Genomic DNA, 54,582 nt, shown 5'->3' on the forward strand with positions numbered 1-54,582 from the left:
AGGAGTTCGGCAAGGACTTCGGGTTCGGGCGGGGCGGCACCGGCACCTCGGCGCCCCGGCCGGAGTACTCGCACACCCCCGAGGACTTCCCCGCCGAGTACGAACCGGCCTGGGCGCACGAGGAGTCCAGCGGCGACGCGGCCCGCGACCTCGACCGTCTGCTCGACCGCTTCCGCGACGACATCCGTGACACGGCCCGCGACCACGGCGTCACCGACGAGCAGTTGCGCGACGCACGCCGCCATCTCTCGACGGCGGCGGCACACATCGGCGCGATACTGCGCCTGCCCAAGGTCTGAGCCCGCTCAGCCCGCCTGCGCCTGCCCGTCGCCGTACAGGAGGCGGATCAGTTGCTCGTGGGTCACCCCGTGGCCCACGAGGACCTCGGCGGGGACGCCGGGGCGGTCGGTGAGGGCGAGGAGGATGTGCTCGTCGCCGATGTGGCGGTCGCCGTGGGCGACGGCGGTGTGCAGGGACCTTTCGAGGACCTGCTTGGCGCCGCGGCCGAAGGTACGGCGGCCCGACCACCAGCCCTTGTCCTTGCGGTCGCCGGACATCGCGCCCACACCGTGCACCTCCTCGACCCGGGCGACGATCTCCGAGACGTCGATCCCCAGTCCGGCGAGGGCGTCGGCGTCGGCCTGGGAGAGCCCGGCCCGCCGCCGCGCCTCGGCGACGGCCTCCCGCACGGACTCCTTGCGCTCACCGGAGAGCCCGAGGGAGGCCAGGGCGAACGACGCGCGGCTGCCCTCCCGTTCGAGCAGCGCGAGCAGCATGTGCTCGGCCTCGACGCACGGTGCCCCCGCCCGTTCGGCCTGCCCGACCGCGCCCTGCACCACCTCGCGGGCGTCCTTCGTGAACCGCTCGAACATCAATGCCTCCCGTACTTCTTGTGCACGGCCTGCCTGCTGACCCCGAGTTCCGCGGCGATCTCCTGCCACGACCAGCCCTGGTTGCGCGCGCTGCGCACCTGCACCGCCTCCAGCTGCTCCAGCAGTCGGCGCAGTGCGGCGACGGCGCGCAGCCCGATCCGTGGATCACGGTCGCCGGCGCGCTCGGCGAGGTCTGTTGCTTCGGTCATGCTGTCAACTTACGTTGACATTCCGAGGTTCGTCAACCCCGGTTGACACGGGCGCCCGCGAAAACGCGGACGGCGGGCCCGGAAACCCGAACCCGCCGCCCGCAGAAAGGGAGAACGTCAGCTGTTGGTGAGCACGATCTTGCCGAACTGCCCGCCCGACTCCATCCGTTCGAAGCCCTCGCGCGCCCGGTCCATCGGCAGCACCTCGTCGATGACGGGGCGGACGCCCGTGGCGGCGCAGAAGGAGAGCAGGTCCTCCAGCTCGTCCTTGGTGCCCATCGTGGAACCGACGATCTTGAGCTCCAGGAAGAAGATGCGGGTGAGTTCGGCGTGCGAGGGCCGGTCACCGCTCGTCGCACCCGAGATGACGAGCGTGCCGCCGGGCTTCAGCGACTTCACCGAGTGGGACCAGGTGGCGGCGCCGACGGTCTCGATGACGGCGTCGACGCGCTGCGGCAGCCGGGCACCGGACTCCACCGCCTCGACGGCGCCCAGTTCGAGCGCCCGCTTGCGCTTGGCCTCGTCGCGGCTGGTGGCGAAGACCCGCAGCCCCGCCGCCTTGCCGAGCACGATCGCGGCCGTGGCGACACCGCCGCCCGCGCCCTGGACGAGGACCGAGTCGCCCGGCCGTACACCCGCGTTGGTGAAGAGCATGCGGTACGCCGTCAGCCAGGCCGTGGGCAGACAGGCGGCCTCCTCGAAGGAGAGCTCCTTGGGCTTGGGCAGGACGTTCCAGGTCGGCACCGCCACCTGCTCGGCGAAGGTGCCCTGGTAGCGCTCGGTGAGGATGGAGCGGGGCTCCTTGGGGCCCACGCCGTGACCGCTCTGCCCGATCACGGAGTGCAGGACGACCTCGTTGCCGTCCTCGTCGACACCGGCGGCGTCACAGCCGAGGATCATCGGCAGCCGGTCGTCCGGGAGACCGACGCCCCGGAGCGACCAGAGGTCATGGTGGTTGAGGGAGGCGGCCTTGACGTCGACGGTGCTCCAGCCGGGGCGGGCCTCGGGAGCGGGACGCTCCCCCAACTCGAGGCCGCTCAGCGGCTGGTCGCGGTCGATCCGGGCGGCGTAGACGGCGAACATGCCGTCGACGATAGGTGGCGTTTGCAGCCGGCGGAACGGAAGGGGGCTGTGACACACGCCCTCTTGCCAAGGTGACGTGCCCGTTCGATCACCTGAACGGGCGGGCGCGCGGGCAAAGAAAATGGCCCCGCCCATGAGGACGGGGCCATCAGGCGTACGGCACGTCAGCGCCGTGCGACGCCTTCCGCCCGGGCCGCGGCGGCGACAGCCGCCGTGACGGCCGGAGCGACCCGCTCGTCGAAGGGCGACGGGATGACGTAGTCCGCGGCGAGGTCGTCGCCGACGACGCCGGCCAGCGCCTCCGCGGCCGCGATCTTCATGCCCTCCGTGATCCGGGAGGCCCGCACCTGCAGCGCGCCCGCGAAGATGCCCGGGAACGCCAGCACGTTGTTGATCTGATTCGGGAAGTCCGAACGACCGGTCGCCACGACCGCCGCGTACTTGTGCGCGACGTCCGGGTGCACCTCGGGGTTCGGGTTGGCCATGGCGAAGACGAACGCGCCCTCGGCCATCGAGGCGACGGCCTTCTCCGCGACCGTGCCGCCGGAGACGCCGATGAAGACGTCCGCGCCCTCCAGAGCCGCCTCGAGCGACCCGGTGATACCGGCCTTGTTGGTGAAGGAGGCGACCTCACGCTTGACCGGCGTCAGGTCCTCGCGGTCCGCCGAGACGACGCCCTTGCGGTCGGCGACGGCCACGTCGCCGATGCCGGCCTCGATCAGCATCTTGGCGATCGCGACACCGGCCGCACCGGCACCCGAGATGACGGCCCGCAGGTCCCCGATCGCCCGCCCGCTCAGCCGCGCGGCGTTGCGCAGCGCGGCGAGCGTGACGACCGCAGTGCCGTGCTGGTCGTCGTGGAAGACCGGGATGTCGAGCCGCTCCTGGAGCTTGCGCTCGATCTCGAAGCACCGGGGTGCCGAGATGTCCTCCAGGTTGACGCCACCGAAGGACGGGGCGAGGCGCACGACCGTCTCGACGATCTCGTCGACGTCCGTGCAGGCGAGCGCGATCGGCACCGCGTCGACGCCGCCGAACTGCTTGAAGAGAATCGCCTTGCCCTCCATGACCGGAAGGGAGGCCTCGGGGCCGATGTCCCCGAGTCCGAGCACCGCCGTGCCGTCGGTGACGACGGCCACGACGGACGACTTCCACGTGTAGTCGTGGACGAGCGCAGGCTGCTCGGCGATCGCGGTGCACACCCGCGCGACGCCGGGTGTGTACGCGAGGGACAGGTCGTCCTTGTCACGGACCGGCACCGTGGCCTGCACAGCCATCTTGCCGCCGCGGTGCAGCGCGAACGCCGGATCGAAGGAATCGAGGGGCTCCGCCCCGTCCTGATCCGTACTGTTGTCGCTGCGAGGATTGACGATCTCCGCTGCCACTTTGTTTTACCCCTTAGATCTTCATTGGTTGAGGGTGGCCACTCCTGGTGAGGGGTGGGCGGGACCGCGCATGCCCGATCTGTTGATGCGTACGGGTCATACGCGACGGGCGCGCCGCACACGCGCCCCGAGCCCCGGATGAGGGGTGTAAAGAACCTTCTTACCGGACGACCCGTACCGAGGACGAGCCCAATAAGTGCAAGGTCACATCTCGGGACCGAAAGGTCACGTCTCGGCGACAAGAATCGTCACGAAATATGGGGACACGTCCACGAAGGATGCCTGACCAGCCGCCGAACAGTGATCAACACCTCGGGGTGCGTTCCCGCATCCCGAGATACGGCGAAGATCTTCCGGCCGGAACGCCGGATTCCCGAAGATGGTCCGGTCATGTTGTACCGACCTGCGGCGGTTCGGGGGTCACCCGTTATCCGATTTTGACATGGCTGCCCCCCTGAACGGATGAGTCCGAATGGCAAGATGCCGTAAACACACGAGGTCGCGACACCCGAAGGTGTGTGTTCTCGTCGACCCATCGGCAACTCCACCCATCCGCCGGAGGAACCCAAAATGACCGCAAGCTCCACCCGTCGTACGACCGCCGCACGCACCCGTCTGGCAGCGGTCGGTGCGATCGCGGTCGCAGGCACCCTGATCCTCACCGGCTGCGGTGACCAGACCGACAAGGGCAGCAGCAACAGCTCGGGCACGTCCTCGTCCTCGGCCCCCCTCGCCGCCAAGCTCCCCGCCGACGTCAAGAAGGCCGGCGTCATCAAGGTCGGCTCCGACATCGCGTACCCGCCGGTCGAGTTCATGCAGAACGGCACGGCCGTCGGCATCGACCCCGACATCGCGGACGCGCTCGGCAAGCAGCTCGGCGTGAAGTTCGAGTTCCAGAACGGCAAGTTCGACAACCTCATCGTGGGCCTTCAGGCCAAGCGCTACGGGATGATCATGTCGGCGATGAACGACACCAAGGCCCGTCAGAACGGCATCGACTCCGACACGGGCAAGAAGGTCGGCAAGGGCGTCGACTTCGTCGACTACTTCACCGCCGGTACCTCGATCCTGGTCCAGAAGGGCAACCCGAAGGGCATCAAGACGCTCGACGACCTGTGCGGCAAGGTCGTGGCCCTGCAGAAGGGCACCACCTCCGAGGGCATCGCCAAGGCTCAGAGCACGAAGTGCACCAAGGACGGCAAGAAGGCCATCAACCTGCAGACCTTCGACACCGATCCCGAGGCGCTGCTCCGTCTGAAGCAGGGCGCGTCCGTCGCCGACCTGAACGACTTCCCGGTGGCGGCCTACAACGCGAAGACCTCCGGCGGCGGCAAGGACTTCGAGGTCGTCGGCGACCAGATCGAGGCCGGTCCGTACGGCATCGCCGTCAGCAAGGACAACACCCAGCTGCGCGACGCCCTGCAGGCCGCGGTGAGCGCGATCATCAAGAACGGCGACTACGCCAAGATCATGCAGAAGTGGAACGTCACGGACGGCGCGGTGACCGAGGCCAAGATCAACGGCGGATCCTGAGCCTCACGCAACGCTGAAAGGCAGTCACCGTGACTGACACTGTCGACAAGACACCGGCGCCATCGGTGCCGCCGGAGCAGATCAAGGCCATCCCCGTGCGCCACTACGGCCGCTGGGTGGCCGGCGTCCTGGTCATCGCCGTCCTGGCGCTGATCGGCGTGGCCTTCTCCAACGCGAAGATCAACTACAGCGTCATCCCCGACTATCTCTTCGACCCGGGCATCGTGAAGGGCGCCTGGACGACGCTGTACATCTCGGTGCTCGCCATGGTGCTCGGCGTCGCGCTCGGGATCATCCTCGCCGTGATGCGGCTGTCGTCGAACCCGGTGACCAGCACCGTGTCCTGGTTCTACATCTGGTTCTTCCGCGGCACCCCGGTCCTGGTCCAGCTCCTGCTCTGGTACAACATCTCGCTCGTCTTCCCGGTCCTGAACCTCGGGTTCTACAAGGACGAGATGAACCAGGTGATGACGCCGGTCCTGACGGCGCTGCTGGGGCTCGGCCTGAACGAGGCCGCGTACATGTCGGAGATCGTCCGGGCCGGCATCCAGTCGGTCGACGAGGGCCAGACCGAGGCGTCGCACGCCCTGGGCATGACCCAGGGCCAGACGCTGCGGCGCGTGATCCTCCCGCAGGCCATGCGGGTCATCGTCCCGCCGACCGGCAACGAGTTCATCAACATGCTGAAGACCTCGTCGCTGGCCTACGCGGTTCAGCTGCCCGAGCTGATCAAGAAGGCCACGGACATCTCCAGCACCTCCCTTGCGGTCGTCGAGATGTATTTCGTGGCCTGCATCTGGTACCTGTTCCTGACCACCATCTTCAGCATCGTGCAGTACTACGTCGAACGCCGTTACGCACGCGGTTCGACGCGCAATCTGCCGCCGACCCCGCTGCAGCGACTGCGGAAGAATCTGCGCATGTTCGGTTCGTTCCGGCGCCCGGAGGTGGCGCGATGAGCAGGCTCACCAAGGACGTCGTCCCGGGCACGAGCGGCCAGCCGATGGTCAAGGCCGAGGGCGTCCACAAGTCGTTCGGGCTCGCGCACGTCCTCAAGGGCATCGACCTCGAGGTCAACCCGCGCGAGGTGTTCTGCCTGATCGGCCCTTCGGGCTCCGGCAAGTCCACCTTCCTGCGGTGCATCAACCACCTGGAGCAGATCAGCGCCGGCCGGCTGTACGTCGACGGCCAGCTGGTCGGGTACCGGCAGAGCGGCGACAAGCTCTACGAGCTCAAGGAGAAGGAGGTGGCGGCGCAGCGACGGGACATCGGCATGGTGTTCCAGCGCTTCAACCTCTTCCCGCACATGACGGCGCTGGAGAACGTCATGGAGGCGCCGGTCCAGGTCAAGCGCGAGTCCAAGGCGGCCGCCCGCGAGCGGGCACAGCGGCTGCTGGACCGGGTCGGCCTCGGCGACAAGATGGCCCAATACCCCACCCAGCTCTCCGGCGGTCAGCAGCAGCGCGTCGCCATCGCGCGAGCCCTGGCGATGGAACCGAAGCTGATGCTCTTCGACGAGCCGACCTCGGCCCTCGACCCGGAGCTGGTCGGCGAGGTCCTCGACGTCATGCGGGACCTCGCGGAGGACGGCATGACGATGATCGTCGTCACCCACGAGATGGGCTTCGCCCGCGAGGTCGGCGACTCGCTGGTCTTCATGGACGACGGTGTGGTGGTCGAGTCCGGCCACCCGCGCGAGGTCCTGACGAACCCGCAGCACGACCGCACGAAGTCGTTCCTGTCCAAGGTGCTGTAAGCGGTACGCGAGGAAGGGGCGGTACGGATCTTCCGTACCGCCCCTTCCTCCTGCCCGGCTACTTCAGCGCCAGCAGCAACGTGTCCGACGGCGAGCACCACACCGGCCGCGCCTCGCCGAAGCCGTGTTCCAGCAGCACGCGCGCGTGCCACTGCGCCGACGGCATGTCCCCGTCCGCGTGGTCGCCGTAGATCTCGAAGCGGCGGGCGGTCGGGCCGGCGAGGGCGGGGTCCTGCGCGGCGAGCTGCCACCACTCCGCCCAGTCGAGGGCGCCGTCACGCATGGCCTGATCCATGCGGGCGTGGCGCTGGAAGCGCTCGGCCGCGTTGATCCGGGGGGTGCTCTCGTCGATCATGTGGTCGGCGTTCATGAAGACGCCGCCGTGGCGCACGAGGGCCGCGATCCGACCGTAGAGGGCGGCCAGGGGGTCGCTGTGCAGCCAGTGGAGGGCCGTGGCGGTGAGGACCGCGTCGTACGTCCCGTACGGCAGCCGTGCCGGCCAGGCCGGGTCCTTGAGGTCGGCCTCGACGAAGGAGACCCGGTCGTCGCCCTCGAAGGTGCCGCGGGCGATGGCGAGCAGCGCGGGGTCGAGGTCGATCCCGGTGCTGGTGGCCTTCGGGAAGCGGCGCAGCAGCCGGGCCGTGATGCTGCCGGTGCCGCAGGCGAGGTCGAGGACGCGCGGCTCGGAACCGACGCAGGCCTCCACCATGTCGAGCATGATGTCGAACCGCTGCTCGCGGTCCGGCATGTACCACTCCTGCTGCCGGTCCCAGCTCCCCTGCCAGGCCTGCCAGTCCGTGCCCGTCGTACCGGTTCCGGTCGTGGTGGTCATGGAATCCCCTCTTCTCCACCCATGCGTAATACCCTGGGAGTGTAGGCAGCCGTTACCTCCTCCCGGACACGACCATAGAGCGCCTCTGTAAGGACTACAAGTGGAACTGGCCTATTACTCGGACTACGCCGTACGTCTCGTGAACAGCGAGGAGCCGGCCCGGGGCAAGGACTCCCTGACCTCGGTCGAGGCCGTCCGCGAACTCTTCGGCGCCAACCAGTCGGCCGCCCGGCGCGCCACCGACGCCGACGTGACGCGGTTCCGCTCGGTCCGGGCGCGGCTGAGGTCCGTGTTCGAGTCGGCGGACAAGGGGGACGAGACGCTCGCGGTGGACCTGCTCAACTCCCTGCTGCTGGAGTTCCCGGTGAGCCCGCAGATCTCGGGCCACGACCACCGGGACGACGACGGCCGCCCGCTGTGGCACATGCACCTGGCGGACCACCCGTCGAACGCCACCGCGGGCTTCGCGGCCATCGCGGCGATGGGCCTGGCCTTCCATCTGACGGAGTACGGCGTCGACCGTCTTGGCCTGTGCGAGGCGGCGCCGTGCCGCAACGCCTACCTGGACACCTCCACCAACCGCTCCCGCCGCTACTGCTCCGACCGCTGCGCGACCCGCGCCAACGTGGCCGCCTACCGCGCCCGCAAGCGCCTGGAGGCGGACCGGTCCGGCAGTACGGGCCTGGCGGCCGACAGCACCCAGCGGGCGAGCGCGAACAGCGAGCGCTGATCGCCCTTGAGGGGCCGGTATCGAAAGCGGACCTTGCCCAGCACCAGGTCCTCGGGCACGGTCCCGTAGTCCGTGCTGTCGCCGCCCGCGTAGGAATTGTCGCCGAGCACCCACCAGCCGCCGTCCCGGCGCTCCGCCGCGCGCTTGACGACGAGCAGGTCCTGCTGGAAGGGATGGCGCAGGACGACCACGTCCCCGGGCCTGATCCGGGCCCCGTAGTGCACCACGAGACGGTCCCCGTGGTGGAGCGTGGGCACCATGGACGGTCCGGTCACCTCGGCCGACCCGAAGGGCAGCAGCGCCCGCCCACGCTCGATCTCCTGCGACAGCTCCGGCATACCCGGCACCTCCCCGGTACGTTCCTCCACCAGTCTCAGTCTGACCCCGGACTTTTGTCCTAAGCCCATGGGGGCACTCGCGAATTCGGCTCCTCCAGGGAGTAATGTCGCACCTGAGAAGACGATCACGAGGAAGGAATGCTTCATGCTTTCCCGCCTGTTTGCCCCCAAGGTCAAGGTCAGCGCACACTGCGACCTGCCCTGCGGTGTGTACGACCCGGCCCAGGCCCGCATCGAGGCGGAGTCCGTGAAGGCCGTTCAGGAGAAGATGGCCGGCAACGACGACCCGCACTTCCAGGCGCGTGCCACCGTCATCAAGGAGCAGCGCGCCGAGCTCGCGAAGCACCACGTCTCCGTGCTGTGGAGCGACTACTTCAAGCCCCCGCACTTCGAGAAGTACCCGGAGCTGCACCAGCTGGTCAACGACGCCCTGAAGGCCCTCTCGGCCGCCAAGGCCTCGACCGACCCGGCCACGGGCCAGAAGGCCCTGGACTACATCGCCCAGATCGACAAGATCTTCTGGGAGACCAAGAAGGCCTGATCCGGGGCCTGTTCGCCAGGACCGGCGATCGGTGCACCATCGCAGGTCCACGGGCACCCCGAAGGGGCCCGGCCGGGCAACCGGCCGGGCCCCTTCGGCTTCACCGGCGGCCGTCGTCGTCCTCGCCCGCCTCCAGCAGGCCCGCCGCCGCGCCCACGATCCGCGGGTCGGGCCTGCCGACGACCTCCTCGTCCTTGTCGGAGTAGTCGAAGCGGGCCAGGACGCTGCGCATGGCCTCGACCCGGGCCCGCTTCTTGTCGTTGCTCTTCACCACCGTCCAGGGCGCGTGCTCGGTGTCCGTCTCACGGAACATGGCGACCTTCGCGGCGGTGTAGTCGTCCCAGCGGTCCAGGGACGCCAGGTCCATGGGGCTGAGCTTCCACTGCCGTACGGGGTCGACCTGGCGGATGGTGAAACGGGTGCGCTGCTCGCTCTGGGAGACCGAGAACCAGAACTTCACCAGGTCGACGCCGTCGTCCACGAGCATCCGCTCGAACGCCGGTGCCTGGCGCATGAAGCGCCGGTACTCGTCGTCCGAGCAGAAGCCCATGACCCGCTCGACGCCGGCCCGGTTGTACCAGGAGCGGTCGAACATCACGATCTCGCCGGCGGTCGGCAGATGCTCCACATACCGCTGGAAGTACCACTGGCCGCTCTCGCGCTCGGTCGGCTTCACCAGCGCCACCACCCGGGCGCCGCGCGGATTGAGGTGCTCCGTGAAGCGCTTGATGGTGCCGCCCTTGCCGGCCGCGTCCCGTCCCTCGAAGACGATGACGATCCGGCGCCCCGTCTCCTTGATCCAGGTCTGCAGCTTCAGCAGCTCGATCTGCTGGAGCCGCTTGTGCCACTCGTACTCCTTGCGCTCCATCCGGTGCCCGTACGGGTAGTTCTCCCGCCATGTGTCGATCGGGGACCCGTCGGGGCGGATGAGTACGGGTTCGTCCGGGTCGCTGTAGTCGACCTTCAGGTCGGCCAGTTCGGGCACCAGGTCCGGCGTCGTCATCCAGTCCTCCTCGGCAGCTCGGCAGCTCAGTGGAACTGCGGCACGATCAGATGGATGCCGTACGCCACCACGGCCGCGCAGGCCAGGAAGCACAGGCCCGCCTGCGCCATGCCGAGCGACGACGCGCCGCCATCCTCCTCACGCGCGCCCTCGTGGCGAGCGAGGCCGAGGACACCGAGGGCGAAGACGACCACCACGGCGACCGTGACGCCGATGCTCACGCCGGTCACCTTGCCGAGTGCGCTCCAGTCCAGATCCATGACTCTCTCCTGCCTCAGGCGGCCGTGCCGACGTGGGCCGGCGTGGCGGTGACGGCCACCTCGTGGTGGTCGTTGACGTTGTCGGCGTGGACGGGGTTGCGGCGCGAGAGCAGGACGATGCCCACGGCGAGCGCGGCGCCCACCAGCGCGACCACGACGATGCCGAAGGTGCCGCCGTGCTTGACGACGCTCGCCGATACGCCGCCGACCAGCGCTGCGCAGGGCAGCGTGACAAGCCAGGCGGCGGCCATGCGGCCGGCGACGCCCCAGCGGACCTCCGCCAGCCGCCGGCCGAGGCCCGCGCCGAGGATCGAGCCGGAGGCGACCTGCGTGGTGGACAGGGCGAAGCCGAGGTGCGCGGAGGTGAGGATGACGGCCGTGGAGGCCGTCTCGGCGGCGAAGCCCTGCGGGGACTGGATCTCGGTGAGGCCCTTGCCCATCGTGCGGATGATCCGCCAGCCGCCGATGTAGGTGCCGAGGCCGATGGCGAGACCGGCGGTGGCGATCACCCACACCGGCGGGCCGGCGTCGTGGTCGAGCGCGCCCGCTGAGATCAGGGTCAGCGTGATGATGCCCATGGTCTTCTGCGCGTCGTTGGTCCCGTGCGCGAGCGAGACCAGCGAGGCGGAGCCGATCTGGCCGAGCCGGAAGCCCTTGGTGACGGACTTCTTGCGGGCGCGGGCGGTGAGCTTGTAGGCGAAGTACGTGGCGATCAGGGCGGCGACGCCGGCCACGGCCGGCGAGGCGACGGCGGGGATGAGGATCTTCTCGACAACCTTGTCGAAGTGCACGGCGTCGGAGCCCGCGCCGACCCACACGGCGCCGATCAGCCCGCCGAACAGGGCGTGCGAGGAACTGGACGGCAGACCGACCAGCCAGGTGAGCAGGTTCCACAGGATCGCCCCGATCAGTCCAGCGAAGATCATCGCGGGAGTGACGAGGGTGTCGTCCACGATGCCGCCGGAGATCGTCTTGGCGACCTCGGTGGACAGGAACGCGCCGACGATGTTCAGCACGCCGCTGATGAGCACCGCGACCTTGGGTTTGAGGGCGCCGGTGGCGATGGACGTGGCCATCGCGTTCGCGGTGTCGTGGAATCCGTTGGTGAAGTCGAAAGCGAGAGCGGTGACGATCACGACCGCCACGAGGAACGTGATGTGGTCCATTCCATTAGGGGAACAAGCGCTTTCATACGGCAGACGAACACGAGGCAAAGCACGTGCCAGATCCCGGCGCCCGGGCGGTGAGCGCCGTGCGATGCTGACGTGGTGAACCGTGAGGATCTGGTACGCCTGCGCCAGGCGCGCGACCGCATGGACCGGGAGTACGCCGAGCCGCTCGACGTATCCGCCCTGGCCGGCACCGCCCTGATGTCGCCGGGCCACTTCCAGCGCAGCTTCCGCACCGCGTTCGGCGAGACCCCGTACGGCTATCTGATGACCCGCCGCATCGAGCGCGCGAAGGCCCTGCTGCGCCGCGGCGACATGAGCGTGACGGAGGTCTGCCTCGCGGTCGGTTGTACGTCCCTCGGGTCCTTCAGCGCCCGCTTCACGGAACTGGTGGGCGAGACACCGAGCTCCTACCGGGCCCGCTCGCACGAGGAGAGTGCGGAGATCCCGCCCTGCGTGGCGCGGGCCTACACGCGTCCGAGACGGGCATAGCACCCGTCACGACCTTAGGTTGGACTCATGGACCTGAAACTCAGCAACTGTTTCATCGCCGTCGACGACCACGACAAGGCCGTCGCCTTCTACTGCGACGTCCTGGGTCTGGAGATCCGCAACGACGTCAAGTACGAGGGGATGCGGTGGGTGACCGTCGGGTCGCCGCTCCAGCCGGACGTGTCGATCGTCCTGGAGCCGCCCGCGGCCAACCCCGACCTCTCCCCCGCCGACCGGGACGCGATGGAGCAGCTGCTGGCCAAGGGCATGCTGCGTGGGGTCAACTTCACCACCGAGAACTGCGACGCCCTCTTCGCGCGCGTCCGGGAGTCGGGCGCCGAGGTGATCCAGGAGCCGACGGACATGCCGTACGGCGTCCGGGACTGCGCCTTCCGCGATCCGGCGGGGAACATGCTGCGGTTCATGGAGCGTGCCGCCTGAGTGCTCGGGGCGCCGCGCGTCAGTCGTCCAACCGGGCCGCCCGCGCCCGCAGATAGCGCTGTTCGGGCAGGCTCAGGGTCTGCGCGGCCGCAGACTCGTAGGCGCGGCGGGCCTCGGCCAGGTCGCCCGCGCGCTCCAGGAGATGGCCGCGCGCCGCGTCGAGGCGGTGGCCCGACTCCGGGCCCAGCAGGTCCAGTTCGGCGAGCCCGGCCCGCGGGCCGTCCACCATGGCGAGGGCCACGGCGCGGTTGAGGCGCTCGACGGGGCCCGGGACCTGACGCACCAGCACCTCGTAGAGACCGAGGATCTGCCGCCAGTCGGTCTCCGCCGCGGACGGCGCCTCGTCGTGCAGGGCGGCGATGGCGGCCCGCACCTGATAGGGGCCCGCCGCGCACCGGGACAACGCCCGGGTGACCAGCGCGACACCCTCCTCGATCGCCGCCTTGTCCCAGCGGGAGCGGTCCTGCTCGTCGAGGGGCACGAGTTCGCCGTGCGGGCCGGTGCGGGCGTCGCGGCGGGCGTCGGTGAGCAGCATCAGGGCCAGCAGACCGGCCACCTCGCCGTCACCGGGCAGCAGCCGGTGGACGCCACGGGTCAACCGGACGGCCTCGCCCGCCAGTTCACGGCGCTGGAGGCTCGCCCCGGACGTCGCCGTGTAGCCCTCGTTGAAGATCAGGTAGAGGGTGTGCAGGACGGCTGGCAGCCGGATCTCCCAGTGGTCCGGGCGCCCGAAGCGCACGCCGCGCAGTCTCTGCTTGGCCCGGCTGATGCGCTGCGCCATGGTCGCCTCGGGGACCAGGTACGCACGGGCGATCTCCGCGGTCGTCAGGCCCCCGACCGCGCGCAGGGTGAGCGCGATCCGGGCGGCTGGGGCGAGATCCGGATGGCAGCACAGGAACAAGAGCGTGAGGGTGTCGTCCTCGCGCGGCGCCCGGTCCTGCCCGGTCGCGAGCCGCTCGGTGAGCGCCGCCGCCCGCTCCTCCCGCGCCCGCCGTGCCTCCTCCGACCGCAGCGCGTCGGTCAGCCGCCGCGCGGCCACCTTGATCAGCCAGCCGCGCGGGTTGTCCGGCAGACCCGCCGTCGGCCACTTCGCGGCCGCGGCCAGCAACGCCTCCTGTACGGCGTCCTCGGCGGCGTCGAAGTGGCCGTACCGGCGCACCAGCGCGCCGAGGACCTGCGGCGCGTGCAGGCGCAGCAGGTCCTCTACATCGGTGGGCGTGTCCATGGGCGTGCCCGGACGTCGGGACGGACTCACACGTCCGCGGAGATGCCGTCGATAGGCCGGATCACCACCGGATACGTGGGCGCCCCGGCGGGCTGGGGGCACTGCAGGATGCGCTCGGCGATCTCCGTGACGCGCTCCAGGCTCGCGCAGTCCAGGACCCAGTAGCCGGCCAGCAGTTCCTTGGTCTCGCTGTACGGACCGTCCGTGATCACGCTCTTGCCGTCGTCGCCCGGGCCGACGAACCGGGTCCTCGCCGGCTCGGTCAGGCCCTGCCCGTCGACCATCTCGCCGGACTCGGCGAGGTCGTCGTTGAGCGCCCCCATGAAGGCGTACATGGCCTGGACCTGCTCCTGCGTCCAGGCCGGGGAGTGCTCGCTGCCCTTGCCCTGCATGGCCTCGTAGTCCGCCTGCGAGCCCTGCACCATGACCAGGTACTTCATCGTTCCGCTCCTTCGGCTCTCGCCGCCCGTCGCGGGCGGCTCTCACAGGGGACGTCGGAGCCGGACCGGGATTCTCGACACCCGGGACGACGGAGCCGGGATTCAGGGCTGCGACGCGGCCGTCTCCCCGGGCTCCTCACCGGCCTTCCCGGCCTGGCCCCCGGGGACGTAGGCCTCGCAGCCGGGGTTGTGGCACGGACCCGCCACCCAGCGCGGTACCCACGCGCCCAGCGTCTTGTAGCGCCTGACCACGGTCTCCACGGGCTGTCCGCACACCGGACAGACGTGTTCTGAGCTGTCCATGCCCTCAGCGTAGGACGGCCAGCGCCCGCGCGCGTACGGACGAGCACGCCGTTGCCCGACGATCGCGTCCTGGCACACGCGCCGGTCCAGGCTCACGCGCGTGGGTCGCGCCACATCGGCCACATCTGCGGGCCGTCGGGCAGGTCCAGGGGACGGCCGGCCAGGTCGAAGCCGAGGCGCTCGTACAGCGCCCGGCTGCGGGCGCTGCTGGCCTCCAGGTAGGCGGGCAGACCTTCGCGGTCGCAGCGGTCGAGGACGTGCTGGACGAGCTCCGTGCCCAGCCCCTCGCCCTGCCGCTCCGGCGTCACGCCGATCATCCACAGGTACTCGTGGGCGCGCCCGGCCGGGTGGGCCTCCGCCGTCAGCCGGCCTATCAGCTCTATGCGGTCGTTCCCGGGGTCGATGGCTTCCCTGAGCTGGGCGAACCCCTCGTCCTCGGCGCCGTGCTCCTCGGCGGGCACCGACAGCCACAGCGCGCACGCACTGCCGTCCTCGGTGACGTCGATCCGGCCCTCCTCCAGCACGATCGCGGTGAACGCGGCCATCAGCCTGTGGTGCGTCCTACGGCGGTACTCGTCCCCGGGGAAGACCCAGCCGCTGACCGGATCGTCCTGGAAGGCCTCGTCCAGCAGCCGCACGACCAGCTCCCGGTCCCCCTCGTCCGCCGTGCGGATCGCCACGCCCATGCCCCGTCCCTTCCCCCTCAACCGACTTCGCCCGTACGGCTGTTGATCGTATAGCGGTACGTCTCGGCGAGTGGGCCGCAGGGGCGCGCCCGAGGCGAACCGAGCCTCGAAAAGGGAGGTTGGCGGGTCCCGCACACCGTGGGGATGTGCGGGACCCGCCTGGCCGGAGCCATGGTGGCCGTGCGGGGTCAGGAGCCGCACGGCCCCGGCCGGCTCCGGGGTTCCGGGTGTCGCGGTCAGCTGCTGCGCCGGGTCACGAACTCCAGCAGCGCGAGCAGTTCGCCCGCCTCCGCCGGGTCGGCCACCGCCCGGGCCAGCTCGCCCATCGCGCGGGCCATCCGGTCGGCGGCCTGTATCTGCGCCCAGTCACGCCCGCCGGCCTGCTCGACCGCGAGCGCCGTGCGCGCGATCTGCTCCTCGTCCTCCTTCTCGTACGGCATCGCGTACAGCTCCGCCAGCTCGGAGGCCGCCGGGGTGCCCGAGGTGAGAGCGGCGACCACCGGCAGGGACTTCTTGCGCGCCGCCAGGTCCGCGCCCGCGGGCTTCCCGGTGCGGTGCGGATCGCCCCATATGCCGATGACGTCGTCGATGAGCTGGAAGGCGAGCCCGGCCTCGCGGCCGAACGCGTCCAGCGCCTCCACGTCCTCACGCGACGCTCCCGCGTACAGCCCGCCCAGCGCGCAGGCGCATCCGATCAGCGCGCCCGTCTTGGCCTCGGCCATGGTGAGCACCTCGTCGAGGGTGACGTCGCCCGGGCCGCGCCGCTCCATCGCCGTGTCCGAGTGCTGGCCCGCGCACAGCTCGACGACGCAGGCCGCGATCCGGGCGGCGGCCGGGGCGGACGCCGGGTGCGGGTCCTCGGCGAGCATCCCCAGGGCGAGGGCCTGCAGGGCGTCCCCGGCGAGGATCGCGTCGGCGTCACCGAACACCGTCCACGCGGTGGGCCGGTGCCGGCGGGTGGTGTCCCGGTCCATCACGTCGTCGTGCAGCAGCGTGAAGTTGTGCACCAGCTCCACCGCCGCGGCCGCCCGGACGGCCGCCTCGCGCGCCGCCGGCCCACCGAGCGCGGTGGCCGCGGTGAGGACGAGCGCGGGGCGGATCGCCTTGCCCGCGTTGCCCGCGGCCGGGGTGCCGTCCGCGTGCTCCCAGCCGAAGTGGTAGAGCGCGATCCGGCGCATGGAGCCGGGCAACGAGTTGATGGCGGCGCGCAGTTCGGGGTCGACGGACGCCCGGGTGCGCTCGAGGATCACGGCCGCGTCGTGCCCGTCGAGCGGCTGCGTGGCCGGGACGTGCTGTTTCGCCTCCGTGAGGAACTCGGCCATGGGATCTCCCTCGGTCAGTTCGCGGACGGTGGCACTTCCGCTGCGACTGGGCGCATACGACCGGGATCTACCCACGCCCGTGGACCCGGACACGGCTTCCAGGTGCCGAAACGTCACCTCCAGCGGCCGATCTCGACGTTCTCCAGCACGCCGAGCGCATCCGGCACCAGGACCGCGGCCGAGTAGTACGCCGTCACCAGGTACTTGATGATCGCCTGCTCATTGATGCCCATGAAGCGCACGGACAGGCTCGGCTCGATCTCGTCCGGGAGGCCGGCCTGCTGGAGCCCGACGACGCCCTGCTCGGCCTCTCCCGTACGCATGGCGATGATCGAGGTCGTACGGGCCTCGGAGACCGGGATCTTGTTGCACGGGTAGATCGGCACACCGCGCCAGGTCGGGATGCGGTTGCCCGCCACCTCCAGGGTCTCGGGGACGAGTCCGCGCTTGTTCAGCTCGCGGCCGATCGCGGAGATCGCGCGCGGGTGGGCCAGCAGCATCTTGGTGCCGCGGCGGCGGCTCAGCAGCTCGTCCAGGTCGTCGGGGCTGGGCACGCCGTCGTGCGGCTGGAGCCGCTGGTCGTACTCGCAGTTGTGCAGCATGCCGAACTCGCGGTTGTTCACCAGCTCGTGCTCCTGGCGCTCCTTCAACGCCTCCACGGTGAGCCGCAGTTGCTGCTCGGTCTGGTTCATCGGCTGGTTGTACAGGTCGGCCACGCGCGAGTGGATGCGCAGCACGGTCTGGGCGATGCTCAGTTCGTACTCGCGGGGCCTCGCCTCGTAGTCGACGAAGGTGTGCGGGATGTCCGGCTCGCCGCTGTGGCCCGCGGCGAGGTCGACGACCTTCTCGCCGTACTTGTTGGTGCGCTGCTCGGGAATCGCCCGCAGCTGCTGGAGGTGCTCGCGCAGGGAGTCGGAGCGCTCCGCGACCTGCTCGACGTCCTGGCGGGAGAGGCTCAGCACGGTGCACGCGGTGTCCGCGCGGGCGGTGTACTCCCAGATGGCTTCCGGGTCGAGCAGCGACGCCTCGCCGAAGTAGGCGCCGTCGGCGAGCACACCGAGCACCGCGTCGTCGCCGTAGGGGCCCGTGCCGATCTTCTCGACCCGGCCGTGCGCGAGCAGGTGGACCTCGTCGGACTGGCTCCCGAACGAGGCGATGACGGAGCCGGGCGCGAACTCCTGCTGGCGGCAGCGCTGGGCGAGCTCGGCGAGCACCTCCTCGTCCTCGTACGACCGCAGTGCGGGGAGTTCGCCGAGTTCCGCGGGGATGACCTCGACACGGTCGCCGGTCTTCACGAACGTGATGCGGCCGTCCCCCACGGCGTAGGTCAGTCGCCGGTTGACGCGGTACGTCCCGCCCTGGACGTTGACCCACGGCAGCATCCGCAGCAGCCAGCGCGAGCTGATCTCCTGCATCTGGGGCGCGGACTTGGTGGTGGTGGCCAGGTTCCGTGCGGCGGCCGTGCCGAGACTCTGCTGCGGCTTGCCCTGCTCCGAACGGACCTCTTCGCCTACCGACATATGAGAATTGCCTTCCCGGTCTTGCGGCGACGCGGACGGCGCCGTGCATCGCGACTTGCACGGACCAGCCTTCCATCACTGAGCGTGCCGGTGCTATTACACGAACGAGCGGGGTTGGATCTTCGCGCGACTGGGCACAAATGGGGCTCCTGTCCGACGGCCGCGCACACGAGATGGCCGGATCCGGCCCCTCTCCATGGCAACGATGTGTGACCGACTGCTCACTTTCGGTACAACCCCCGGCACGGAGGGTCGCGTCGGGCGGCCGTCGGCACAGCGCGAAGGAGGCGGTCATGGCCACACCCATGTCCGCGGGAAGTTTCCTGGCCGGCCTGCGGGCGGAAGGCCTCACGGTCGTCGAGGTCGGCGACTGGGAGCATCACAATCGCAACCAGAAGGGTCCGTGGGGCCCGGTGCACGGCGTCATGATCCATCACACGGTGACGAGCGGCAGTGCCCACACCGTCGAGCTGTGCCGGGACGGCTACACCGACCTGCCCGGCCCGTTGTGCCACGGCGTGATCACCAAGGACGGCAGAGTCCACCTGGTCGGCTACGGCCGCGCCAACCACGCCGGCCTCGGCGACGACGACGTGCTGCGCGCGGTGATCGCCGAGAAGGCGCTCCCGCCGGACAACGAGGCGAACACCGACGGCAACCGCTACTTCTACGGCTTCGAGTGCGAGAACCTCGGCGACGGCAAGGACCCCTGGCCCGCGGCCCAGCTGACCGCCATCGAGAAGGCGGCCGCGGCGGTGTGCCGGCACCACGGGTGGACGGAACGGTCGGTGATCGGCCATCTGGAGTGGCAGCCCGGGAAGGTGGACCCGCGCGGGTTCACGATGGCCTGGCTGCGCGAGCGGGTGCGGGAGCGGCTGAAGTAGCCGGTGCACGGTGTGCGGCGACGCCGGTCCGGGCGGGACAATGCTGCCGTGAGCAGCCCCGACGCCCCCGATCTCGCCGCCCTGGGCCCCCGGCTGCCCTCACCTCTGCGGGAGGCCGGGGACGACCGCTTCTCCCACCGCGGCCTGCGCCTGCTGCTCAAGCGCGACGATCTCATCCACCCGGAGCTGATCGGAAACAAATGGCGCAAGCTCGCGCCCAACCTGGCCGCCGCGCACGGCCGTACGGTTCTCACGTTCGGCGGCGCCTACTCCAACCACCTGCGCGCCACGGCCGCTGCGGGCCGCCTGCTCGGGCTGTCCACGGTGGGCGTGGTCCGCGGCCAGGAGCTGGCCGGCCGCCCCCTCAACCCGTCCCTGGCCCGGTGCGCCGCCGACGGCATGCGGCTGCACTTCGTCGACAGGTCCACGTACCGCCGCAAGACCGAACCGGACGTCCTCGCGCGCGTGCTGCGCGCGGCCGGCGCCGAGGACGCGTACGTCGTCCCGGAGGGCGGCAGCAACACCGAAGCCGTACGGGGCTGCCGTGTCCTCGGCGAGGAGCTGTGCGGCCGTGCGGACGTCGTCGCCCTCGCCTGCGGCACCGGCGGCACGCTGGCCGGACTCGCCGCCGGGCTGGCCCCCGATCAGCGCGCGCTCGGCATACCCGTCCTCAAGGGCGGCTTCCTGGCCGCCGAAACGGCGGAGCTCCAGCAGCGGGCGTTCGGCGGCCGGCGCGGCGAGTGGACCCTCGACGACCGCTTCCACTTCGGCGGCTACGCCCGCACCTCCGCCGAACTCGACGCCTTCGCCGGAGACTTCGAGAACCGTCACGGCCTCCCCGTCGAACGTCTCTATGTCGCCAAGTTGCTGTACGGACTTGTCACCCTCGCGGAAGAGGGCGCTTTCCCGCGCGGGACGACGGTGGCAGCCGTGATCACCGGGCGGCCCTTCCCGTAGACCGTCACCGCTCGCCGCGCTCCCGCGAGCCGCCCCGGCTCAGCCCTGCGCCGTCTCCCGGTAGGCCGCCGCCTCCTCCAGGTCCAGCCTGCGCAGCAGTGTCCGCAGCATCTCGTCGTCGATGTAGCGGCCGTCCCGCAGCCTCACGAACATCGCGCGCTCGGCGCCGATCATCTCCCGGGACAGACGGCGGTAGGTGTCGTCGACCGATTCCCCGGTGACCGGGTTGACCTGGCCGAGGCGCTCCCAGACGGCGTTGCGGCGGCGCTCCAGGACCTGGCGCAGGCGGTCGGCCAGCGGCGGCGGGAGGGCGTTGCGCTCGTCCGCGAGGAGCTCGTCCAGGCGCCGCTCGGCGACGCGGGAGGCCTGTGCCTGGGCGTTGGCCTCCGCGAGGGTCTCGGCCTGCACGTCCCGGCCGGGGAACTTCAGCAGGCGGATCACCGGGGCCAGGGTGAGGCCCTGCACCACCAGGGTGCCGATCACGGTCGTGAAGGTCAGGAAGAGGATGAGGTTGCGCTGCGGGAAGGGGCCGCCGCCGTGCACGGTCAGCGGGATCGAGAAGGCGATGGCGAGTGAGACGACGCCCCGCATGGCGGCCCAGGACGTGACGATCGGCCCTCTCCAGGTGGGGTTGTCCTCGCGCTCCCTGATCCGCGGGGAGAGCAGGCGGGGGACGAAGGTGCCGGGATACACCCAGAGGAACCGGCTCACGACGACCACGAGGAAGACGACCAATGCGTACCAGGCGGCGTCGACGCCCTTGTACTCGCCGAGCCCCTTGAGGACGACCGGCAGCTGCAGGCCGATGAGCGCGAAGACCGCGGACTCCAGGACGAACGCCACCACCTTCCACACCGCCTCCTCCTGCAGGCGGGTGGCGAAGTCGACCTCCCACGCGCGGTGCCCGATGTAGAGCGCCACGACCACGACCGCGAGGACACCGGAGGCGTGCACCTGCTCGGCGACGGCGTAGGCGACGAACGGGATCAGCAGGGACATGGTGTTCTGCAGCAGCGCCTCCTTCACGTGGGTGCGCAGCCAGTGGATGGGCGCCATCAGCACCAGTCCGACCACGACGCCGCCGACCGCGGCCAGCAGGAACTCGCCGATCCCGCCGATCCAGGAGGCGCCCTCGCCGACGGCTGCCGCGACAGCGACCCGGTAGGCGGTGATCGCGGTCGCGTCGTTCAGCAGGGACTCGCCCTGCAGGATCGTGGTGATCCGGGACGGCAGCCCCACCCGGCGGGCGACGGCCGCCGCCGCGACCGCGTCCGTCGGCGCCACCACGGCGCCGAGCACCAGCGCCGCGGGCAGCGGCAGTCCGGGGACGACGAGATATGCGATCCAGCCCACGGCGAAGGTCGCGAACAGCACGTACCCCACCGACAGCAGCGCCACCGGCCGCATCGTGGCCCGCAGATCGAGGTACGAGCTCTCGACGGCCTCCTTGTGCAGCAGCGGCGGCAGCACCAGGGGCAGCACGATCTCCGGGTCCAGGGTGTAGTCCGGCACCCCTGGCAGGTAGGAGACGGCGAGCCCCACCGCCACGAGCAGCAGCGGGGCCGGCACCGGGCTGCGCCGGGCGACCGCGGCGATCGCGGTGCTGCCCGCCACCAGCAACAGCAGTGGCATCACGTCCATCGTCCTCGCCCGCCCTCGTTTTTCCGCGCGGTCATCCGCACAGCCGTCGTAATCTGGCAATCATGAAACAGTGCACGCACGCCGACGCGCTGCCAGACCCGCAACCCGGTCCGCTCAGCGAGACGTGCGAGGAATGTCTGCGCGACGGTACCCACCCGGTCCAGCTGCGGCTGTGTCTCACCTGCGGCCATATCGCCTGCTGCGACTCCTCGCCGAACCGGCACGCGACGGAGCACCACAAGGACACCGGCCATCCGATCATGCAGACCTTCGAACCCGGCGAGAACTGGCGTTGGTGCTTCGTGGACCACGTTCTCGTGTGACCCTGGACGACCGGGGCGCGTCCCACGAGCCGGACGGTTCGACCGTCTGACGTCTGGGTACGTCAACCCGGCGCGCGTTCTTCCCAATTGGAGCCGCAGACCTCTAGACACGGAGCGTATCCACAGTTTTACTGTGAGTGACGGCAAGGGGTTGGGGTCCCGGGGACAGGAAAGTTCAGAGCGCGATAGCGTCACCGCTGAACCACACTTCGCGTTACCCCGGGGGGCGACCCTCGGCCCCGATTAGCTTGTACCACCTTGGAGGTGAGGGTGTCCCAGATCGCAGGCGAGCCCGCGACCCAGGACTTCGTGGAAGTCCGGCTGCCGGCTGCGGGTGCCTACCTGTCGGTGCTGCGTACGGCGACTGCCGGCCTCGCGGCCCGCTTGGACTTCACCCTCGACGAGATCGAGGACCTTCGCATCGCGGTGGACGAGGCCTGCGCGATCCTGCTCCAGCAGGCCGTGCCCGGCTCGGTGCTCAGCTGCGTCTTCCGGCTCGTCGACGACTCTCTCGAGGTCACCGTCTCGGCCCCGACCACGGACGGCCACGCCCCCGCGCGGGACACTTTCGCCTGGACCGTCCTGTCCGCGCTCGCGGGCAAGGTCTCCTCGGCCGTGGACGAGGACAAAACCGTTTCGATCAGCCTCTACAAACAGCGCGGCGCGGGACCCGGGCCGGCGTGAGGACAGGGGACGGGCCGGTGCGTGACGAAGAGCGCGGCACACGAGAGCTGCCGGCCGAGGGCACAGGCGGGTCCCGACGCATGCGGGACGTCGCCGGCGGCTCCGACGGGATCGACGGCATCCCCGAGCAGGCCCGGCCGCATCCGGAGGAGGACTCCGCGGAACCCGGTGTCCCGCAGGACGGGCAGCGGGAACGCGAAGGTGCCGTACAGAGCACGCCTCCGGCCGGGCAGTACGGGGTCACCCCGGTGCGAGCGGAGGCGAGGGCTCGGAGAAGGGCGACGGGCGGGACGATGAGCGAGCACGAGCGAAACGCCGAGGGCGACGGTCAGGACCGGCCGAGCGTGCCGCAGGCCACACACCACCACCCGCAGGACCGCAGCGGCGCCCGCGCGATGTTCGTCGAGCTGCGCATGCTGAAGGACGGCAGCGCGGAGTACGCGGAGCTGCGCAACAAGCTGGTCCGCATGCACCTGCCGCTCGTGGAGCACCTCGCGCGCCGTTTCCGCAACCGCGGCGAGCCGCTGGACGACCTCACCCAGGTCGCCACCATCGGCCTGATCAAGTCGGTCGACCGCTTCGACCCGGAGCGCGGCGTGGAGTTCTCCACGTACGCGACCCCGACGGTCGTCGGCGAGATCAAGCGCCACTTCCGTGACAAGGGCTGGGCGGTGCGGGTGCCGCGGCGCCTGCAGGAGCTGCGCCTCGCGCTCACCACGGCGACCGCCGAGCTCTCCCAGCAGCACGGCCGCTCCCCCACGGTCCACGAACTCGCCGAGAAGCTGGCGATCTCGGAGGAGGAGGTCCTGGAGGGCCTGGAGTCGGCCAACGCCTACTCCACCCTGTCGCTGGACGTCCCCGACACCGACGACGAGTCACCGGCGGTCGCGGACACCCTCGGCGCCGAGGACGAGGCACTGGAGGGGGTCGAGTACCGGGAGTCGCTCAAGCCGCTCCTGGAGGACCTTCCGCCCCGGGAGAAGCGCATCCTGCTGCTGCGCTTCTTCGGCAACATGACCCAGTCGCAGATCGCCCAGGAGGTCGGCATCTCACAGATGCACGTCTCCCGGCTGCTGGCCCGCACCCTGGCCCAGCTGCGCGAGAAGCTGCTGGTGGAGGAGTAGGACTCCGGCGGAAGGCGGAAAGCGGGACGTGACAGGCGGGACTACCGCTTGCCGTCCTGCGCGCCGCCCGGGCCCCGGATCCCGAGGGCCTGGGTCGTGGCGGGATTGATCAGCAGGACGAGCGCGACGACGGCGACGACCGCGATCGCGATGCCCGCCGGGATGGCCACACTGTCGGCCTGCAGCAGGTTGTAGGCCACCGGCAGCGCCATGATCTGGGTGATGACGGCGGGGCCGCGGCTCCAGCTGCGCCGGGCGAGCAGTCCGCGCGCGGCGAGCAGCGGCAGCAGGGCGAGGACGACGAGCGTGATGCCGCCGGTGACGGCGGACCGTCGGTCGTCCGGGTTGCCGGTCAGTCCCTCGACCAGCATCCAGATCCCTCCGGCGACCAGCGCGAGCCCCTCCAGCCCGGCGAGCGCCGCGGCATACGTCAGGCGGCGCGGGCGGGGACCGGCCTCTTCCTCGGTGGCGGGGGTCTTCTCACTGGTCACCCCTGAAGGGTAGCCCTGGGGACGCGGCCCCCCGTGGCGAGGTTGAGCGGGGCCCCCGTGGCGAGGTTGAGCGGAGCCCCCGTGGTGAGCCTCACGCCCTCACCTCTTACCTGATCCCTACCTCGCCCTGTGCCCGGTACTTCCCAGTAGGTACGCTGCCCTTCATGCGTGCACTTCTCGTGGTCAATCCAGCTGCAACCACCACAAGCGCACGTAGGCGCGACGTTCTGATCCACGCGCTCGCGAGCGAGATGAAGCTCGAGGTGGTCATCACGGAGTACCGCGGCCACGCGCGCGACCTCGGCCGGCAGGCGGCGGAGAGCGACGACATCGACCTGGTCGTGGCCCTCGGCGGCGACGGCACGGTGAACGAGGTGGTCAACGGCCTGCTGCACGCCGGTCCCGATCCGGAGCGCCTCCCCCGTCTCGCCGTGGTCCCCGGCGGCTCCACCAATGTCTTCGCCCGCGCCCTGGGTCTGCCCAACGACGCCGTCGACGCGACCGGCGCACTGCTGGACGCCCTGCGCGAGGGCAGCGAGCGCACCGTCGGCATGGGCATCGCCGCGGGCACCCCGGGCACCGAGGACGAGGCGGTGCCGGCCCGCTGGTTCACCTTCTGCGCGGGGCTCGGCTTCGACGCGGGCGTGGTCGGCCGGGTCGAGCAGCAGCGGGAGCAGGGCAAGAAGTCGACGCACGCCCTTTACCTCCGCCAGGTCGTACGGCAGTTCCTGCAGGAGCCGCACCGCCGGCACGGCACCATCACGCTGGAGCGGCCGGGCCAGGAACCGGTGACCGATCTGGTGCTCTCCATAATCTGCAACACGTCGCCCTGGACGTATCTGGGTAATCGTCCGGTGTACGCGGCACCTAAGGCCTCGTTCGACACCGGACTCGACGTACTCGGTCTCAGCCGCATGTCGACCGTTTCGGTTGCCCGGTATGCGACCCAGTTGCTCACTTCGTCCCCCGAACGGGGTGCCCACGGAAAGCACACCGTGACGTTGCACGACCTGGACCAGTTCACCTTGCATTCGAAGGCGCCCCTGCCCCTTCAGATGGACGGCGACCACCTGGGACTGCGAACGAGCGTGACGTTCACAGGCGTACGCCGTGCACTGCGTGTGATTGTGTGAGCAGAAAGGGCTGAAGTCCTTTCACTCGAACGTTTAGGCCAGGATCCACCCCATGGAAGTACGGCTGTGACCTAGTCGACACCGAGGAATCAAAAAAAACTTTCCGGAAGGGGTTGTATCCGCCGCTGAGGTTTGCGAGTCTCTACGTGGCGGTCGGGACAGCCCGCAACACCAGCGTCCTCAGACCACCGGAACCCCTCTTCACTTCACAGGACCACGCCGGGGAAGACTCGGCGTTCGGCCCTTCACTTGTTGAGGGATTCGTGAAAGCGTTCACATTCACAAGCAACCCGCATGTAATACCAAGGAGAGGTAGCAGCCATGGACTGGCGTCACAACGCCGTTTGCCGCGAGGAAGACCCCGAGCTCTTCTTCCCCATCGGCAACACCGGTCCTGCGCTGCTGCAGATCGAGGAAGCCAAGGCCGTCTGCCGTCGCTGCCCCGTTATGGATCAGTGTCTGCAGTGGGCGCTCGAGTCCGGTCAGGACTCCGGCGTCTGGGGTGGTCTCAGCGAGGACGAGCGTCGCGCAATGAAGCGCCGTGCCGCCCGCAACCGGGCCCGTCAGGCTTCTGCCTGACACACCCGCCCCGCAACAGCCTGAGCTTGGCGGCGCGTACAGCGAGTACGCATCTCCCGCCCCCGAGCCGCAGCGCGCAGTACCCCCGATGCGCAGCACAAGCTGGCAACGAGCATTTCAGCCCCGGACCTCATGGTCCGGGGCTTCTTGCTGTGCGCCGCCCGGGCTGGAACGTCCGTACGAGGCCGTCTACTTGTCCGCCTGCACCGGCACGTCCAGGATCACCCGGGTTCCGCGCCCCGGCGCCGGGACCATGTCGAACGTACCGCCCAACTCCCCTTCCACCAGGGTCCGTACGATCTGCAGACCCAGGTTGCCCGAGGTGTGCGGGTCGAAGCCCTCGGGGAGACCGACGCCGTCGTCCTGGACGGTGACCAGCAGGCGGGCCTCCTTCGAGGTGCCGCCGCGGACCGCGGAGACCTCGACCGTGCCGGTGTCGCCCTCGCGGAAGCCGTGTTCGAGAGCGTTCTGCAGAACCTCCGTCAGGACCATCGACAGCGGGGTGGCCACCTCCGCGTCCAGGATGCCGAAGCGTCCGCTGCGCCGGCCGGTGACCTTGCCCGGGGAGATCTCGGCGACCATCGCCAGGACGCGGTCGGCGATGTCGTCGAACTCCACGCGCTCGTCCAGGTTCTGGGAGAGCGTCTCGTGCACGATCGCGATCGAGCCGACCCGGCGGACCGCCTCTTCGAGAGCCTCCCGGCCGCGGTCGGACTCGATGCGCCGGGCCTGCAGACGCAGCAGAGCGGCGACCGTCTGAAGGTTGTTCTTCACCCGGTGGTGGATCTCCCGGATGGTCGCGTCCTTGGTGATCAACTCGCGCTCGCGTCGGCGCAGTTCGGTGACGTCGCGGAGCAGGACCAGCGAACCGATGCGCGTGCCCTTGGGCTTGAGGGGGATCGCGCGGAACTGGATGACCCCGTCGTGCGCCTCGATCTCGAACTCGCGCGGCGCCCAGCCGCTGGCCACCTTGGCGAGCGCCTCGTCCACCGGGCCGCGGCTCGGGGCGAGTTCGGCGGTCGTCCTGCCGAGGTGCTGTCCGACCAGGTCGGAGGCGAGGCCCATGCGGTGGAAGGCGGAGAGCGCGTTCGGCGAGGCGTACTGGACGATGCCGTCCGCGTCGAGCCGGATCAGGCCGTCGCCGACACGCGGCGCGGCGTCCATGTCCATCTGCTGGTTGGCGAACGGGAAGGAACCGGCCGCGATCATCTGCGCCAGGTCCGACGCGCTCTGCAGATAGGTCAGTTCGAGGCGGCTCGGGGTGCGCACGGTGAGGAGGTTGGTGTTGCGCGCGATGACGCCGAGCACGCGCCCGTCCCGCCGGACCGGGATCGACTCGACCCGGACCGGGACCTCCTCGCGCCACTCCGGGTCGCCCTCGCGCACGATGCGGCCCTCGTCGAGCGCCGCGTCCAGCATGGGGCGGCGTCCGCGCGGGACGAGGTGGCCGACCATGTCGTCCTGGTACGAGGTGGGGCCGGTGTTGGGGCGCATCTGGGCGACCGAGACGTACCGGGTGCCGTCGAGAGTGGGGACCCACAGGACGAGGTCGGCGAAGGAGAGGTCGGACAGCAGCTGCCACTCCGAGACCAGCAGATGGAGCCACTCGAGGTCGGAGTCGTCGAGTGCGGTGTGCTGGCGGACCAGTTCGTTCATGGAGGGCACGTGTGCGAGCGTACCTGGCGGTTTGTACGGCTCCGAAATATGCGCTCCCCCGAAGACACCCGCGGGCCGCGGCGCCTGGGAGGGACCCTCAACCCTCCCGGCACCGCAGCCCGGAGCAACATCGGCCGTGGGGTGTGCGGTCCCGGTCGGCCGAAGGATGAGGACCCGGGGCAGTCAGGGCAGAGAGCTCCGGTTCCTCCGTCCGTCCTCCTGTGCGGGGAGGACGGAAGTTCGCTTGCTTCGCACGCTGGACTCAAGTGCTTCAACACAATTGTGGACTAGACCACTCTGTGTGTCCATGCGTTGAAGGCTGTTTGTCGTTGTCGTTCTGCGGCTGCTGCGACTGCTCGGACGCCCTGGCATCCAGCACGCAGCCTAACCCTTGTGGGTTCATGTGCGCGGCCAGATCGTCATGGCAATTTCGGCGAGTGCCACGAGTTCCTCGCGGCTCGCTCCGTCGCGCGCCTGCTGGGACATGCCCTGCATGACCGCACCCGTGTGCCGGGCGAGTGCGGCGGCGTTCGTGCCGGCCGGCAGCTCCCCCGCCGCGATGCCCGCCTTCATACGACTCTCGAAGGCGGCGATGTCGGCGTTGCGCCGCTCGCGCAGGGACTCCTCGATCTCGGGGCTCGTGCAGTTCGTGGCCGCGTGAACGACCAGGCAGCCGTGCGGACGGCCGGGGGCCGTGTACTCGGCGGCGGCCTCGCGCAGCATCCGCTCGACGGCCGCGCGGGCGGTGGGCTCCTCGGCGAGGGCGCGGTCTGCGAACGAGCCGTACCGCCTGTCGTACGAGGTCACGACCTCTTCGAACAGCGCCCGCTTGTCGCCGAAGGCCGCGTACAGACTCGGCGCGCCGATGCCCATGACGCGGGTGAGGTCGGAGACCGAGGTCGCTTCGTACCCGTGCTCCCAGAAGGCCATGAGCGCCTTCTCCAGCGCGGTCTCGCGATCGAAGGAGCGGGGGCGACCGCGCGGCTTGGAGGCTGCGCCGGCCTTCGCCCTGGTCTCCCCGGTGCCCACCATGGAGTGAATTGTATAGCGGGTGCTAGAGAAATGCCGGAGGGCCGGGGTACGGTCTTTTCTGTAGCGACCGCTAGGGAAATTGTTGAGGGGGATCGGCATGGGCGTGCTTCTGCTGGCGGGCCTCCGTCGTTCAGTGCGTCTCCGTCACCTTCGCCAGTGCGCGAGGCGCGTCCGGGTCCTGGCCTCGGGCGATGGTGATCTCGTGGGCGAGGAGTTGCAGCGGGAGGATCTCCAGGATCGGCTGGACCTCCTCGGCCACACCCTCGGTGGGCAGGACGAAACCGGCGGAGGCCTGCTCGACCTGGCTCCTGGGACCGACGACGAACAGGTCGGCGCCGCGCCCGCGCAGCCGGTCGAGGACGGGTTGGAGTGCCTCGCCGCCCCTGCCGTCGGTGACGACCGCGATCACCGGGGAGACGTTGTCGACCATGGCGAGCGGGCCGTGCAGAAGGTCCGCTCCGGAGTAGGAGAGGGCGGGGATGTAGCTGGTCTCCATGAGCTTGAGGGCGGCCTCCTTGGCCGTGGGGTAACCGTAGCCGCGAGAGGTGATGACCATGCGTTCGGCGAAGCGGTAGCGGGCGGCGAGGGCGCGGACCTCGTCCTGCCGGGCGAGCAGCCGCTCGGCGAGGTCCGGCAGCACCTTCGCGGCAGCACCGTCGCCGCCGCGCAGGCCTTCGACGAAGAGGTACAGGGCGAGGAGGGAGGCCGTATAGGTCTTGGTCGCGGGGAGGGCCTTCTCCGGCCCGGCCATGATGTCGACGTGATATTCGGAGACGCCCGCCAGGGGTGAATCGGGATTGTTGGTCACGGCGAGGGTGATCGCGCCGGCCTCGCGGGCGGCGCGGGTCGAGGCCACCAGGTCCGGGGAGCCGCCGGACTGGCTGACGGTGATCACCAGGACATCGGTGAGGTCCGGGTGCGCGCCGTAGGCGGTGGTGGTGGACATCGAGGTGAGGCCGCAGGGCAGGCCGAGGCGGATCTCCAGGAGGTACTTGGCGTACAGGGCGGCGTTGTCGGAGGTGCCGCGGGCGGTCAGCAGGACGAAGCGGGGTTTGCGGGCGGCGATGTCCTGGGCGACCTCCCGGACGCCGGAGGCGCCTTCGTCGAGGAGGCGGCGCAGCACGGCGGGCTGCTCGGCCATCTCGCGGGCCATGATCCGGCCGGGGACGTCGTGCTGGGGGTCCGGTGCCGGGGCCGGCGTCGTGGCGGTCATGGTGGGTTCCTCCCGGATCTCGTGGCTCGCCGAGCGGGTACCGCGGCGCGGCGGTACCGCACCCCATTCCACTCCCCCGTGGCGAATGACGCCTGTCCTTCGCATGGAATGGCGATGTCCTCGCGGCTGTCCACGGGGCGGGGGCGGTGGCTCTCCTCCCCTGGGGCGGAGGGGTCGATTCTGTTAGATTGGTCTAAACCACACCGCCCTTCAGATCGGCAGGCCCAGCGTGGAAGTTGTCATCGTTCCGGACGCCAAGTCGGGCGGCGAGCTCATCGCCGAGGCCATGGCGCAGCTCCTGAGGCGCAAGCCCGAGGCGCTGCTCGGAGTGGCCACGGGCTCGACCCCGCTGCCCATCTACGAGGCGCTGGCGGCCAAGGTGAGCTCCGGTGCCGTGGAGGCCTCGCGGGCGAGGATCGCGCAGCTCGACGAGTACGTGGGGCTGCCGGCCGAGCACCCGGAGTCCTACCGTTCGGTGCTCAGGCGCGAGGTGCTGGAGCCGCTCGGCATCGGGATGGACGCGTTCATGGGGCCCGACGGGACGGCCGCGGACGTGCAGGGGGCGTGCGAGGCGTACGACAGTGCACTGTCCGAGGCCGGCGGGGTGGATCTGCAGCTGCTCGGGATCGGGACCGACGGGCACATCGGGTTCAACGAGCCGTGCTCGTCGCTGGCCTCGCGGACCCGGATCAAGACGCTGACCGAGCAGACCCGGATCGACAACGCGCGCTTCTTCGACGGCGATGTCGAGCAGGTGCCGCATCACGTCATCACGCAGGGCATCGGGACGATCCTGGAGGCCCGGCACCTGGTGTTGCTCGCGACCGGTGAGGGCAAGGCGGACGCGGTCGCCGCGACCGTGGAGGGGGCGGTGGCCGCCGTGTGCCCCGCCTCCGCGCTGCAGCTGCACCCGCATGCGACGGTCGTGGTCGACGAGGGCGCCGCGTCCAAGCTGAAGCTGGCGGACTACTTCCGGCACACGTACGCCGACAAGCCGGAGTGGCAAGGGATCTGAGTCGCTCACCTCGCTGCGGGCGCAGCCGGAAGGCGCCGGGCCCCTGTCGGGTCCGGCGCCTTCGGTCTGCGTCCGCTGTGTCTTCGCGCTCGTGCGGGGGCGGTCGGATCAGACGATGCCCGCGATGACCTCCGCCGCCGCCCGGCCGCAGACGCGGGCGGCACCGTGGGTGGCGATGTGCACGGCGCCCCGGGGAGCGGCCTGAGGGAGGCCCATCTCGACCACGACGGTGTCGGGCCGGGCCGCGAGCAGGACGTCGAGGGCGGTCGCCATCCAGGGGTGGCGGTGCTCGTCGCGGACCACGGCCACGATGCGGCGCGAGCCGGCCGCGGCCAGGGCCGCGCGTCCCGCGTCCTCGCCGGAGAAGCTGCCGGTCTCCGTGCCGGGGAGGAGACGGAAGAGTTCCGCCGCGACGCCCCAGGGGGTCTGGTCGCCGACCGCGAAGTTGGCGACGGGGGTGAGGGCGGCGACGTAGGGCGGCTCGGTGAGCCGGGTGAAGTGCCCGGCCGTCGTCACCTTCACGGCGCGGCGGGCCGCGCGCAGGCCCACCTCGTCGTCGGGGGTGCGGTCCGGGTCGGTCTTGGCCGCTTCGGCGGTCCAGCGGGCCAGGGACCGTACGCGTGCGGCGGCGTCCGCGAGGCGTTCCTCGGGGAGTTCGCCGGTGCCCACCGCCGAGACGAGGGCGTCGCGCAGGCGCCGTACGGTCTCCTCGTCGGAGAGGCCACCGCCCACGCAGATCGCGTCGGCGCCGGCGGCCACGGCGAGGACGCTGCCGCGCTCGATGCCGTACGTGCTCGCGATGGCCTTCATCTCCATGCCGTCGGTGACGATGAGACCGTCGTAGCGGAGTTCGCCGCGGAGCAGTTCGGTGAGTGCGCGGGGCGACAGCGTCGCCGGGCGGTCCGGGTCCAGGGCGGGGACGAGGATGTGCGCGCTCATCACGGCACGGCTGCCCGCCGCGATGGCCGCGCGGAACGGCGCCAGGTCGCGGGCATCGAGCACCGAGGCGTCCACGTCGATGCGCGGCAGCGCGTCGTGGGAGTCGACGGCCGTGTCGCCGTGGCCCGGGAAGTGCTTGGTGCAGGCGGCGACGCCGGCGGACTGCAGGCCCGTGACGTAGGCGGCGGTGTGGCGGGCGACGAGGTCGGTGTCGGCGCCGAAGGAGCGGACACCGATCACCGGGTTCTCCGGGTTGGAGTTCACGTCGGCGGACGGGGCCCAGTCGAGGTTGACCCCGCAGGCGGCGAGGCGGCGGCCGAGTTCGGCGGCCACCTCGCGGGTGAGCTCGACGTCGTCCACCGCGCCCAGCGCGTTGTTGCCGGGGAAGGAGGAGCCGGTCCGCACCTCGAGGCGGGTCACGTCACCGCCCTCCTCGTCGATGGCGACCAGGACGTCGTCTCGTTCGGCCCGCAACTGCGCGGTGAGGGCGGCCACTTGATCGGGCGTGGCGATGTTGCGGCCGAACAGGCCGACCGAGGCGAGCCCCTCACCGAGGCGGCGCAGCACCCAGTCGGGGGCGGTGGTCCCGGTGAAGCCGGGCTGGAGGATGGTCAGCGCGTCCCGTGTGAGGGTGTCGGTGCCGCTGGCGAATGTCGTCATCGGGTGGCGTTATCCCTTCACTGCGCCCGCGGTCAGCCCCGCGGCCATCTTGCGCTGGACGAGGAGGAAGAGCACGACGATCGGCACGGCCATCATCGTGGCTCCCGCCATCATCGGGGCGTATTCGGTGCCGTGCTTGGTGGTGAAGTTGCCGAGCCAGACGGTCGCGGTCTGGTGCTTCTGGCTGAGCAGCATGAGGGCGTAGATGTACTCGTTCCAGGCCTGGATGAAGGCGTAGACCGAGGTGGCGACCATGCCGGGGGCGAGCAGCGGGAAGACCACGCGGATGAAGGCGCTGGTGCGGCTGCACCCGTCGACCATCGCCGCCTCCTCCAGCTCCCGGGGGATGTTGACGATGAAGCCGCGCAGCGTCCACACCGTGAAGGGGAGGATGAAGGTCAGGTACGTGATGATCAGGCCCGTGAGCTTGTCGTACTGCTCCAGGTCGTTCAGCAGCAGGAAGACCGGGATGATCATGGCGACCAGCGGGACCATCTGCACCGCGAGGATGCCGACGATGACCACCTTGCGGCCGCGGAAGGCGAACCGGGAGATGGCGAGGGCGGCCAGCACGCCGACGACCATGCCGATCACGACGACCGCGAGCGACACGATGAGGCTGCGGCCGACCGGGCCCCAGAAGTCCGCGATGTCCAGCGCCCGGCGGAAGTTGTCGAGCGTGAACCCGGTCGGGAACAGGCTCGGGTCCGGGTCGATGGCGTCCTTCGCCGGCTTGAAGGCCGTGTTGAGCATCCAGTAGAGCGGGAAGCCGGCGATCAGGAAGACGAGGAGACCGAGCAGGTTCCAGCCGAGCTTCGACCTTCCGCGAGCCCGGCCGCCCTTGGTGACGGCGCTGCCGCCCGTGGTGACGGCGCTCATGCCGGTCATTCGACCTCTCCGATCTTCAGCATCTGGCGCATGTAGACGGCGACGACACCGAGCAGCAGGAGCACGGTCAGCAGGGCGATCGCCGAGCCCTGGGCGTAGTCGTTGACCACGAACGCCCGGTCGTAGGAATAGGTGTTGAGGATCTGGAACTCCGGCTCCGGGTGGCCGCCGCGCATCACGAAGACCTGCGGGAAGACGCCCATGTCCCAGATCACCGACAGGGTCGTGAGCATCACGATGATCGGCTTCAGGATGGGCAGGGTGACATAGCGGAAGACGCCCAGGGCGCCCGCGCCGTCGAGCCGGGCCGCCTCCTCCAGCTCCTTCGGGACCTGGGTGAGGCCCGCGCTGAGCGTGATGACGACGAAGGGTACGGCGCCCCACACCACGAGCAGCATGATCACGGCCAGGCCCTGGGGCCCGCTGGCGAACCAGTTGTGGCCGACCATGTCGACGCCGGGGAGCTTGCTCAGCACCGCGTTGAGGACGCCGTAGTCCGAGTCGAAGAGCCATTTGAAGACGGTCGTCGCCACGATGACCGGCATGCCCCAGCTGGCGATCAGCACGATGTTGATCATCGTCTTCACCCAGCCGGAGACCTTCTGCAGCAGCAGGGCGACGAGCATGCCGAGGACCATCGTGAGGATCACGCAGCCGGCCGCGAAGACGACGGTTCGCAGGACCACGGCCCAGAACTCGTTGTCGCCGAGCACCTTGGAGAAGTTGTCGAAGCCGACCCACTCGGCGGGCTGGAAGCCCCACAGCTGGGACTGGCCGAAGTTCTGGAAGGAGAGCGTGACCAGCCGGAAGAGCGGATACGCCATCACCAGGGCGAGGACCAGCAGGCAGGGCGCGAGCAGCAGCCACGGCGTCGCCGCGCCGCCCGAAGTCCGGGCTCTGCGTGGGCTCTTCGCGACCGGTGGTGGCGGCGCCTGCCGCGGCGGCGGCACCTTGGCGGGGGTGGTCGTGTCTGCGGCACTCATGGCGCGCTCCTCAGCGGTCCCTCAGGTCGTTCGAAAGCGAAGCCCGTAGCTGGTACGGGAAGCAGGGCCCCCGGCCGATCGCGGCCGTAGGGGCCCTGCTGCGAAGGTCACTTGGTGTTGATGACCTTGTCGATCGCGGCGTCCGCCTCCTTCGCGGCGGCCTCGACCGACTTCTTGCCGGTGCCGATGTTCTGCAGCATCGTCTGCAGGACCTGGGCCTTCTCGACCTGGCCCCAGCCGGGAGCCATCGGGACGAACCAGTTGGACTCGGCGGCGGTGGCCGGGACCGCGGTTGCCGGGTCGTTCTTCAGGGTCGCGAGGTCCGTCTTGTTGTTGGGCAGGTTGCCCTTGGCCATCAGGGCCTTCTGGCCGGAGGGGCCGGTGAAGGCGTTGATCCACTCGGCGGCGACGGCCTGCGCCTTGGACTTCACCGGGACGGCGAGGTCCGAACCGCCCAGGAAGACGGGCATGTTCTTGCCGGACGGACCCGGCATCACGAAGTTCTCGAGGTTGTTCTTGAGCTTGCCGGTCTTGTCGTTCTTCGGGTCGGCGGAGGTCGCGCCCTCCCATGCCGCGCCGAAGATCATGCCGGACTTGCCCTGGCCGTAGACGATGTAACGGTCCGACTCGTCCTTGGTCTTGTCGCCGTGCATGTACTTGTCGACGACGTTCTTGAACTCGGTGAGGCCCTTGATGGACTCGGGAGAGGACAGGTTGGCCTTCCACTGGCCGCCGTCCTGCTTGGCGATGGAGCCACCGGCGTCGTAGACGTAGGACATGGCCGCGTACCAGTCACGGGTGGGCTGGTACCAGGCGGAGAACTTGTCGCCCTCCTTCTTCTGCACCTTGTCCAGGGCGGCGGTGAGTTCGGCGTACGTCTTCGGCGGGGTCTTCACGCCGACCGACGCGAAGACGTCCTTGCGCCAGTTGGCGACACGGCCGCCGGCGTAGTAGGGGACGCCGTAGGTCTTGTCCTGGTACGTCACCGAGGCCTTGAGGCCGTCCAGCCAGGCGGAGGAGTTGGTGAACTTCGCCGGGTCGACGGGCGCGAAGGCACCCTTGACCATGTAGCTCAGCATCTCCGTGTTGCCCATCTCGACCACGTCGGGGGCCTTGTCGGTGGCGAGGACCGCGTCGAGCTTGGCGTTCTTGTCCGGCCAGCCGTAGTACTCGTGGTTGATCTTGATGCCGGGGTGCTTCTTCTTCACCGCGGCGTCGGCGGACTTCACCAGGTCCGGCCAGTTGTTCTGGGCGTCGACGGTGAGCCAGACGGTCAGCTCCTTGGCGTCCGCGCCGCTGCTGGAAGAGCCTTTGTCGTCGTTGCCACCGCACGCCGCAATGGAGACCATCATGCCCGCGATACCGATCGCGGCAATGAGCTTGCGCTTCACGCCACCCTCCTCAGGGATGCCCACACCTCCCGCCCCCCAGGCCGGGACCTGAACCAATGGTGTAGACCAGTAGGGGGAGCTTGGACCAGACCAGAAGGCCTGTCAAGGGTGCTCGAAACGCCTCTGACCAGCCGTTATGCGACCTACATATGCAAGGACCTTTAAGTAACAAGGCAGCGAAAACACCGATGCCGGAGTACTCTCTTCCGCTAGACCATTTGACCTGTGGACTAGACCAAAAGAGACGGCGCCGGTATACAGAAGGGATCACGAAGTGACCCGCATCCGGAGCCGGGAAGGCAGAGCATGAGCACCGAGGTCAGCAGTGCGGAGAACGAGGGTGGAGCGAGTGTCCGTACCGCGCGCGTGCCCAAGTACTACCGCCTGAAGAAGCATCTGCTCGAGATGACGGAGACGCAGTCGCCCGGCACCCCGGTACCGCCCGAACGCACCCTGGCCGCCGAGTTCGACACCTCCCGCACCACGGTGCGCCAGGCCCTGCAGGAGCTGGTGGTCGAGGGCCGTCTCGAGCGGATCCAGGGCAAGGGCACCTTCGTCGCCAAGCCCAAGGTCTCGCAGGCGCTGCAACTCACCTCGTACACCGAGGACATGCGCGCCCAGGGCCTGGAGCCGACCTCCCAGCTGCTGGACATCGGCTACATCACGGCCGACGACCGCCTCGCCGAGCTCCTCGACATCACGGCGGGCGGCCGGGTGCTGCGCATCGAGCGCCTGCGCATGGCCAACGCCGAGCCGATGGCGATCGAGACGACGCACCTCAGCGCCAAGCGCTTCCCCGCCCTGCGCCGCTCCCTGGTCAAGTACACCTCTCTCTACACCGCCCTCGCCGAGGTCTACGACGTCCATCTCGCCGAGGCCGAGGAGACCATCGAGACCTCGCTGGCCACCCCGCGCGAGGCCGGCCTGCTCGGCACCGACGTGGGCCTGCCGATGCTGATGCTCTCCCGCCACTCACTGGACCGGGACGGGCAGCCGGTGGAGTGGGTGCGCTCGGTGTACCGCGGCGACCGCTACAAGTTCGTCGCACGCCTCAAGCGTCCCCAGGACTAAGGCCTGTCCGCTCACGACGGGGCCTTCACTGAATCGATATACCGATATGCGGACGAGGTCTTCCGTTTCCGGGACGCCGTGACCTACATTGCCTGCGCATTACACAGGTGATCACAGGTGAACGCGAGGGGACGGAGCCGCACGATGTCCGAAGTGCCCGAAGTGAGACCGCCGGTGGTGACCCCCATGCGCGTGGTCATGGCCGTCTGCCTGATAGCACCGTTCGTGGCGATGCTCTGGGTCGGCTCGTACTCCAAGACCGACCCGGAGTTCATCGGCATCCCGTTCTTCTACTGGTACCAGATGCTCTGGGTGCTGATCTCCACCGCGCTGACGATGACGGTGTATCAGCTGTGGCAGCGTGACCAGCGCGCGCGCGCCTCGCAGAAGGACGGTGCGTCGAAGTGAACGACGGCGTGAACGGCGTCGCACTCGGCGTCTTCATCTTCTTCTTCGTGGCCGTGACGGCCATGGGCTTCCTGGCGGCACGCTGGCGCAAGGCCGAGAACGAGCACTCGCTCGACGAATGGGGCCTGGGCGGCCGGTCGTTCGGCACCTGGGTCACCTGGTTCCTGCTCGGCGGCGACCTCTACACGGCGTACACCTTCGTCGCCGTTCCAGCGGCGATCTACGCGGCGGGCGCGGCCGGCTTCTTCGCGGTGCCGTACACCATCCTGGTCTACCCGCTGATCTTCACGTTCCTGCCCCGCCTGTGGTCGGTCTCCCACCGGCACGGGTACGTGACGACCTCGGACTTCGTGCGCGGCCGCTTCGGCTCGAAGAGCCTGTCGCTGGCCGTCGCGGTCACCGGCATCCTCGCCACCATGCCGTACATCGCGCTCCAACTGGTCGGCATCCAGGCCGTGCTGGACGTGATGGGTGTCGGCGGCGGTGAGAACACCAACTGGTTCGTCAAGGACCTGCCGCTGCTGATCGCGTTCGGTGTCCTCGCGGCGTACACCTACTCCTCGGGTCTGCGGGCCCCCGCGCTGATCGCGTTCGTGAAGGACGCGCTGATCTACATCGTCATCGCGGTGGCGATCATCTACATCCCGATCAAGCTCGGCGGCTTCGACGACATCTTCGCGAAGGCGGGCGCGGCGTTCGCGCAGACCAACCCGGCGACGGGCAAGCCGCGCGGCGCTCTGGTGCCGCCGGAGGCGGGTCAATGGACGTACGCCACCCTGGCGTTGGGCTCGGCGCTCGCGCTCTTCATGTACCCGCACTCGATCACCGCGACGCTGTCCTCGCGCAGCCGTGAGGTGATCCGGCGCAACACCACGATCCTGCCGCTGTACTCCCTGATGCTGGGACTGCTGGCGCTGCTGGGCTTCATGGCGATCGCGGCCGGCGTCAAGGTCACCAACGGTCAGCTGGCGATCCCGCAGCTGTTCGAGAACATGTTCCCGGACTGGTTCGCGGGTGTGGCCTTCGCGGCCATCGGCATCGGCGCCCTGGTGCCGGCGGCGATCATGTCGATCGCGGCCGCGAACCTCTTCACCCGCAACATCTACCGGGACTTCATCAAACCGGACGCGACGCCGAAGCAGGAGGCCCAGGTCTCCAAGATCGTGTCGCTGCTGGTGAAGGTCGGCGCGCTGGTCTTCGTCCTCACCATGGACAAGACGGTCGCCATCAACTTCCAGCTGCTGGGCGGCATCTGGATCCTGCAGACCTTCCCGGCCCTGGTCGGCGGCCTGTTCACCCGCTGGTTCCACCGCTGGGCGCTGCTCGGCGGCTGGGCGGTCGGCATGATCTACGGCACCATCGCCGCGTACGGCGTCGCCTCGCCCACCCAGAAGCACTTCGGCGGCTCGGCGAAGGAGATCCCCGGGATCGGCGAGATCGGCTACATCGGCCTCACCGCGTTCGTCATGAACGTGGTGGTGACGGTGGTCCTTACCTTCGTCCTGAAGGCCTTGAAGGCCCCGGAGGGCGTCGACGAGACCGCGGCGGACGACTACACGGTGGACGCCGGCGACCCTGGCGTGCAGGCGGAACTGCCGCCCGCCACTGCGGCGGAGTCCCGCTAGCGGGCCCACCCTTCGACGGGCCGCCGGGGAAACCCGGCGGCCCGTTGCCGTACTCCTGCACCATGCTCGATCCATGGACATCGTGATCCGGCCCGCGGACCCCGGCGAGTACAAGACCCTCGGCGAGATCACCGCCCAGGCCTATCTGCTGGACGGCCTGCTGGCCTTCGGCGCCGAGGACGACTGGTACCTCGGCGAACTCAAGGACGTGGCCAAGCGGGCCTCCGGAGCCGACGTGCTGGTGGCCGCGCGGGACGGCGACCTCCTCGGCGGAGTCACCTTCGTGCCGGCGGGCGGCCCCACGGCCGAGCTCGCCCGTCCCTCGGAAGCGGAGATCCGCATGCTCGCCGTCTCCCACGCGGCCCGCGGCAGGGGCGTGGGCCACGCCCTCGTAGGAGCCTGCGTCGAGCGCGCGAGGAGCACGGGGTGCACCGGAGTCGTCCTGTCGACCCAACGCACCATGCATGCCGCGCATCGCATCTACGAACGCCACGGCTTCGTCCGCGTTCCGGAGCGGGACTGGCAGCCGATCCCCGGCCACGACTTCACGCTTCTCACCTATGAGTTGACGCTCTGAAATCACCGCGACACAAGATATGGGGGTGCCTCGCGCACCCGGCACAAGATGTATGCTCATGCTCGCTGTCGCCGCAGGGGAATCCGGTGCGAATCCGGAACTGTCCCGCAACGGTGTACTCATGCGTGTTCGCACACGTACGAGCGTCAGTCCGAGGACCTGCCGACAGTGCGCCCGGCCACCGTGGCCCGGGTGCTCCGACGTCCGGGCCTCGCGGAATGGGCCGGTGGACGCGGCGCCGTCGTGCGCTCGTGGCTGCCCCCTGCCCTCCGCAAGGCCCCCGTGCCGAGCGAGGGAGAGCCCCACGTGACCATCGCGCCAGCCGAACCGGCTTCAGCGACACCGTCTGCGACAGCCGCCGACGACGGTCCCGGTGCCGCACTGCTGCGGACCCTGACCGAGCTGACCGCCGACCTCCCCGACGCCGACCCCGGACGGGTCGCCGCCGCCGCGCTGCGCGGACGCTCCGCGCGGGCGGACGAGACGGAACTGCGCGAGCTGGCCACGGAGTCGGCCGCCGGCCTCATCTCGGAGGACCCCGCCTACTCGCGGCTGGCCGCGCGTCTGCTGACGATCTCCATCGCCGCGGAGGCCGCCTCGCAGGGCGTCACGTGCTTCACCGAGTCGGTCGCCGTCGGGCACCGCGAGGGGCTCATCGCCGACCGCACGGCGGAGTTCGCCCGTCTGCACGCCGCCCGTCTCGACGCGCTCGTGGATCCCCAGGGGGACGACCGCTTCGGCTACTTCGGCCTGCGCACCCTGCACAGCCGCTACCTGCTGCGGCACCCCATCACCCGCAAGGTGATCGAGACGCCGCAGCACTTCATGCTGCGGGTGGCCGCCGGCCTCGCCGAGGACGACACCGTGCGCTCCGTCGACGAAGTCGCCGCGCTCTACGGCCTGATGAGCCGCCTCGACTACCTGCCCTCCTCCCCCACGCTCTTCAACTCCGGTACGCGCCACCCCCAGATGTCGTCCTGCTACCTCCTCGACTCCCCCAAGGACGAGCTGGACTCCATCTACGAGCGCTACCACCAGGTCGCCCGTCTCTCGAAGCACGCCGGCGGCATCGGGCTCGCGTACTCCCGTATCCGCTCCCGGGGTTCGCTGATCCGCGGCACCAACGGGCACTCCAACGGCATCGTCCCGTTCCTGAAGACCCTGGACGCCTCGGTCGCCGCCGTGAACCAGGGTGGCCGGCGCAAGGGCGCGGCCGCGGTCTACCTGGAGACCTGGCACCTGGACATCGAGGAGTTCCTGGAGCTGCGCGACAACACCGGCGAGGACGCCCGCCGTACGCACAATCTGAACCTCGCGCACTGGATCCCGGACGAGTTCATGCGCCGGGTCGACTCCGACGCCGTGTGGTCGCTGTTCTCCCCGGCGGACGTGCCGGAGCTGGTCGACCTGTGGGGCGAGGAGTTCGACGCCGCGTACCGCGCGGCGGAGAACGCGGGCCTGGCGCGAAAGACCGTCCCGGCCCGCGAGCTCTACGGCCGCATGATGCGCACCCTCGCCCAGACCGGCAACGGCTGGATGACCTTCAAGGACGCCGCCAACCGCACCGCGAACCAGACGGCCGAGCCGGGCCGCGTCGTCCACTCCTCCAACCTCTGCACGGAGATCCTGGAGGTCACGGACGACGGCGAGACCGCGGTCTGCAACCTGGGCTCGGTGAACCTGGGCGCCTTCGTCCAGGACGGCGAACTGGACTGGGAGCGGCTGGACGAGACCGTCCGCACGGCCGTCACCTTCCTGGACCGGGTGGTCGACATCAACTTCTACCCGACCGAGCAGGCCGGCCGCTCCAACGCACGCTGGCGCCCCGTCGGCCTCGGCGCGATGGGCCTGCAGGACGTCTTCTTCAAGTTGCGCCTGCCCTTCGACTCCCCCGAGGCCAAGGCGCTGTCCACCCGGATCGCCGAGCGCATCATGCTCGCCGCCTACGAGGCCTCCGCCGACCTCGCCGAGCGGAGCGGCCCGCTGCCGGCCTGGGAGCAGACCCGTACGGCCCGCGGCGTCCTGCACCCCGACCACTACGGCGTGGAGCCGGCCTGGCCGGAGCGCTGGGCTGCGCTCCGGGAGCGTGTCGCCACCGTCGGCCTGCGCAACTCCCTGCTCCTCGCCATCGCGCCGACCGCCACCATCGCGTCCATCGCCGGCGTGTACGAGTGCATCGAGCCGCAGGTGTCGAACCTCTTCAAGCGCGAGACCCTGTCCGGTGAATTCCTGCAGGTGAACTCGTACTTGGTGAACGACCTGAAGGAACTCGGCGTCTGGGACGCCCGCACCCGCGAGGCGCTGCGGGAGGCCAGCGGCTCCGTGCAGGACGTCGCCTGGATCCCCGAGGACGTACGACGCCTGTACCGCACGGCGTGGGAGATCCCGCAGCGCGGCCTGATCGACATGGCGGCGGCGCGCACCCCGTACCTGGACCAGTCGCAGTCCCTGAACCTCTTCCTGGAGACGCCGACGATCGGCAAGCTCTCCTCGATGTACGCGTACGCCTGGAAACAGGGTCTGAAGACGACGTACTACCTGCGTTCGCGCCCGGCGACCCGTATCGCCCGCGCGGCCCGCGCCGCCGTCCCCGTCCAGCAGGCCGCCGACCCCGAGGCGGTCGCCTGTTCCCTGGAAAACCCCGAGTCCTGCGAGGCCTGCCAGTAATGACCAGCCGTAACACCAACCTTCTCGACCCGGGCTTCGAACTGACCCTGCGTCCCATGCGCTACCCGGACTTCTACGAGCGCTACCGGGACGCCATCAAGAACACCTGGACCGTGGAGGAGGTCGACCTCCACTCGGACGTCGCCGACCTCGCCAAGCTCAGCCCCGCCGAGCAGCATCTGATCGGCCGGCTGGTCGCCTTCTTCGCCACGGGCGACTCGATCGTGGCGAACAACCTGGTGCTGACGCTCTACAAGCACATCAACTCCCCCGAGGCACGGCTCTACCTGAGCCGCCAGCTCTTCGAGGAGGCCGTGCACGTCCAGTTCTATCTGACGCTCCTGGACACCTACCTCCCGGACCCGGAGGACCGCACGGCGGCCTTCGCGGCGGTGGAGAACATCCCCTCCATCCGCGAGAAGGCCGGGTTCTGCTTCAAGTGGATCGACTCGGTGGACAAGCTGGACCGCCTGGAGTCGAAGGCCGACCGCCGCCGCTTCCTGCTCAACCTCGTCTGCTTCGCCGCGTGCATCGAGGGCCTGTTCTTCTACGGCGCCTTCGCCTACGTGTACTGGTTCCGCAGCCGCGGCCTGCTGCACGGCCTCGCCACCGGCACCAACTGGGTGTTCCGCGACGAGACGATGCACATGTCCTTCGCCTTCGACGTGGTCGACACCGTCCGCAAGGAGGAGCCGGAGCTCTTCGACGACGAGCTCCAGCAGGAGGTGACGGACATGCTGCGCGAGGCCGTCGAGGCCGAGCTGCAGTTCGCCCGCGACCTGTGCGGTGACGGCCTGCCCGGCATGAACACCGACTCGATGCGCCAGTACCTCGAGTGCGTCGCCGACCAGCGCCTGACCCGCCTCGGCTTCGCCCCGGTGTACGGCAGCGAGAACCCCTTCTCCTTCATGGAGTTGCAGGGCGTGCAGGAGCTGACCAACTTCTTCGAGCGGCGCCCCTCGGCGTACCAGGTGGCCGTGGAGGGCACGGTCGACCTCGACGAGGACTTCTGACGCCAGGTCCCGGGGCGGCCCATGGAGCTTCCATGGGCCGCCCATGGACCATCTATGGAGCGGCAAAGTTATGGGAGCCGCTCTGGTTCAGCCTCCCGAACCGGGACTACGTTCTCGCCGTCAAAGTGTCATGCCCGCGACGACACCGCCGCCGCTACGCGCGTCACAGGCCTGCCATCAGCGTCGAGAACCCCACTCCAACGACGGAGGCAGCACCCCCATGCGTGAGAAGCCCAGACGGAGCCTGCGAAGACTCCTCGCCACCGCCATACCCGCCCTCGCCCTCGGTCTCGCCGGACTCGTAGCAGTACCGGCACACGCGGCGCCCGCGGTCTCGCACACCTCCCATGTCGCGCAGAACGCGAAAGCCCTCACCTCCCCCGACCGGCAGACCTTCCACTCGACCGGCAAGGCCGGCCAGAAGGTGCCGACCGCCCACCTGTGCGCCACGGCCGCTCCCGGTCACGCGTCCTGCTTCGCCCAGCGCCGCACCGACATCAAGCAGCGGCTGGCCTCCGCGCTCGCCGCGGCCGCGCCCTCCGGACTCAGCCCGGCCAACCTGCACAGCGCCTACAACCTGCCCTCGACGGGCGGTTCGGGCCTGACGGTCGCCGTCGTCGACGCCTACAACGACCCCAACGCCGCGTCGGACCTCGCGACCTACCGCTCGCAGTACGGCCTGTCCTCCTGCACCAAGGCCAACGGCTGCTTCAAGCAGGTCAGCCAGACCGGCTCCACCACCTCGCTGCCGACCAACGACACCGGCTGGGCGGGCGAGGAGGCGCTGGACATCGACATGGTCAGCGCGGTCTGCCCGAACTGCAGCATCATCCTGGTCGAGGCGAACTCCGCGAACGACACCGACCTCGGCACCGCCGAGAACGAGGCCGTCTCCCTCGGCGCCAAGTTCGTCTCCAACAGCTGGGGCGGCGACGAGGCCTCCTCGCAGACCGGTGAGGACACCTCGTACTTCAAGCACCCGGGTGTCGCGATCACCGTCTCCGCGGGCGACTCCGGCTACGGCGCCGAGTACCCGGCGACCTCCCAGTACGTGACCGCCGTAGGCGGCACCGCGCTCTCCACCTCCTCCAACTCCCGCGGCTGGACGGAGTCCGTGTGGAAGACGAGCAGCACGGAGGGCACCGGCTCCGGCTGCTCCGCGTACGACCCCAAGCCGAGCTGGCAGACCGACAGCGGCTGCAGCAAGCGCATGGAGGCCGACGTCTCCGCGGTCGCCGACCCGGCCACCGGCGTGGCCGTCTACGACACCTACGGCGGCTCCGGCTGGGCCGTCTACGGCGGCACGAGCGCCTCGTCGCCGATCATCGCCGGCGTCTACGCGCTGGCCGGCACCCCGGGCTCCGCGGACTACCCGGCGAAGTACCCCTACAGCCACACGAGCAACCTGTACGACGTGACCAGCGGCAACAACGGCTCCTGCTCCACGTCGTACTTCTGCACCGCGGCCACCGGCTACGACGGCCCGACCGGCTGGGGCACCCCCAACGGCACCACCGCCTTCACCACCGGCACCAGCTCCGGCAACACGGTGACGGTCACCAACCCGGGCAGCCAGTCCACCGCGACCGGCAGCTCGGCCAGTCTGCAGATCAGCGCGTCCGACAGCGCGGGCGCCGCGCTCACCTACAGCGCCACCGGCCTGCCGACCGGGCTGTCCGTCAACAGCTCGACCGGCCTGATCTCCGGCACGGCGTCCACGGCGGGCACCTACCAGGTCACCGTCACCGCGAAGGACAGCACGGGCGCCTCGGGCTCGACCTCCTTCACCTGGACGGTCAGCACCTCGGGCGGCGGCACCTGCACCTCGGCCCAGCTGCTGAGCAACCCGGGCTTCGAGTCCGGCAACACCGGCTGGACGGCGTCGAGCGGGGTCATCACCACCGACACCGGTGAGGCCGCGCACGGCGGTTCGTACAAGGCCTGGCTCGACGGCTACGGCACCACCCACACCGACACCCTGTCCCAGTCGGTGACCGTACCCACCGGCTGCAAGGCGACGCTCACCTTCTACCTGCACATCGACACGTCGGAGAGCGGCAGCACCGCCTACGACAAGCTGACGGTCACCGCCGGATCCAAGACCCTGGCGACGTACTCCAACGTCAACGCCGCCTCCGGGTACGCCCAGAAGTCCTTCGACCTCTCCTCGTACGCGGGCTCGACCGTCACCGTGAAGTTCAGCGGTGCCGAGGACTCCTCCCTGCAGACCAGCTTCGTCGTCGACGACACCGCCGTCACGACCAGCTGACCAACAGCACGACCCGGGCCCCGGCCGCCGCCTTCGCGGTCGGGGCTCCGGCGTGCGACGGGGCGTGGATCCGGGCGGGCCGGTGACACGTCAGAGGGGAGAGGAGGCCCCCATGCGCCGAACGATCCCCCACACGACCCTCGCACTCGCCGCGCTCACTCTCGTCCTCGCCGGCTGCGGCGGTCAGTCCGACAACGGCAAGGGCGGCAGCAGCGTGTCGTCCTCCCCCACCCCCACGACAAGTCCGTCCACCGGCCCGACGGGCAGTCCCACCGGATGTGCGGCGGCGGCCGCGCTCGCCGCCCGCGACAGCGGCCGCACCGTGTGCCTGGCCGTCGGAGAGACGCTCCGCGTCAGCCTGGACGGCACCGCCGAACGGCCCTGGAAGCCGCTCGCCGTCAAGGGCTCCGGTCTCGAGGCCGCCAACAGCGGCATCGTCCTGCGGCCCGGCGACGCGAGCGCCGCCTACAAGGCCGTCGCGGCAGGAAAGACCCGGCTCCAGTCCACGCGGCCCCTGTGTGCCGCGCAGACCGGCCGGGTCTCGTGCCTGGGTATTCAGGAGTGGTGGGTCACCGTGGTGGTGAGGTAGCGCCGCGCGCGGGCGGGGCGCCCGGTCGGCCCGAGCACCTCCGGCTCGCGGCGCCCTCGTCCGGCCTCACGGATCTGCCGGTCGATACGACGGTCGCGCACGATGCCGATCACCGACGGGAGAACCATCAGGACGAGGATTCCGAGAACGGTCAGCATTCCGATCAGTCCTTCGATGTGTGCCGTATCCATAGACACCACTGTCGCGCTGTTAGCTCCTTACAAACAGTGGCAGGACTGCCGTAGACCCTCGATTTACTGCCAATGGCGAGGCACACTGGAGAGATGCTGCAGAATGTCGCCGCCGTCGTCCTGGACGGCGTGAATCCCTTCGAACTGGCCGTCGTATGCGAGGTGTTCGGCATCGATCGCAGCGACGACGGACTGCCCGTGTACGACTTCGCGGTCGCCTCGGCCGAGGGGCCGCTGCTGAACACGCGCGCGGGCTTCTCCATGAACGTCGAGCACGGTCTGGAGCGGCTGGAGGAGGCCGATCTGATCGCCGTGCCCGCCGGCGCCCGCTATGGGAGCCGGGAGTTCCCGCCCGAGCTGCTCGACGCGCTGCGCCGCGGGGTCGGGCGCGGCGCCCGGGTGCTCAGTGTCTGCTCCGGCGTCTTCGCGCTCGCCGCGGCCGGACTGCTGGACGACCGCCGCTGCGCCGTGCACTGGCACGACGCGGACCAGCTGGCCCGCGCGTATCCGCGGCTGAGCGTCGAACCGGACGTCCTGTACGTCGACGAGGACCCGGTGATCACCTCCGCGGGCACCGCCGCCGGCATCGACGCCTGTCTGCACATCGTGCGCAAGGAGCAGGGCCCGGAGGTCGCCAACAAGATCGCCCGGCGCATGGTGGTGCCGCCGCACCGCGACGGCGGGCAGGCCCAGTACATCGAGCGTCCGCTGCCCCGGTCGCACGGCGACACCGTCGCCGAGGTGCTGGTGTGGATGGAACGGCATCTCGACGAGGACGTCACGGTCGAGCAGCTCGCGGCCCGCGCCCACATGTCGCCGCGCACCTTCGCCCGCCGCTTCCAGCAGGAGACAGGCACCACTCCCTACCGCTGGATCCTGCGGCAACGGGTGCTGCTGGCCCAGCGGTTGCTGGAGGGGACGGACGAGACGGTGGACGCGATCGCCTGGCGGGCCGGGTTCGGCAACGCGGCGGCGCTGCGCCACCAGTTCGTCCAGGCGATCGGGACCACGCCGAACGCCTACCGGCGCACCTTCAGGGGCCCCGAGGCGGCCGCCTGACGGCGTCAGTCGTTGGCGACCACGGGGTAGCGGGGCTCGTTCTCCGCCATCTGCCGCAGCGCGTCCTTGCGTTCACGCTTGGAGAGGCGGTCGATGTAGAGGTAGCCGTAGAGGTGGTCGGTCTCGTGCTGGAGGCACCGGGCGAAGTAGCCGGTGCCGCGGACCTTGATCGGGTTGCCCTTCTCGTCCTGCCCGATGACCTCGGCGTAGTCGGGGCGGGCCAGCGGCGCGTACGCCGTCGGCACGGACAGGCAGCCCTCGTTGCTGTCGTCCAGCCGGCGCCGCTCCGCGGGCAGGTCCACCAGCTTGGGGTTGCAGACGACGCCGACGTGCCGCATGCCCTCGTCATCGCCGCAGTCGTAGACGAAGACCTTCAGATCGACGCCGATCTGGTTCGCGGCCAGGCCCACGCCCTCGGCGGTGCGCTGCGAGGCGAACATGTCCGCCACCAGCTGCTCCAGCTCGGGGCCGAACTCCGTGACGTCCCTGCACTCCTTGTGCAGCACCGGGTTGCCGACGACCGTGATCGGCCGCGAGGTGCCCCGCTCGCGCAAGGCGGCCTCGCGCTCCTCGGGCTCCTGGGTGTCGATGACGAAGCCCTCGTCGTCCACGGGGAGCACGCCCGCGTGCTGCTGATCGGTGTCCTGCTGCGCCATGACCGACGATGCCTTCCTGCAACCATGAGAAATCTGCGGGTACAGCCTAAAGGGAGTTCCGCAGGGAGTTCCGGTCAGCAGACTTCTTCGAGGTCACGCCAGTCCCGCGAGTCCGGGCTGTCGGCGACCCACCCGTCCAGCAACCCCCGCACCAGTGCGGCCGGGGCGGCCACGCCGCACTCCCGCTCCGGCACCCACAGCTGTCCGTCCGTCCGGTGCCCCAGCGGCCCCGGATGCCCCGGCTCACTGTGGTCGTGCGGGTCCAGGTGCTCGCCGTCTCCCTCGTCGGACGGCATCCGTGACTCGGAGCAGGTCCGGCACAGCAGCCGTACGGAGGACGACCAGTCCTCGGCGGCGAAGCCCGCGTCGGCCGCGAGCTGCTCCAGGGCGTCCCGGTCCGCCTCCGTGGCGGCCTCCAGCAGCACCACCCAGGTCGGCACGGGCGAGGGCGCCCACAGCTCGATCTCGTCGAAGACCGGGTAGGAGTGGCCGGCCGCGGTGGTCCGCTCGCCGTGCGGCACCCCGTCGTGCAGCACGACCTCGCCCCAGCGCCGCCCGGAGGACGGCAGCGGGATCGACAGCACCTCGATCCGGGCGGGGTCCAGGCGCCGGCCCCACACCACCTCGGCCTCCCCCTCGGGGGACAGCCGTACGGCCGCGCTGCCCAGGTCCATGCCCACGGGCTCACCGGCCGCGGTGCCCGCGCCCGGCACCTGGAGCCCGTACGCCTGCCAGGCCCGCCGGGCCAGCGGCCAGTCCTGGAGGGCGGTGGCCGCGATGCCGACGTTCCACCAGTCGGGCGCCCCGGTCTCCCGGTCCAGCAGCGCGACGGCACGCAGTCCGGCCGCGCGCGCCTGCTCCCAGTCGTGCCGGAACTTGTGCAGCAGGGCGAGGTTGAACCAGGACTCCGACAGCCAGGGCTCCAGGTCGGCGGCACGTGTCAGCAGCGCGCCCGCGTCCTCGTACCGGCCATCGCCGATCAGGGTGAACGCGCGGTCTGTGGCCTGCCGCCAGGAGGCGGAGGGCCGGTGCCGTCCCTTGCCGAAGATCCTCACGATTCCCGCCTGCCAGTTCCTTGGAGTGGGCTGGCTAGTGCTGCCCCCGGACACCCTCTCATTCGCATCCAACCACGTACGGCTGGAAGGCCGCTCATTACCCATGGGTTACCCAGCCGAAGGCAAGGTCAGACTGTCTCTTGCCAGTACCCGGGCGAGCGATTCCACCACTTCGGGTGCGTACTCCTCCGCCGTGGCGAGCCGCAGTTCCTCCAGGGCCGTGAGGGGGCCGCCGGGCCCGGCGTCGCGCGCCTTCTCCTCGTAGGCGTTCACGGCCCGCACGATCCGCGCGGCGACGGGCTGGTCCCGGTAGGGGTCGGCCTGCCGCTCGACGACCACGGCGACCGCCGCGTCGACCCCGGTCTGGCGCACGACGGCCCCGCCGAGCAGGGCGATCCGCTGCTGCTCGGCGCAGGGCAGCACCGCGGTGGCGCCGGCCGGCACCGGGTCGACCAGGCTGAGCTGGCCGATGTCGTGCATCAGGGCCGCGTACTCCAGCACGGTCAGCTCGGGCCGGGTGAGCCCGAGGTCCCGCCCGACCGCGCGGCTGAGGCCCGCCACCCGCCGGGCGTGCCCCGCGGGGGTGTAGCCGGCTATCTCGGTGGCACGGGCGAGGGAGGCGATGGTCTGCCGGTAGGTGGTCCGCACCGCGGCGTAACGGCGGAAGGACAGCTGGGTGAGCAGCAGCGGCAGGGAGAACACGGGCAGCGCCCACAGTCCTGCGACGGCGACCGCGAGCGCCATCACCGCGCCCGTGGCACACACGGCCGAGCCGATACCGAGGAGGGCGTGCAGTTCGTCACGCAGCAGCGGGCCGAAGGGCCAACGGGTGCGGGCGTGCGCGAGCGCGGCGGCGAGCACGGCGTCGCACAGCGCGGTGAGAGCGAGCAGGGCCAGGAGCAGCAGCGCGTACGCCGGGCCGTGCCAGGCGTCGAACACGCCCCGGCTGTACAGGGGTTGGAAGCAGACGGCGGCGAATCCGACGGTGAGGACGCGCCGCGCGAGGTGGTCGAGCACCGGCCCCTGCCCCCGCGCGACGTGCGGCACGCTGCCGAGCAGGGCGGCCGCGAGGACGACGGCGACGACCTGCATGACGCCGTGGTGCGTGGGCAGCCCGGCGTCCTCTCCGAGCAGCGCGTACGACAGCGCCCCGGCGGCCCCGAGCGGTGCGGCCTCCCTGACCCGGGCGCCGGTCCAGCGGCTGAGCTCCCCGGCGGTGACGAGCACGCCGAAGGCGAGCGCGGTGGGCCGCTCCTGGAGGCCGGTACGGCAGGTGACGACGAGGGAGCCCGCGGCGAGAACGGCGGCAGTGGTGTGGATGAGGACCGTCAGCGGTGCACGGCGGCTCATCGATGGGCTCTCGGGCGGTCGGCGACGGGCGCCGCCGGTTGCGGGACGTGCGGCTGCTCCTGTGCGGTGACCGACGGATGCCAGCCGTGGCGGCACAGCGCCCGCACCAGTGCGGTGACCATCCGCGGGTCGAACTGCGAGCCCGCGCACCGCTGGAGCTCCTCCAGCGCGAGGGCCACCGGCCGGGCCCGCCGGTAGGAGCGTGTGGACGTCATCGCGTCGAAGGCGTCCGCCACGGCCACCACCCGCGCCGACTCCGGGATCTGCACGCCCACCAGCCCGTACGGGTAGCCGCTGCCGTCCAGCCGCTCGTGGTGGTGCAGGACGGCGGCGCGGGCCTCGCCCAGAAAACCGATTCCGCGCACCATCTCGTGGCCGTACTCGGGATGCAGCTCGATCACCCGCCGCTCCTCGGGAGTCAGCGGTCCGTCCTTGCGCAACAGCCGTGTGGGGACGCCGAGTTTGCCCACGTCGTGCAGGATCCCCGCGAACCGCAGCACCTCGGTGCGCTCGTCGTCCAGGCCGAGCTCACGCGCGATCATCATCGAGGCCTGGCCGACGCGTTCGCTGTGGCCGCGGGTGTACTCGTCCTTGATGTCGACGGCCTGCACGAGCGCGCGGATGGTGGCCTGGTGGGCGGCGCGCTCACGGTGGGACTGCGCGAAGGCCCACCAGGACACGCACATCGGCAGCAGCACGAGCAGCGCGGCGACGGGGCCGTAGGGGCTGCGCCACAGGACGGCCATCATGAGCCCGGCGAGCCCGTGCACGGCCACCGGCGCGAGGGAGCGCACGAACAGTCCGCGCCAGGCCCGGCTGAGCGGCACGCCCTCGGCGAGCGCGCGGATCCCGCCGTCCAGGGCGGTCAGCACCAGGCAGAACGTGAGCACCGCGGCACCGGCGGGCACCAGCACGTACGGGAAGTCGGAGGCCACGACCGCGTCCCGGCCGCCCAGCGACCAGTGCACCCGGCTCGCGGCCCAGACGGCGAGCACCAGTTGGGCGGCCCGCCAGATCCGGCGCACCTGCCGCGGCCGCTGCTCGACTCTGGAGAGCAGCACCCCCGGCAGCGCGACCAGGGCGGCGGCCGGCGGTGGCAGCAGGAAGGCCCCGGCGAGGAGCACGGGGTAGAACGTTCCGGCAAAGCGCCGGCGGGCGGCGGCCTGCTCGCAGCAGGCGTAGAGCGCGGCCAGCAGTGCGACCGCCCACCAGGGGGTACGTGTATCGGGCAGCGGGAGCAGGCACAGGAGAGCGCCCACGATCGTGCAGGCCACGTACGCACGTGCCCGGGCCGGAACCGCCTCCATCACGCCCCTCCACCGGCCGATGCTGCTCAGGCTGAGGAGCGTAAGGGGGCTGGAGGGGGCCGCGGGGCCAGGAACGGTGGATTAGCACGTTCGAGTGACGGCAGCCCGTTCCAGGCGCGCCCGGCGGGAGTGGCGTGCGTGCGGCGGGAGTTCAGGACTCCTGCGGCGACGCGGTGATGTCGTGCTCGGGGACGGCCTGGCCGGAGCGGATCAGGTCGATCCGCCCCATGACCTTGGACCTCAGGTCCGTCGGCACGTCGTCATGCCCGCAGCAGCGCTTCACGAGCTTCTTCACGGCCTGCTCCAGGCCGTACTTCTCGAGGCACGGCGAGCACTCCTTGAAGTGCTGCTTGAACTTGTCGCGATCGACGTCCGGCATCTCACTGTCGAGGAACTCGTAGAGATGATCGAGGACCTCACTGCAGTCCGTCTCGTGCGGCTCTCCGCAGCTCATGAGCCCGAGCCTTTCGCTTCGTTCGACTCTCCAGCGCCGGCCGGGACCAGCCCGCGCTCACGGGCGTAGTCCTCGAGCATGCCGCGCAGTTGACGGCGGCCCCGGTGCAGCCGGGACATCACCGTACCGATGGGTGTCCCCATGATGTCCGCGATCTCCTTGTACGCAAAGCCCTCTACGTCGGCGAGGTAGACGGCGATGCGGAACTCCTCGGGGATCGCCTGGAGTGCTTCCTTCACGTCCGAGTCCGGCAGGTGGTCGAGCGCCTGCGACTCCGCGGAGCGCAGACCGGTCGACATGTGCGACTCGGCGCGCGCGAGCTGCCAGTCCTCGATCTCCTCGGCCGCGGAGCGCTGGGGTTCACGCTGCTTCTTGCGGTACGAGTTGATGAAGGTGTTGGTGAGAATGCGGTACAGCCACGCCTTGAGGTTGGTGCCCTCGCGGAACTGGTGGAAGGACGCGTACGCCTTCGCGTACGTCTCCTGCACCAGGTCCTCGGCATCCGCCGGGTTGCGCGTCATGCGCAGCGCGGCCGAGTACATCTGGTCGAGGAATTCGAGCGCGTCCCGCTCGAAGCGCGCGGTGCGCTCCGCGGTCGACTCCGCACTGGCGCCCTGGCCCTCGGGCAGCTCCGCCTGGCCGTTGTCGGTCCCTGCGTCGGTACCGGTGACCGGACCCACCTCCTCAAGATTGCGGGTAGCGCCGAAACCGACGCCACCAGAATCGGAGGATAGACGACGACCCGTCCCCGCCGCCCCTCGAATAGGGGTGGTCTTGGCCGCAGTCAGCACCGTCCAGTCCAGGTCAGTGCGGCTGCTGCGGCTCGGGCATGCGGTCGAACCCATGCGGCTGACTTCCTCTCCCACGACGTCGGTGCTGGTGTCTCAGCACTTCTGCCCCGCACAACAGAGGTCCGGTCCGCAACATTCCCGGGCCGTCACAGCAGTGACCCGGTCCACTTCACGACCGCGTCCGTGATGACCGCCACGGCCTCGTCCTGGGTGATGTCCGCCTTCTTCGGCACCGCGAAGCCGTGATCGCCGTACGGCACCTCGGTGAACTCGTAGGTCCCGTCGGGGAACTCCTCCGGCTTCCCGAAGGGGTCGTTCCCGCCCTGGACGACGAGGGTGGGCACCCCGGAGCCGAGCAGTTCGCCGGCGCGGGACTTCTCCGGGCGGCCCGGCGGGTGCAGCGGGAAGCTGAGGGCGAGGACGGCGCGCGCGCCGAGCTCGGTGGCCGTACGGCAGGCGACGCGGGCGCCGGCGCTGCGGCCGCCGGAGACCACCGGCAGGCCGGGGCGGGTCACTGCGGGCCAGATGCCGCGCCAGCCGGCGTCCAGGGTCTTCGGCGGCGTCGCGAGCCTCTTGCCGGCCACCCGCCAGGGCTGCTCCACGAGGGCGACGCTCACGCCGTGCCGCGGCAGCACCTCGGCCAGGGCCCGCAGGTCCCGCGCCTCGATGCCGCCGCCGGCGCCGTGGCTCACGGCCAGCACGAGCCGTGCCTGCCGGGCCGGGTGCCAGGTGATGCGGGCGTCCCCCGCCTCCGTGCCAATGATCTCGGTCGTCACGTCAGAAGAGGTCGTCACGTCAGAAGAGTGTGCCCTCTTCCGGCCCTTCCAGCTCCTTCAGCAGCTCCGGGCCGTTGTTGCGGACGTTGCTGACGGCCGTGGAGACGGGGTAGGCGCGCATCAGGCCGGGCGGCGGCGGGGCCAGCAGCTCGCGCAGGCCGTCGAGGTCGGTGCGGGAGGGGTCGAGCCAGGAGTCCCAGCGGTCCGGGGTGAGCATCAGCGGCATCCGGGGGTGGATCTCGGACAGCGTGCGCGGTCCCTCGGCCGGGGACACGGCGAGCGGGCTCGTCTCCGCCTCCGTGGTGACGACGGAGCAGGTCACCCACCAGGCCTGCGGGTGGTCGTCCGGCAGGGTCTTGTCCCGCCAGAACTCGTACAGCCCGGCCATCGCGAAGACCGAGCCGTCGGCGGGCAGCACGAAGTAGGGCTGCTTGCGCGGCCGCTTCTTCTTCCCCTCGACCTCCAGATCGCGCTCCTGGGTGCCGGTGACCCACTCGTAGTAGCCGTCGGCGGGGATGATGCAGCGGCGTGAGGAGAAGGCCCGCTTGTACGACGGCTTCTCGTGGACGGTCTCCGCACGGGCGTTGATCATCCGGGCGCCGCCCTCGGGCGTCTTCGACCAGCTCGGCACCAGCCCCCACTTGAGCTTGCGGAGCTGGCGAACCGGCCGCGGGTCCTCCACGTCCTTAAGAGGGCGGTCGAGAACGGCGTAGACCTCCTTGGTCGGGGCGACGTTGTAGTCGGGCGCCAGGGTCTCCTCGGGCTCCCACGTCTCGATCTCAAAGATTCCTGCGAGATCCTCTGGCCTACGACTCGCTGCATACCGTCCGCACATACGTGCCACACTGCCAGATCCGCCGAGAGCTACGGGAGCCAAAGCCACCGATGGACAGCACCGCCTCCTCACTCGCCTCCCTGTGGGACCGGGTCTTCGGCACCCAGCCCGACCCCGATCTGTGGGTGGTGTTCGCGACGCTGGTCGCTGCCGTCG

At 70.2% G+C, this 54,582-nt stretch carries 59 protein-coding genes and 1 riboswitch (2 of these 60 running past the window's edge); of the genes, 26 read left to right on the forward strand and 33 right to left on the reverse strand.

Annotated elements, in window-relative coordinates; genetic code table 11:
- Positions 1-299: the 3' portion of a helix-turn-helix transcriptional regulator gene (locus tag ACGFYN_RS13005; protein ID WP_393865870.1), read on the forward strand. It extends 757 nt beyond the left edge of the window; only the last 299 of its 1,056 coding nucleotides appear in the window; the start codon falls outside the window, past its left edge; the stop codon is at positions 297-299.
- A 6-nt stretch (positions 300-305) separates the two neighbouring features.
- Here ACGFYN_RS13005 and ACGFYN_RS13010 read toward each other — a convergent pair whose 3' ends face one another.
- The 4 genes from ACGFYN_RS13010 to ACGFYN_RS13025 all read right to left on the reverse strand — a co-directional run bounded on the left by ACGFYN_RS13010 (position 306) and on the right by ACGFYN_RS13025 (position 3,549).
- Positions 306-872, reverse strand: coding sequence for a Clp protease N-terminal domain-containing protein (locus ACGFYN_RS13010; RefSeq protein WP_393865871.1), 567 nt, complete (start codon positions 870-872; stop codon positions 306-308).
- The gene (locus ACGFYN_RS13015) at positions 872-1,081 is read right to left on the reverse strand and encodes a helix-turn-helix domain-containing protein (protein ID WP_067439455.1); all 210 of its coding nucleotides are present in this window, start codon (positions 1,079-1,081) and stop codon (positions 872-874) included. The genes ACGFYN_RS13010 and ACGFYN_RS13015 overlap by 1 nt, the downstream gene beginning before the upstream one ends.
- 117 nt (positions 1,082-1,198) lie before the next feature.
- On the reverse strand, positions 1,199-2,164 hold the full coding sequence (locus ACGFYN_RS13020) for a zinc-binding dehydrogenase (RefSeq protein ID WP_393865872.1): 966 nt from the start codon (positions 2,162-2,164) through the stop codon (positions 1,199-1,201).
- A gap of 164 nt (positions 2,165-2,328) precedes the next feature.
- Positions 2,329-3,549, reverse strand: coding sequence for an NADP-dependent malic enzyme (locus tag ACGFYN_RS13025; RefSeq protein WP_393865873.1), 1,221 nt, complete (start codon positions 3,547-3,549; stop codon positions 2,329-2,331).
- Positions 3,550-4,119: 570 nt separating this feature from the next.
- On the opposite strand from ACGFYN_RS13025, the gene ACGFYN_RS13030 reads away from it, so the two are divergent.
- From ACGFYN_RS13030 to ACGFYN_RS13040, 3 genes are read left to right on the forward strand one after another with little or no spacing between them, the layout of a single operon-like run.
- Positions 4,120-5,082, forward strand: a complete 963-nt coding sequence (locus tag ACGFYN_RS13030; protein WP_393865874.1) for an ABC transporter substrate-binding protein — start codon at positions 4,120-4,122, stop codon at positions 5,080-5,082.
- Between the two features lie 29 nt (positions 5,083-5,111).
- Positions 5,112-6,041: an amino acid ABC transporter permease gene (locus ACGFYN_RS13035; RefSeq protein ID WP_393865875.1), complete on the forward strand. Its 930-nt coding sequence runs from the start codon at positions 5,112-5,114 to the stop codon at positions 6,039-6,041.
- Positions 6,038-6,838 (forward strand): amino acid ABC transporter ATP-binding protein, encoded by an 801-nt coding sequence (locus ACGFYN_RS13040; protein WP_393865876.1) that lies wholly within the window; start codon positions 6,038-6,040, stop codon positions 6,836-6,838. The genes ACGFYN_RS13035 and ACGFYN_RS13040 overlap by 4 nt, the downstream gene beginning before the upstream one ends.
- Before the next feature lie 58 nt (positions 6,839-6,896).
- Here the strand turns inward: ACGFYN_RS13040 and ACGFYN_RS13045 are convergent, their stop codons facing one another.
- Entirely contained in the window at positions 6,897-7,670 is a 774-nt protein-coding gene (locus tag ACGFYN_RS13045; RefSeq protein WP_393865877.1) for a class I SAM-dependent methyltransferase, read from the reverse strand.
- A 100-nt stretch (positions 7,671-7,770) separates the two neighbouring features.
- Here ACGFYN_RS13045 and ACGFYN_RS13050 point away from each other — a divergent pair, with 100 nt between their 5' ends.
- Positions 7,771-8,400, forward strand: a complete 630-nt coding sequence (locus ACGFYN_RS13050) for a CGNR zinc finger domain-containing protein (RefSeq protein WP_393865878.1) — start codon at positions 7,771-7,773, stop codon at positions 8,398-8,400.
- Here ACGFYN_RS13050 and sodX read toward each other — a convergent pair.
- On the reverse strand, positions 8,304-8,738 hold the full coding sequence (gene sodX, locus ACGFYN_RS13055; protein ID WP_393866255.1) for a nickel-type superoxide dismutase maturation protease: 435 nt from the start codon (positions 8,736-8,738) through the stop codon (positions 8,304-8,306). The genes ACGFYN_RS13050 and sodX overlap by 97 nt on opposite strands.
- Before the next feature lie 145 nt (positions 8,739-8,883).
- Here sodX and sodN point away from each other — a divergent pair, with 145 nt between their 5' ends.
- Positions 8,884-9,279, forward strand: a complete 396-nt coding sequence (gene sodN / locus ACGFYN_RS13060; RefSeq protein ID WP_023546844.1) for a superoxide dismutase, Ni — start codon at positions 8,884-8,886, stop codon at positions 9,277-9,279.
- Positions 9,280-9,379: 100 nt separating this feature from the next.
- Here the strand turns inward: sodN and ppk2 are convergent, their stop codons facing one another.
- From ppk2 to ACGFYN_RS13075, 3 genes are read right to left on the reverse strand one after another with little or no spacing between them, the layout of a single operon-like run.
- Positions 9,380-10,282 (reverse strand): polyphosphate kinase 2, encoded by a 903-nt coding sequence (gene ppk2, locus ACGFYN_RS13065; RefSeq protein WP_393865879.1) that lies wholly within the window; start codon positions 10,280-10,282, stop codon positions 9,380-9,382.
- A gap of 26 nt (positions 10,283-10,308) precedes the next feature.
- A complete protein-coding gene (locus tag ACGFYN_RS13070) occupies positions 10,309-10,542 on the reverse strand; it encodes a hypothetical protein (RefSeq protein ID WP_393865880.1) in 234 nt (77 codons plus the stop codon).
- A gap of 14 nt (positions 10,543-10,556) precedes the next feature.
- Positions 10,557-11,708, reverse strand: coding sequence for an anion permease (locus ACGFYN_RS13075; protein WP_393865881.1), 1,152 nt, complete (start codon positions 11,706-11,708; stop codon positions 10,557-10,559).
- 102 nt (positions 11,709-11,810) lie between these two features.
- Here ACGFYN_RS13075 and ACGFYN_RS13080 point away from each other — a divergent pair, with 102 nt between their 5' ends.
- A complete protein-coding gene (locus ACGFYN_RS13080; protein ID WP_393865882.1) occupies positions 11,811-12,203 on the forward strand; it encodes a helix-turn-helix transcriptional regulator in 393 nt (130 codons plus the stop codon).
- Between the two features lie 27 nt (positions 12,204-12,230).
- Positions 12,231-12,644 (forward strand): VOC family protein, encoded by a 414-nt coding sequence (locus tag ACGFYN_RS13085; RefSeq protein WP_393865883.1) that lies wholly within the window; start codon positions 12,231-12,233, stop codon positions 12,642-12,644.
- Between the two features lie 19 nt (positions 12,645-12,663).
- Here ACGFYN_RS13085 and ACGFYN_RS13090 read toward each other — a convergent pair whose 3' ends face one another.
- The 6 genes from ACGFYN_RS13090 to ACGFYN_RS13115 form a co-directional block, all read right to left on the reverse strand.
- Entirely contained in the window at positions 12,664-13,869 is a 1,206-nt protein-coding gene (locus tag ACGFYN_RS13090; protein WP_393865884.1) for an RNA polymerase sigma factor, read from the reverse strand.
- Between the two features lie 26 nt (positions 13,870-13,895).
- A complete protein-coding gene (locus tag ACGFYN_RS13095) occupies positions 13,896-14,309 on the reverse strand; it encodes a YciI family protein (protein ID WP_393865885.1) in 414 nt (137 codons plus the stop codon).
- Positions 14,310-14,411: 102 nt separating this feature from the next.
- A complete protein-coding gene (locus ACGFYN_RS13100) occupies positions 14,412-14,612 on the reverse strand; it encodes a hypothetical protein (protein WP_393865886.1) in 201 nt (66 codons plus the stop codon).
- Positions 14,613-14,704: 92 nt separating this feature from the next.
- Entirely contained in the window at positions 14,705-15,298 is a 594-nt protein-coding gene (locus ACGFYN_RS13105; RefSeq protein ID WP_393865887.1) for a GNAT family N-acetyltransferase, read from the reverse strand.
- A 236-nt stretch (positions 15,299-15,534) separates the two neighbouring features.
- Positions 15,535-16,620: a family 2 encapsulin nanocompartment cargo protein polyprenyl transferase gene (locus tag ACGFYN_RS13110; protein WP_393865888.1), complete on the reverse strand. Its 1,086-nt coding sequence runs from the start codon at positions 16,618-16,620 to the stop codon at positions 15,535-15,537.
- Positions 16,621-16,733: 113 nt separating this feature from the next.
- Positions 16,734-18,140 carry a family 2B encapsulin nanocompartment shell protein gene (locus tag ACGFYN_RS13115; protein ID WP_393865889.1) on the reverse strand — a complete coding sequence of 469 codons (1,407 nt, stop codon included), beginning with the start codon at positions 18,138-18,140 and terminating at the stop codon, positions 16,734-16,736.
- Positions 18,141-18,433: 293 nt separating this feature from the next.
- Here ACGFYN_RS13115 and ACGFYN_RS13120 point away from each other — a divergent pair, with 293 nt between their 5' ends.
- A complete protein-coding gene (locus tag ACGFYN_RS13120; RefSeq protein WP_393865890.1) occupies positions 18,434-19,024 on the forward strand; it encodes an N-acetylmuramoyl-L-alanine amidase in 591 nt (196 codons plus the stop codon).
- A 48-nt stretch (positions 19,025-19,072) separates the two neighbouring features.
- Positions 19,073-19,981: a 1-aminocyclopropane-1-carboxylate deaminase/D-cysteine desulfhydrase gene (locus tag ACGFYN_RS13125; protein ID WP_393865891.1), complete on the forward strand. Its 909-nt coding sequence runs from the start codon at positions 19,073-19,075 to the stop codon at positions 19,979-19,981.
- A gap of 39 nt (positions 19,982-20,020) precedes the next feature.
- On the opposite strand, the gene ACGFYN_RS13130 is transcribed toward ACGFYN_RS13125, so the two are convergent.
- Positions 20,021-21,622, reverse strand: a complete 1,602-nt coding sequence (locus ACGFYN_RS13130) for a Na+/H+ antiporter (RefSeq protein ID WP_393865892.1) — start codon at positions 21,620-21,622, stop codon at positions 20,021-20,023.
- Between the two features lie 62 nt (positions 21,623-21,684).
- On the opposite strand from ACGFYN_RS13130, the gene ACGFYN_RS13135 reads away from it, so the two are divergent.
- From ACGFYN_RS13135 to ACGFYN_RS13145, 3 genes are all read left to right on the forward strand, one after another.
- Complete coding sequence (locus ACGFYN_RS13135) at positions 21,685-21,945, forward strand: UBP-type zinc finger domain-containing protein (protein ID WP_393865893.1); 261 nt, start codon at positions 21,685-21,687, stop codon at positions 21,943-21,945.
- 270 nt (positions 21,946-22,215) lie between these two features.
- Positions 22,216-22,629 carry an anti-sigma regulatory factor gene (locus tag ACGFYN_RS13140; RefSeq protein WP_019058277.1) on the forward strand — a complete coding sequence of 138 codons (414 nt, stop codon included), beginning with the start codon at positions 22,216-22,218 and terminating at the stop codon, positions 22,627-22,629.
- The gene (locus ACGFYN_RS13145; RefSeq protein WP_393865894.1) at positions 22,626-23,753 is read left to right on the forward strand and encodes an RNA polymerase sigma factor SigF; all 1,128 of its coding nucleotides are present in this window, start codon (positions 22,626-22,628) and stop codon (positions 23,751-23,753) included. Before ACGFYN_RS13140 ends, ACGFYN_RS13145 begins: the two co-directional genes overlap by 4 nt.
- 41 nt (positions 23,754-23,794) lie before the next feature.
- On the opposite strand, the gene ACGFYN_RS13150 is transcribed toward ACGFYN_RS13145, so the two are convergent.
- Positions 23,795-24,244 carry a hypothetical protein gene (locus ACGFYN_RS13150; RefSeq protein WP_393865895.1) on the reverse strand — a complete coding sequence of 150 codons (450 nt, stop codon included), beginning with the start codon at positions 24,242-24,244 and terminating at the stop codon, positions 23,795-23,797.
- Between the two features lie 164 nt (positions 24,245-24,408).
- Between ACGFYN_RS13150 and ACGFYN_RS13155 the strand changes: the two genes are divergently transcribed.
- The gene (locus tag ACGFYN_RS13155; RefSeq protein WP_393865896.1) at positions 24,409-25,377 is read left to right on the forward strand and encodes a diacylglycerol/lipid kinase family protein; all 969 of its coding nucleotides are present in this window, start codon (positions 24,409-24,411) and stop codon (positions 25,375-25,377) included.
- 321 nt (positions 25,378-25,698) lie between these two features.
- Positions 25,699-25,956, forward strand: a complete 258-nt coding sequence (locus ACGFYN_RS13160; RefSeq protein WP_006142322.1) for a WhiB family transcriptional regulator — start codon at positions 25,699-25,701, stop codon at positions 25,954-25,956.
- Between the two features lie 189 nt (positions 25,957-26,145).
- Here ACGFYN_RS13160 and ACGFYN_RS13165 read toward each other — a convergent pair whose 3' ends face one another.
- The 3 genes from ACGFYN_RS13165 to ACGFYN_RS13175 all read right to left on the reverse strand — a co-directional run bounded on the left by ACGFYN_RS13165 (position 26,146) and on the right by ACGFYN_RS13175 (position 29,857).
- Positions 26,146-27,621: a sensor histidine kinase gene (locus tag ACGFYN_RS13165; protein WP_393865897.1), complete on the reverse strand. Its 1,476-nt coding sequence runs from the start codon at positions 27,619-27,621 to the stop codon at positions 26,146-26,148.
- A 390-nt stretch (positions 27,622-28,011) separates the two neighbouring features.
- Positions 28,012-28,644: a TetR/AcrR family transcriptional regulator gene (locus ACGFYN_RS13170; RefSeq protein WP_393865898.1), complete on the reverse strand. Its 633-nt coding sequence runs from the start codon at positions 28,642-28,644 to the stop codon at positions 28,012-28,014.
- 130 nt (positions 28,645-28,774) lie between these two features.
- Positions 28,775-29,857 carry an SIS domain-containing protein gene (locus ACGFYN_RS13175; RefSeq protein ID WP_393865899.1) on the reverse strand — a complete coding sequence of 361 codons (1,083 nt, stop codon included), beginning with the start codon at positions 29,855-29,857 and terminating at the stop codon, positions 28,775-28,777.
- Positions 29,858-30,086: 229 nt separating this feature from the next.
- Here ACGFYN_RS13175 and nagB point away from each other — a divergent pair, with 229 nt between their 5' ends.
- Positions 30,087-30,872 carry a glucosamine-6-phosphate deaminase gene (gene nagB, locus ACGFYN_RS13180; protein ID WP_393865900.1) on the forward strand — a complete coding sequence of 262 codons (786 nt, stop codon included), beginning with the start codon at positions 30,087-30,089 and terminating at the stop codon, positions 30,870-30,872.
- 108 nt (positions 30,873-30,980) lie between these two features.
- Here nagB and ACGFYN_RS13185 read toward each other — a convergent pair whose 3' ends face one another.
- The 4 genes from ACGFYN_RS13185 to ACGFYN_RS13200 all read right to left on the reverse strand — a co-directional run bounded on the left by ACGFYN_RS13185 (position 30,981) and on the right by ACGFYN_RS13200 (position 35,733).
- A complete protein-coding gene (locus tag ACGFYN_RS13185; protein ID WP_393865901.1) occupies positions 30,981-32,471 on the reverse strand; it encodes a glycoside hydrolase family 3 protein in 1,491 nt (496 codons plus the stop codon).
- A 9-nt stretch (positions 32,472-32,480) separates the two neighbouring features.
- Positions 32,481-33,350 (reverse strand): carbohydrate ABC transporter permease, encoded by an 870-nt coding sequence (locus tag ACGFYN_RS13190; protein ID WP_393865902.1) that lies wholly within the window; start codon positions 33,348-33,350, stop codon positions 32,481-32,483.
- A gap of 5 nt (positions 33,351-33,355) precedes the next feature.
- A complete protein-coding gene (locus tag ACGFYN_RS13195) occupies positions 33,356-34,342 on the reverse strand; it encodes a carbohydrate ABC transporter permease (protein WP_393865903.1) in 987 nt (328 codons plus the stop codon).
- 107 nt (positions 34,343-34,449) lie between these two features.
- Complete coding sequence (locus tag ACGFYN_RS13200) at positions 34,450-35,733, reverse strand: extracellular solute-binding protein (protein WP_393865904.1); 1,284 nt, start codon at positions 35,731-35,733, stop codon at positions 34,450-34,452.
- A 306-nt stretch (positions 35,734-36,039) separates the two neighbouring features.
- Here ACGFYN_RS13200 and ACGFYN_RS13205 point away from each other — a divergent pair, with 306 nt between their 5' ends.
- The 8 genes from ACGFYN_RS13205 (at position 36,040) to ACGFYN_RS13240 (ending at position 45,952) form a co-directional block, all read left to right on the forward strand.
- Positions 36,040-36,804, forward strand: a complete 765-nt coding sequence (locus ACGFYN_RS13205; protein ID WP_384250412.1) for a GntR family transcriptional regulator — start codon at positions 36,040-36,042, stop codon at positions 36,802-36,804.
- 144 nt (positions 36,805-36,948) lie between these two features.
- On the forward strand, positions 36,949-37,212 hold the full coding sequence (locus tag ACGFYN_RS13210; RefSeq protein WP_393865905.1) for a DUF3311 domain-containing protein: 264 nt from the start codon (positions 36,949-36,951) through the stop codon (positions 37,210-37,212).
- Entirely contained in the window at positions 37,209-38,837 is a 1,629-nt protein-coding gene (mctP, locus tag ACGFYN_RS13215; protein ID WP_393865906.1) for a monocarboxylate uptake permease MctP, read from the forward strand. Before ACGFYN_RS13210 ends, mctP begins: the two co-directional genes overlap by 4 nt.
- Before the next feature lie 73 nt (positions 38,838-38,910).
- Positions 38,911-39,414, forward strand: a complete 504-nt coding sequence (locus ACGFYN_RS13220) for a GNAT family N-acetyltransferase (protein WP_393865907.1) — start codon at positions 38,911-38,913, stop codon at positions 39,412-39,414.
- 45 nt (positions 39,415-39,459) lie between these two features.
- A riboswitch (cobalamin riboswitch) is annotated at positions 39,460-39,596 on the forward strand.
- A 124-nt stretch (positions 39,597-39,720) separates the two neighbouring features.
- Entirely contained in the window at positions 39,721-42,081 is a 2,361-nt protein-coding gene (locus tag ACGFYN_RS13225; protein ID WP_393865908.1) for a ribonucleoside-diphosphate reductase subunit alpha, read from the forward strand.
- Positions 42,081-43,094: a ribonucleotide-diphosphate reductase subunit beta gene (locus ACGFYN_RS13230; RefSeq protein WP_393865909.1), complete on the forward strand. Its 1,014-nt coding sequence runs from the start codon at positions 42,081-42,083 to the stop codon at positions 43,092-43,094. Before ACGFYN_RS13225 ends, ACGFYN_RS13230 begins: the two co-directional genes overlap by 1 nt.
- Before the next feature lie 220 nt (positions 43,095-43,314).
- Positions 43,315-45,363, forward strand: a complete 2,049-nt coding sequence (locus ACGFYN_RS13235; protein ID WP_393865910.1) for a putative Ig domain-containing protein — start codon at positions 43,315-43,317, stop codon at positions 45,361-45,363.
- A gap of 112 nt (positions 45,364-45,475) precedes the next feature.
- Positions 45,476-45,952 carry a hypothetical protein gene (locus tag ACGFYN_RS13240; RefSeq protein WP_393865911.1) on the forward strand — a complete coding sequence of 159 codons (477 nt, stop codon included), beginning with the start codon at positions 45,476-45,478 and terminating at the stop codon, positions 45,950-45,952.
- Here the strand turns inward: ACGFYN_RS13240 and ACGFYN_RS13245 are convergent.
- Positions 45,919-46,143: a hypothetical protein gene (locus ACGFYN_RS13245; protein ID WP_393865912.1), complete on the reverse strand. Its 225-nt coding sequence runs from the start codon at positions 46,141-46,143 to the stop codon at positions 45,919-45,921. The two genes, ACGFYN_RS13240 and ACGFYN_RS13245, sit on opposite strands and share 34 nt — an antisense overlap.
- A 93-nt stretch (positions 46,144-46,236) precedes the next feature.
- Here ACGFYN_RS13245 and ACGFYN_RS13250 point away from each other — a divergent pair, with 93 nt between their 5' ends.
- Positions 46,237-47,202 carry a GlxA family transcriptional regulator gene (locus ACGFYN_RS13250; protein ID WP_393865913.1) on the forward strand — a complete coding sequence of 322 codons (966 nt, stop codon included), beginning with the start codon at positions 46,237-46,239 and terminating at the stop codon, positions 47,200-47,202.
- A 5-nt stretch (positions 47,203-47,207) separates the two neighbouring features.
- On the opposite strand, the gene def is transcribed toward ACGFYN_RS13250, so the two are convergent.
- The 8 genes from def to ACGFYN_RS13290 form a co-directional block, all read right to left on the reverse strand.
- Complete coding sequence (gene def, locus ACGFYN_RS13255) at positions 47,208-47,858, reverse strand: peptide deformylase (RefSeq protein ID WP_393865914.1); 651 nt, start codon at positions 47,856-47,858, stop codon at positions 47,208-47,210.
- Between the two features lie 74 nt (positions 47,859-47,932).
- On the reverse strand, positions 47,933-48,913 hold the full coding sequence (locus ACGFYN_RS13260) for a tetratricopeptide repeat protein (protein WP_393865915.1): 981 nt from the start codon (positions 48,911-48,913) through the stop codon (positions 47,933-47,935).
- A gap of 108 nt (positions 48,914-49,021) precedes the next feature.
- Positions 49,022-50,263 (reverse strand): HD-GYP domain-containing protein, encoded by a 1,242-nt coding sequence (locus ACGFYN_RS13265; protein ID WP_393865916.1) that lies wholly within the window; start codon positions 50,261-50,263, stop codon positions 49,022-49,024.
- Positions 50,260-51,570 carry an HD-GYP domain-containing protein gene (locus ACGFYN_RS13270; protein ID WP_393865917.1) on the reverse strand — a complete coding sequence of 437 codons (1,311 nt, stop codon included), beginning with the start codon at positions 51,568-51,570 and terminating at the stop codon, positions 50,260-50,262. Before ACGFYN_RS13270 ends, ACGFYN_RS13265 begins: the two co-directional genes overlap by 4 nt.
- A gap of 151 nt (positions 51,571-51,721) precedes the next feature.
- On the reverse strand, positions 51,722-52,024 hold the full coding sequence (rsrA, locus tag ACGFYN_RS13275; protein ID WP_393865918.1) for a mycothiol system anti-sigma-R factor: 303 nt from the start codon (positions 52,022-52,024) through the stop codon (positions 51,722-51,724).
- Complete coding sequence (sigR, locus tag ACGFYN_RS13280) at positions 52,021-52,704, reverse strand: RNA polymerase sigma factor SigR (protein WP_393865919.1); 684 nt, start codon at positions 52,702-52,704, stop codon at positions 52,021-52,023. Before sigR ends, rsrA begins: the two co-directional genes overlap by 4 nt.
- A gap of 257 nt (positions 52,705-52,961) precedes the next feature.
- A complete protein-coding gene (locus tag ACGFYN_RS13285) occupies positions 52,962-53,591 on the reverse strand; it encodes an alpha/beta family hydrolase (protein WP_393866256.1) in 630 nt (209 codons plus the stop codon).
- 19 nt (positions 53,592-53,610) lie between these two features.
- Complete coding sequence (locus ACGFYN_RS13290; protein WP_393865920.1) at positions 53,611-54,426, reverse strand: SOS response-associated peptidase; 816 nt, start codon at positions 54,424-54,426, stop codon at positions 53,611-53,613.
- A gap of 50 nt (positions 54,427-54,476) precedes the next feature.
- Here ACGFYN_RS13290 and ACGFYN_RS13295 point away from each other — a divergent pair, with 50 nt between their 5' ends.
- A protein-coding gene (locus ACGFYN_RS13295) for a M50 family metallopeptidase (protein ID WP_393865921.1) crosses the window boundary here: on the forward strand, positions 54,477-54,582 show its 5' end (the start). It continues 614 nt past the right edge of the window; the window shows 106 of its 720 coding nt (coding positions 1-106); its start codon is at positions 54,477-54,479; the stop codon falls past the right edge of the window.

The organism is Streptomyces sp. NPDC048419, assembly GCF_043200415.1.
GTDB lineage: Bacteria > Actinomycetota > Actinomycetes > Streptomycetales > Streptomycetaceae > Streptomyces.

Excerpts from the sequence above, each read along its gene's own strand:
- ppk2 (WP_393865879.1), bottom strand. The coding sequence starts at position 10,282 with ATGACGACGCCGGACCTGGTGCCCGAACTGGCCGACCTGAAGGTCGAC.
- ACGFYN_RS13015 (WP_067439455.1), bottom strand. The coding sequence starts at position 1,081 with ATGACCGAAGCAACAGACCTCGCCGAGCGCGCCGGCGACCGTGATCCA.
- ACGFYN_RS13010 (WP_393865871.1), bottom strand. The coding sequence starts at position 872 with ATGTTCGAGCGGTTCACGAAGGACGCCCGCGAGGTGGTGCAGGGCGCG.
- ACGFYN_RS13235 (WP_393865910.1), top strand. The coding sequence starts at position 43,315 with ATGCGTGAGAAGCCCAGACGGAGCCTGCGAAGACTCCTCGCCACCGCC.
- ACGFYN_RS13115 (WP_393865889.1), bottom strand. The coding sequence starts at position 18,140 with ATGTCGGTAGGCGAAGAGGTCCGTTCGGAGCAGGGCAAGCCGCAGCAG.
- ACGFYN_RS13045 (WP_393865877.1), bottom strand. The coding sequence starts at position 7,670 with ATGACCACCACGACCGGAACCGGTACGACGGGCACGGACTGGCAGGCC.
- ACGFYN_RS13120 (WP_393865890.1), top strand. The coding sequence starts at position 18,434 with ATGGCCACACCCATGTCCGCGGGAAGTTTCCTGGCCGGCCTGCGGGCG.
- ACGFYN_RS13130 (WP_393865892.1), bottom strand. The coding sequence starts at position 21,622 with ATGGACGTGATGCCACTGCTGTTGCTGGTGGCGGGCAGCACCGCGATC.
- ACGFYN_RS13075 (WP_393865881.1), bottom strand. The coding sequence starts at position 11,708 with ATGGACCACATCACGTTCCTCGTGGCGGTCGTGATCGTCACCGCTCTC.
- sodX (WP_393866255.1), bottom strand. The coding sequence starts at position 8,738 with ATGCCGGAGCTGTCGCAGGAGATCGAGCGTGGGCGGGCGCTGCTGCCC.
- ACGFYN_RS13105 (WP_393865887.1), bottom strand. The coding sequence starts at position 15,298 with ATGGGCGTGGCGATCCGCACGGCGGACGAGGGGGACCGGGAGCTGGTC.
- ACGFYN_RS13250 (WP_393865913.1), top strand. The coding sequence starts at position 46,237 with ATGCTGCAGAATGTCGCCGCCGTCGTCCTGGACGGCGTGAATCCCTTC.
- ACGFYN_RS13155 (WP_393865896.1), top strand. The coding sequence starts at position 24,409 with ATGCGTGCACTTCTCGTGGTCAATCCAGCTGCAACCACCACAAGCGCA.
- ACGFYN_RS13190 (WP_393865902.1), bottom strand. The coding sequence starts at position 33,350 with ATGAGCGCCGTCACCACGGGCGGCAGCGCCGTCACCAAGGGCGGCCGG.
- def (WP_393865914.1), bottom strand. The coding sequence starts at position 47,858 with ATGGCGCAGCAGGACACCGATCAGCAGCACGCGGGCGTGCTCCCCGTG.
- ACGFYN_RS13240 (WP_393865911.1), top strand. The coding sequence starts at position 45,476 with ATGCGCCGAACGATCCCCCACACGACCCTCGCACTCGCCGCGCTCACT.
- ACGFYN_RS13185 (WP_393865901.1), bottom strand. The coding sequence starts at position 32,471 with ATGACGACATTCGCCAGCGGCACCGACACCCTCACACGGGACGCGCTG.
- ACGFYN_RS13135 (WP_393865893.1), top strand. The coding sequence starts at position 21,685 with ATGAAACAGTGCACGCACGCCGACGCGCTGCCAGACCCGCAACCCGGT.
- ACGFYN_RS13040 (WP_393865876.1), top strand. The coding sequence starts at position 6,038 with ATGAGCAGGCTCACCAAGGACGTCGTCCCGGGCACGAGCGGCCAGCCG.
- ACGFYN_RS13100 (WP_393865886.1), bottom strand. The coding sequence starts at position 14,612 with ATGGACAGCTCAGAACACGTCTGTCCGGTGTGCGGACAGCCCGTGGAG.
- ACGFYN_RS13270 (WP_393865917.1), bottom strand. The coding sequence starts at position 51,570 with ATGGAGGCGGTTCCGGCCCGGGCACGTGCGTACGTGGCCTGCACGATC.
- ACGFYN_RS13265 (WP_393865916.1), bottom strand. The coding sequence starts at position 50,263 with ATGAGCCGCCGTGCACCGCTGACGGTCCTCATCCACACCACTGCCGCC.
- ACGFYN_RS13110 (WP_393865888.1), bottom strand. The coding sequence starts at position 16,620 with ATGGCCGAGTTCCTCACGGAGGCGAAACAGCACGTCCCGGCCACGCAG.
- sodN (WP_023546844.1), top strand. The coding sequence starts at position 8,884 with ATGCTTTCCCGCCTGTTTGCCCCCAAGGTCAAGGTCAGCGCACACTGC.
- ACGFYN_RS13030 (WP_393865874.1), top strand. The coding sequence starts at position 4,120 with ATGACCGCAAGCTCCACCCGTCGTACGACCGCCGCACGCACCCGTCTG.
- ACGFYN_RS13175 (WP_393865899.1), bottom strand. The coding sequence starts at position 29,857 with ATGACCGCCACGACGCCGGCCCCGGCACCGGACCCCCAGCACGACGTC.
- ACGFYN_RS13195 (WP_393865903.1), bottom strand. The coding sequence starts at position 34,342 with ATGAGTGCCGCAGACACGACCACCCCCGCCAAGGTGCCGCCGCCGCGG.
- ACGFYN_RS13220 (WP_393865907.1), top strand. The coding sequence starts at position 38,911 with ATGGACATCGTGATCCGGCCCGCGGACCCCGGCGAGTACAAGACCCTC.
- ACGFYN_RS13070 (WP_393865880.1), bottom strand. The coding sequence starts at position 10,542 with ATGGATCTGGACTGGAGCGCACTCGGCAAGGTGACCGGCGTGAGCATC.
- ACGFYN_RS13210 (WP_393865905.1), top strand. The coding sequence starts at position 36,949 with ATGTCCGAAGTGCCCGAAGTGAGACCGCCGGTGGTGACCCCCATGCGC.
- ACGFYN_RS13290 (WP_393865920.1), bottom strand. The coding sequence starts at position 54,426 with ATGTGCGGACGGTATGCAGCGAGTCGTAGGCCAGAGGATCTCGCAGGA.
- ACGFYN_RS13085 (WP_393865883.1), top strand. The coding sequence starts at position 12,231 with ATGGACCTGAAACTCAGCAACTGTTTCATCGCCGTCGACGACCACGAC.
- ACGFYN_RS13205 (WP_384250412.1), top strand. The coding sequence starts at position 36,040 with ATGAGCACCGAGGTCAGCAGTGCGGAGAACGAGGGTGGAGCGAGTGTC.
- ACGFYN_RS13095 (WP_393865885.1), bottom strand. The coding sequence starts at position 14,309 with ATGAAGTACCTGGTCATGGTGCAGGGCTCGCAGGCGGACTACGAGGCC.
- ACGFYN_RS13160 (WP_006142322.1), top strand. The coding sequence starts at position 25,699 with ATGGACTGGCGTCACAACGCCGTTTGCCGCGAGGAAGACCCCGAGCTC.
- ACGFYN_RS13020 (WP_393865872.1), bottom strand. The coding sequence starts at position 2,164 with ATGTTCGCCGTCTACGCCGCCCGGATCGACCGCGACCAGCCGCTGAGC.
- ACGFYN_RS13230 (WP_393865909.1), top strand. The coding sequence starts at position 42,081 with ATGACCAGCCGTAACACCAACCTTCTCGACCCGGGCTTCGAACTGACC.
- ACGFYN_RS13245 (WP_393865912.1), bottom strand. The coding sequence starts at position 46,143 with ATGGATACGGCACACATCGAAGGACTGATCGGAATGCTGACCGTTCTC.
- rsrA (WP_393865918.1), bottom strand. The coding sequence starts at position 52,024 with ATGAGCTGCGGAGAGCCGCACGAGACGGACTGCAGTGAGGTCCTCGAT.
- ACGFYN_RS13090 (WP_393865884.1), bottom strand. The coding sequence starts at position 13,869 with ATGGACACGCCCACCGATGTAGAGGACCTGCTGCGCCTGCACGCGCCG.
- ACGFYN_RS13170 (WP_393865898.1), bottom strand. The coding sequence starts at position 28,644 with ATGGTGGGCACCGGGGAGACCAGGGCGAAGGCCGGCGCAGCCTCCAAG.